This is a genomic window from Bradyrhizobium sp. SZCCHNRI1029, from assembly GCF_032487555.1.
Taxonomy (GTDB): Bacteria; Pseudomonadota; Alphaproteobacteria; order Rhizobiales; family Xanthobacteraceae; genus Bradyrhizobium.
Genome location: NZ_JAUEUK010000001.1, coordinates 1,087,511 through 1,144,083 on the forward strand (window position 1 = coordinate 1,087,511; position 56,573 = coordinate 1,144,083).

The 56,573-nt window shown below is 66.3% G+C and carries 54 protein-coding genes (2 of these 54 running past the window's edge); 30 read left to right on the top strand and 24 right to left on the bottom strand.

Annotated elements, in window-relative coordinates; genetic code table 11:
* The 3 genes from QW861_RS05045 to QW861_RS05055 all read right to left on the bottom strand — a co-directional run.
* On the bottom strand, nt 1-568 hold the 5' portion of the coding sequence (locus QW861_RS05045; protein WP_316192760.1) for a xanthine dehydrogenase family protein subunit M. It extends 290 nt beyond the left edge of the window; only the first 568 of its 858 coding nucleotides appear in the window; the start codon lies at nt 566-568; its stop codon lies off the left edge, out of view.
* Between the two features lie 48 nt (nt 569-616).
* Nucleotides 617-1,102 (bottom strand): (2Fe-2S)-binding protein, encoded by a 486-nt coding sequence (locus QW861_RS05050; protein WP_172180444.1) that lies wholly within the window; start codon nt 1,100-1,102, stop codon nt 617-619.
* Nucleotides 1,103-1,233: 131 nt separating this feature from the next.
* Nucleotides 1,234-1,680 carry a carbon monoxide dehydrogenase subunit G gene (locus tag QW861_RS05055; protein ID WP_315714765.1) on the bottom strand — a complete coding sequence of 149 codons (447 nt, stop codon included), beginning with the start codon at nt 1,678-1,680 and terminating at the stop codon, nt 1,234-1,236.
* 231 nt (nt 1,681-1,911) lie between these two features.
* Here QW861_RS05055 and pcaD point away from each other — a divergent pair, with 231 nt between their 5' ends.
* Complete coding sequence (pcaD, locus tag QW861_RS05060) at nt 1,912-2,694, top strand: 3-oxoadipate enol-lactonase (RefSeq protein ID WP_315749364.1); 783 nt, start codon at nt 1,912-1,914, stop codon at nt 2,692-2,694.
* A 22-nt stretch (nt 2,695-2,716) separates the two neighbouring features.
* On the opposite strand, the gene QW861_RS05065 is transcribed toward pcaD, so the two are convergent.
* The gene (locus QW861_RS05065; protein ID WP_316192761.1) at nt 2,717-3,262 is read right to left on the bottom strand and encodes a hypothetical protein; all 546 of its coding nucleotides are present in this window, start codon (nt 3,260-3,262) and stop codon (nt 2,717-2,719) included.
* Between the two features lie 437 nt (nt 3,263-3,699).
* Here QW861_RS05065 and QW861_RS05070 point away from each other — a divergent pair, with 437 nt between their 5' ends.
* From QW861_RS05070 to QW861_RS05105, 8 genes are all read left to right on the top strand, one after another.
* Nucleotides 3,700-4,905 (top strand): HlyD family secretion protein, encoded by a 1,206-nt coding sequence (locus tag QW861_RS05070; RefSeq protein ID WP_315714768.1) that lies wholly within the window; start codon nt 3,700-3,702, stop codon nt 4,903-4,905.
* Nucleotides 4,905-6,875, top strand: a complete 1,971-nt coding sequence (locus tag QW861_RS05075; RefSeq protein ID WP_316192762.1) for a glycosyltransferase — start codon at nt 4,905-4,907, stop codon at nt 6,873-6,875. Before QW861_RS05070 ends, QW861_RS05075 begins: the two co-directional genes overlap by 1 nt.
* A gap of 43 nt (nt 6,876-6,918) precedes the next feature.
* Nucleotides 6,919-7,998: a hypothetical protein gene (locus QW861_RS05080; RefSeq protein WP_316192763.1), complete on the top strand. Its 1,080-nt coding sequence runs from the start codon at nt 6,919-6,921 to the stop codon at nt 7,996-7,998.
* A 297-nt stretch (nt 7,999-8,295) separates the two neighbouring features.
* Nucleotides 8,296-9,213 (top strand): ABC transporter permease subunit, encoded by a 918-nt coding sequence (locus QW861_RS05085; protein WP_315714772.1) that lies wholly within the window; start codon nt 8,296-8,298, stop codon nt 9,211-9,213.
* A 13-nt stretch (nt 9,214-9,226) separates the two neighbouring features.
* Nucleotides 9,227-10,555 (top strand): high-affinity branched-chain amino acid ABC transporter permease LivM, encoded by a 1,329-nt coding sequence (gene livM / locus QW861_RS05090; RefSeq protein WP_315749360.1) that lies wholly within the window; start codon nt 9,227-9,229, stop codon nt 10,553-10,555.
* Nucleotides 10,552-11,385: an ABC transporter ATP-binding protein gene (locus tag QW861_RS05095; protein WP_315714774.1), complete on the top strand. Its 834-nt coding sequence runs from the start codon at nt 10,552-10,554 to the stop codon at nt 11,383-11,385. Before livM ends, QW861_RS05095 begins: the two co-directional genes overlap by 4 nt.
* Nucleotides 11,382-12,113: an ABC transporter ATP-binding protein gene (locus QW861_RS05100; RefSeq protein ID WP_315749359.1), complete on the top strand. Its 732-nt coding sequence runs from the start codon at nt 11,382-11,384 to the stop codon at nt 12,111-12,113. Before QW861_RS05095 ends, QW861_RS05100 begins: the two co-directional genes overlap by 4 nt.
* A 156-nt stretch (nt 12,114-12,269) precedes the next feature.
* The gene (locus QW861_RS05105; protein ID WP_315714776.1) at nt 12,270-13,388 is read left to right on the top strand and encodes a branched-chain amino acid ABC transporter substrate-binding protein; all 1,119 of its coding nucleotides are present in this window, start codon (nt 12,270-12,272) and stop codon (nt 13,386-13,388) included.
* A gap of 140 nt (nt 13,389-13,528) precedes the next feature.
* Here the strand turns inward: QW861_RS05105 and QW861_RS05110 are convergent, their stop codons facing one another.
* On the bottom strand, nt 13,529-13,930 hold the full coding sequence (locus QW861_RS05110; protein WP_315750016.1) for a response regulator: 402 nt from the start codon (nt 13,928-13,930) through the stop codon (nt 13,529-13,531).
* Nucleotides 13,931-14,167: 237 nt separating this feature from the next.
* Between QW861_RS05110 and QW861_RS05115 the strand changes: the two genes are divergently transcribed.
* Nucleotides 14,168-16,942, top strand: coding sequence for a PAS domain S-box protein (locus tag QW861_RS05115; protein ID WP_315749358.1), 2,775 nt, complete (start codon nt 14,168-14,170; stop codon nt 16,940-16,942).
* Nucleotides 16,943-17,141: 199 nt separating this feature from the next.
* Nucleotides 17,142-18,140 carry a P1 family peptidase gene (locus tag QW861_RS05120; protein WP_315749357.1) on the top strand — a complete coding sequence of 333 codons (999 nt, stop codon included), beginning with the start codon at nt 17,142-17,144 and terminating at the stop codon, nt 18,138-18,140.
* A gap of 2 nt (nt 18,141-18,142) precedes the next feature.
* On the opposite strand, the gene QW861_RS05125 is transcribed toward QW861_RS05120, so the two are convergent.
* A complete protein-coding gene (locus QW861_RS05125; protein WP_315749355.1) occupies nt 18,143-18,907 on the bottom strand; it encodes an EF-hand domain-containing protein in 765 nt (254 codons plus the stop codon).
* Nucleotides 18,908-19,133: 226 nt separating this feature from the next.
* Between QW861_RS05125 and rpe the strand changes: the two genes are divergently transcribed.
* The 4 genes from rpe to QW861_RS05145 are packed head-to-tail and all read left to right on the top strand — an operon-like array spanning nt 19,134 to nt 21,771.
* Complete coding sequence (rpe, locus tag QW861_RS05130; protein WP_315719397.1) at nt 19,134-19,835, top strand: ribulose-phosphate 3-epimerase; 702 nt, start codon at nt 19,134-19,136, stop codon at nt 19,833-19,835.
* A gap of 16 nt (nt 19,836-19,851) precedes the next feature.
* Nucleotides 19,852-20,337 (top strand): ureidoglycolate lyase, encoded by a 486-nt coding sequence (locus tag QW861_RS05135; protein ID WP_315749353.1) that lies wholly within the window; start codon nt 19,852-19,854, stop codon nt 20,335-20,337.
* A gap of 45 nt (nt 20,338-20,382) precedes the next feature.
* Entirely contained in the window at nt 20,383-21,213 is an 831-nt protein-coding gene (locus QW861_RS05140) for a bifunctional allantoicase/(S)-ureidoglycine aminohydrolase (RefSeq protein ID WP_315750015.1), read from the top strand.
* 42 nt (nt 21,214-21,255) lie between these two features.
* The gene (locus QW861_RS05145) at nt 21,256-21,771 is read left to right on the top strand and encodes a hypothetical protein (protein WP_315714782.1); all 516 of its coding nucleotides are present in this window, start codon (nt 21,256-21,258) and stop codon (nt 21,769-21,771) included.
* A 133-nt stretch (nt 21,772-21,904) separates the two neighbouring features.
* Here QW861_RS05145 and QW861_RS05150 read toward each other — a convergent pair whose 3' ends face one another.
* The 7 genes from QW861_RS05150 to QW861_RS05180 form a co-directional block, all read right to left on the bottom strand.
* Nucleotides 21,905-23,236: a dicarboxylate/amino acid:cation symporter gene (locus QW861_RS05150; protein WP_315714783.1), complete on the bottom strand. Its 1,332-nt coding sequence runs from the start codon at nt 23,234-23,236 to the stop codon at nt 21,905-21,907.
* A 164-nt stretch (nt 23,237-23,400) separates the two neighbouring features.
* Nucleotides 23,401-24,858: a bifunctional serine/threonine-protein kinase/universal stress protein gene (locus QW861_RS05155; protein ID WP_315714784.1), complete on the bottom strand. Its 1,458-nt coding sequence runs from the start codon at nt 24,856-24,858 to the stop codon at nt 23,401-23,403.
* 3 nt (nt 24,859-24,861) lie between these two features.
* On the bottom strand, nt 24,862-25,602 hold the full coding sequence (locus tag QW861_RS05160; RefSeq protein WP_315714785.1) for a metallophosphoesterase family protein: 741 nt from the start codon (nt 25,600-25,602) through the stop codon (nt 24,862-24,864).
* An 88-nt stretch (nt 25,603-25,690) separates the two neighbouring features.
* On the bottom strand, nt 25,691-25,849 hold the full coding sequence (locus tag QW861_RS05165; protein WP_315714786.1) for a hypothetical protein: 159 nt from the start codon (nt 25,847-25,849) through the stop codon (nt 25,691-25,693).
* Nucleotides 25,850-25,893: 44 nt separating this feature from the next.
* Nucleotides 25,894-26,502 (bottom strand): hypothetical protein, encoded by a 609-nt coding sequence (locus QW861_RS05170; RefSeq protein ID WP_315749351.1) that lies wholly within the window; start codon nt 26,500-26,502, stop codon nt 25,894-25,896.
* The gene (locus tag QW861_RS05175) at nt 26,499-27,170 is read right to left on the bottom strand and encodes a hypothetical protein (protein WP_315749350.1); all 672 of its coding nucleotides are present in this window, start codon (nt 27,168-27,170) and stop codon (nt 26,499-26,501) included. Before QW861_RS05175 ends, QW861_RS05170 begins: the two co-directional genes overlap by 4 nt.
* Complete coding sequence (locus tag QW861_RS05180; RefSeq protein ID WP_315749348.1) at nt 27,167-27,946, bottom strand: MotA/TolQ/ExbB proton channel family protein; 780 nt, start codon at nt 27,944-27,946, stop codon at nt 27,167-27,169. Before QW861_RS05180 ends, QW861_RS05175 begins: the two co-directional genes overlap by 4 nt.
* 194 nt (nt 27,947-28,140) lie before the next feature.
* On the opposite strand from QW861_RS05180, the gene QW861_RS05185 reads away from it, so the two are divergent.
* Nucleotides 28,141-29,499: a histidine kinase gene (locus QW861_RS05185; RefSeq protein WP_315749346.1), complete on the top strand. Its 1,359-nt coding sequence runs from the start codon at nt 28,141-28,143 to the stop codon at nt 29,497-29,499.
* Nucleotides 29,500-29,509: 10 nt separating this feature from the next.
* Nucleotides 29,510-30,157, top strand: a complete 648-nt coding sequence (locus QW861_RS05190; protein ID WP_315714791.1) for a response regulator transcription factor — start codon at nt 29,510-29,512, stop codon at nt 30,155-30,157.
* A 17-nt stretch (nt 30,158-30,174) separates the two neighbouring features.
* Here QW861_RS05190 and QW861_RS05195 read toward each other — a convergent pair whose 3' ends face one another.
* Nucleotides 30,175-30,762, bottom strand: a complete 588-nt coding sequence (locus QW861_RS05195; protein ID WP_316164442.1) for a TetR family transcriptional regulator — start codon at nt 30,760-30,762, stop codon at nt 30,175-30,177.
* Nucleotides 30,759-30,932, bottom strand: a complete 174-nt coding sequence (locus QW861_RS05200; RefSeq protein ID WP_315714793.1) for a hypothetical protein — start codon at nt 30,930-30,932, stop codon at nt 30,759-30,761. The genes QW861_RS05195 and QW861_RS05200 overlap by 4 nt, the downstream gene beginning before the upstream one ends.
* A 281-nt stretch (nt 30,933-31,213) precedes the next feature.
* Between QW861_RS05200 and purB the strand changes: the two genes are divergently transcribed.
* Nucleotides 31,214-32,521: an adenylosuccinate lyase gene (purB, locus tag QW861_RS05205; protein WP_315749344.1), complete on the top strand. Its 1,308-nt coding sequence runs from the start codon at nt 31,214-31,216 to the stop codon at nt 32,519-32,521.
* A 24-nt stretch (nt 32,522-32,545) separates the two neighbouring features.
* On the opposite strand, the gene QW861_RS05210 is transcribed toward purB, so the two are convergent.
* On the bottom strand, nt 32,546-33,310 hold the full coding sequence (locus QW861_RS05210; RefSeq protein ID WP_315749342.1) for a hypothetical protein: 765 nt from the start codon (nt 33,308-33,310) through the stop codon (nt 32,546-32,548).
* Between the two features lie 129 nt (nt 33,311-33,439).
* Nucleotides 33,440-35,878, bottom strand: a complete 2,439-nt coding sequence (locus tag QW861_RS05215; RefSeq protein WP_315714796.1) for a DUF2235 domain-containing protein — start codon at nt 35,876-35,878, stop codon at nt 33,440-33,442.
* 337 nt (nt 35,879-36,215) lie between these two features.
* Between QW861_RS05215 and QW861_RS05220 the strand changes: the two genes are divergently transcribed.
* Entirely contained in the window at nt 36,216-36,758 is a 543-nt protein-coding gene (locus QW861_RS05220) for a cytochrome b (protein WP_315749341.1), read from the top strand.
* A gap of 154 nt (nt 36,759-36,912) precedes the next feature.
* On the opposite strand, the gene ftsH is transcribed toward QW861_RS05220, so the two are convergent.
* On the bottom strand, nt 36,913-38,760 hold the full coding sequence (gene ftsH, locus QW861_RS05225) for an ATP-dependent zinc metalloprotease FtsH (protein WP_316192764.1): 1,848 nt from the start codon (nt 38,758-38,760) through the stop codon (nt 36,913-36,915).
* A 66-nt stretch (nt 38,761-38,826) separates the two neighbouring features.
* The gene (locus QW861_RS05230) at nt 38,827-39,780 is read right to left on the bottom strand and encodes a lipid kinase (protein WP_315749338.1); all 954 of its coding nucleotides are present in this window, start codon (nt 39,778-39,780) and stop codon (nt 38,827-38,829) included.
* A 576-nt stretch (nt 39,781-40,356) separates the two neighbouring features.
* Between QW861_RS05230 and QW861_RS05235 the strand changes: the two genes are divergently transcribed.
* From QW861_RS05235 to QW861_RS05265, 7 genes are all read left to right on the top strand, one after another.
* Nucleotides 40,357-41,334: a TerC family protein gene (locus tag QW861_RS05235; RefSeq protein ID WP_315749337.1), complete on the top strand. Its 978-nt coding sequence runs from the start codon at nt 40,357-40,359 to the stop codon at nt 41,332-41,334.
* Between the two features lie 28 nt (nt 41,335-41,362).
* Nucleotides 41,363-42,316: an exopolysaccharide biosynthesis protein gene (locus QW861_RS05240; RefSeq protein ID WP_315749335.1), complete on the top strand. Its 954-nt coding sequence runs from the start codon at nt 41,363-41,365 to the stop codon at nt 42,314-42,316.
* Between the two features lie 241 nt (nt 42,317-42,557).
* The gene (locus QW861_RS05245; RefSeq protein ID WP_315749333.1) at nt 42,558-44,303 is read left to right on the top strand and encodes a CHAD domain-containing protein; all 1,746 of its coding nucleotides are present in this window, start codon (nt 42,558-42,560) and stop codon (nt 44,301-44,303) included.
* Nucleotides 44,304-44,386: 83 nt separating this feature from the next.
* Nucleotides 44,387-44,599 (top strand): MJ0042-type zinc finger domain-containing protein, encoded by a 213-nt coding sequence (locus QW861_RS05250; protein ID WP_315749332.1) that lies wholly within the window; start codon nt 44,387-44,389, stop codon nt 44,597-44,599.
* A 194-nt stretch (nt 44,600-44,793) separates the two neighbouring features.
* Nucleotides 44,794-45,966, top strand: a complete 1,173-nt coding sequence (locus QW861_RS05255) for a M20 aminoacylase family protein (protein ID WP_315749331.1) — start codon at nt 44,794-44,796, stop codon at nt 45,964-45,966.
* Nucleotides 45,967-46,265: 299 nt separating this feature from the next.
* Nucleotides 46,266-47,180 carry a DMT family transporter gene (locus QW861_RS05260; RefSeq protein WP_315714804.1) on the top strand — a complete coding sequence of 305 codons (915 nt, stop codon included), beginning with the start codon at nt 46,266-46,268 and terminating at the stop codon, nt 47,178-47,180.
* Nucleotides 47,181-47,233: 53 nt separating this feature from the next.
* Nucleotides 47,234-47,965: a hypothetical protein gene (locus QW861_RS05265; RefSeq protein WP_315749328.1), complete on the top strand. Its 732-nt coding sequence runs from the start codon at nt 47,234-47,236 to the stop codon at nt 47,963-47,965.
* Nucleotides 47,966-48,206: 241 nt separating this feature from the next.
* On the opposite strand, the gene QW861_RS05270 is transcribed toward QW861_RS05265, so the two are convergent.
* From QW861_RS05270 to QW861_RS05280, 3 genes are all read right to left on the bottom strand, one after another.
* Complete coding sequence (locus tag QW861_RS05270; protein ID WP_315749326.1) at nt 48,207-49,223, bottom strand: NAD(P)-dependent alcohol dehydrogenase; 1,017 nt, start codon at nt 49,221-49,223, stop codon at nt 48,207-48,209.
* A 153-nt stretch (nt 49,224-49,376) separates the two neighbouring features.
* Complete coding sequence (locus QW861_RS05275; RefSeq protein WP_315749324.1) at nt 49,377-49,559, bottom strand: hypothetical protein; 183 nt, start codon at nt 49,557-49,559, stop codon at nt 49,377-49,379.
* 25 nt (nt 49,560-49,584) lie between these two features.
* Entirely contained in the window at nt 49,585-50,439 is an 855-nt protein-coding gene (locus tag QW861_RS05280) for an HWE histidine kinase domain-containing protein (RefSeq protein WP_315714808.1), read from the bottom strand.
* Between the two features lie 500 nt (nt 50,440-50,939).
* Here QW861_RS05280 and QW861_RS05285 point away from each other — a divergent pair, with 500 nt between their 5' ends.
* The 4 genes from QW861_RS05285 (at nt 50,940) to QW861_RS05300 (ending at nt 53,613) form a co-directional block, all read left to right on the top strand.
* Nucleotides 50,940-51,353, top strand: coding sequence for a hypothetical protein (locus tag QW861_RS05285; RefSeq protein ID WP_315714984.1), 414 nt, complete (start codon nt 50,940-50,942; stop codon nt 51,351-51,353).
* A 166-nt stretch (nt 51,354-51,519) separates the two neighbouring features.
* Nucleotides 51,520-51,705 (top strand): hypothetical protein, encoded by a 186-nt coding sequence (locus QW861_RS05290; protein WP_315714985.1) that lies wholly within the window; start codon nt 51,520-51,522, stop codon nt 51,703-51,705.
* Between the two features lie 157 nt (nt 51,706-51,862).
* Entirely contained in the window at nt 51,863-52,399 is a 537-nt protein-coding gene (locus tag QW861_RS05295; protein ID WP_316185395.1) for a thermonuclease family protein, read from the top strand.
* Nucleotides 52,400-52,515: 116 nt separating this feature from the next.
* The gene (locus tag QW861_RS05300) at nt 52,516-53,613 is read left to right on the top strand and encodes a D-alanine--D-alanine ligase family protein (RefSeq protein WP_316192765.1); all 1,098 of its coding nucleotides are present in this window, start codon (nt 52,516-52,518) and stop codon (nt 53,611-53,613) included.
* A gap of 25 nt (nt 53,614-53,638) precedes the next feature.
* On the opposite strand, the gene QW861_RS05305 is transcribed toward QW861_RS05300, so the two are convergent.
* Together QW861_RS05305 and QW861_RS05310 are read right to left on the bottom strand one after the other, a co-directional pair.
* Nucleotides 53,639-54,838, bottom strand: coding sequence for an efflux RND transporter periplasmic adaptor subunit (locus QW861_RS05305; protein WP_315714811.1), 1,200 nt, complete (start codon nt 54,836-54,838; stop codon nt 53,639-53,641).
* 2 nt (nt 54,839-54,840) lie between these two features.
* Nucleotides 54,841-56,573, bottom strand: the 3' portion of a protein-coding gene (locus QW861_RS05310) for an ABC transporter permease (protein ID WP_316192792.1). The gene runs 634 nt beyond the window's last position; the window shows 1,733 of its 2,367 coding nt (coding positions 635-2,367); its start codon lies beyond the right edge, outside the window — the gene reads right to left on this strand; it ends in the stop codon at nt 54,841-54,843.

Here is a 56,573-nt window from a genome sequence, read left to right on the forward strand (position 1 = left end):
CGAACACACCGACCAGCGCGTAGCGGGAGGCCTGGTTGCGGAACTTGACGTAGGCCGCCTTCTTGGCCAGCGGGAAGCTCACCTTGGTGATGATCTCGTCCGGCTCCAGCGCGGTCGTGAACAGCCCGAGGAAGAACTCCTCGGCCTTCAGCTTGCGCTTGTTGGTGACGATGGTGGCGCCGAGCGCGAGGCATGCGGCCGGATAGTCCGCGGTCGGATCGTTGTTGGCGATCGAGCCGCCGATGGTGCCGCGATGGCGCACCGCGGGATCGCCGATCAGGCTCGCCAGATGGGCGAGCGCCGGAATGGCCTCGCCGACGGTTGCGGAGTTGGCGACGTCGGCGTGACGCGCCATCGCGCCGATGACGAGGTTTCGGCCCTTCACCTCGATCGTATCGAGCCCCTCGACATGGGAGAGATCGACCAGATGCGGCGGGCTCGCGAGTCGCTGCTTCATGACCGGCACCAGCGTGTGGCCGCCGGCGACCAGCTTGGCGTCTTCGTTCTTGGTGAGGAGATTGGCGGCCTGGCGCACGGTCGCCGGCCGATGATATTTGAATTCGTACATAGGGGAATGTCCTGTGCGCAGCGGGCCGACTAAGGCAAGGTCAGACGTTTAGGCGAGGTCCGATTTGGCCATCGCCTTGGCGCCGGCGGCGATCGATTGCACGATGTTCTGATAGCCGGTGCAGCGGCAGAGATTGCCCTCGAGCTCCTCGCGAATGGTCTCGTCGCTGAGCTCATGTCCCTTACGGTGGACGAGGTCGACCGCGGTCATGATCATGCCCGGCGTGCAGAAACCGCATTGCAGGCCATGATGCTCGCGAAACGCCTCCTGCATCGGATGCAGCGGCGCGCCGTCGGCAGCGAGTCCCTCGATCGTCCTGACCTCATGACCATCGGCCATCACGGCCAAGGTCGTGCAGGACTTCACTGCCTTGCCGTCGAGATGGACGACGCAGGCTCCGCATTGCGACGTGTCGCAGCCGACATGGGTGCCGGTGAGGCGCAGATTCTCGCGCAGGAACTGCACCAGCAGCGTCCGCGGGTCGACGTTCGCCGTGACGGGATTACCGTTCACAATCATGGAAATCTTGGCCATTCAGGACTCTCTATTATCCGCGCGACAGCGTTGCACTGCAGCGCAGCCCAGCAAAATCAGTCGAAAACCATCATATGGGCGCTCCCGGCGGCGGGCAACCTCGCCCCCGGCCGCGCATGGGTCGGTTGCGGTCAGCCTTGAACGGCTTTGGCGAAGTTGGCGAAGAATTCGTCGGCGAGCTTCTTTGCGGTGCCGTTGATCAGCCGCTGGCCGAGCTGCGCCAGCTTGCCGCCGATCTGCGCTTCGACATTGTAGGTCAGCAGCGTGCCGCCGTCCTTGTCCGCCAGCGCGACGACCGCGCCACCCTTGGCGAATCCGGCGACACCGCCCTCGCCTTCGCCGGAGATCTTGTAGCCGTTCGGCGGATCGAGATCGCTCAAGGTCACCTTGCCTTTGAAGCGCGCAGAGACCGGTCCGACCTTCATCTTGGCAACGGCGCGGAGGCCGCCATCCTCGGTCCTCTCCAGCTCCTCGCAGCCGGGAATGCAGGCCTTGAGCACCTCCGGATCATTCAGCTTGTCCCAGACCTGCTCTCGCGGAGCGGCCAGCTGGACTTCGCCCGTCATCGTCATAGCCATGTGCATCTCCCCCCGATTGGCGCGGTTAGAGGCATTCAAGTAAAGCACCGAACGCCCAAAAGGAAGGGCGAGCAGCGCCCGGAAGCGTTGCAGAAAAGCCGGGCACCGCAGCATTCCGGACCTCGCCGCCGTCGGGTTTTGATTGGCAGACGGCGGCGGCGGTGGTTAGTTCGCCATCAAATCTGCACGATTCCTCCGGCGGCGCGGCCGCCTGCGACAAGGATTCCGCCCATGCCGATGATCGATGCCGACGGCTGTCTGTTGAATGTCACCGTCGAGGGCCGCGACGGCGGGCCGACCCTGATGCTCTCGAACTCGCTCGGCTCGACCCTGCAGATGTGGGAGCCGCAGATGCGCGCCTTCACGCAGGTGTTCCGCGTGATCCGCTATGACCGGCGCGGTCATGGCAAATCGCAAGTGCCGCCCGGGCCCTACTCGATCGAGCGATTTGGCCGCGATGCGCTGGCGATTCTCGATGACCTCAACATCGAGAAGGTGCACTGGTGCGGCGTGTCGATGGGCGGCATGGTCGGACAGTGGCTCGCCGCCCATGCTCCTGAACGCATCGGCAAGCTCGTGCTCGCCAACACCACCTGCTACTACCCCGATCCGGCAATCTGGGACGCCCGCATCAAGGCGGTCGAGGACAGCGGACTCGCTGGAATCGCCGACACGGTCATCGCTGGCTGGCTGACGCAGGAGTTTCGTGATCACAATCCTGATGTCGCCGACCGGATGAAGGCAATGCTCGTGGCCACCCCTGTCGGCGGCTATCTTGCCTGCTGCGCGGCGCTGCGTGCCCTGGACCTGCGTGAGGATCTGCCGGCCATCAAGAGCCCGACCCTCGTCGTGGCCGGCCGCTACGACAAATCGACGCCGATCGCGATGGCGGAAGCAATCCGCAGCCGCATCCCCGGCGCCAGCATGACCATCGTCGATGCCGCGCACATCTCGAATGTCGAAGCGGCGGGCCAGTTCAACGATGCGGTGCTGGGCTTTCTGACCCAGCACTGATGCACCGCGATGGATCGGGGCGTCATGCCTGCTGCGGCGACGGCGTCGCCGCGGGCTCCATCTTCGGCGAAGCGGATGCGGAAGACGGCGAGGCTTGCGTCGTCGGCTTCTCCACCAGCATGACGATGGCCGTGCCGAGCAGCATCAGGAGTTCCGTGGCATGCAGACGCAACGCCTGGGGCTCCCCGACTTTGGCAGCCATGATCATGCTGAAGAAGGCGAGCATGCTGCCGAAGCCGAGCCCGATCGACAGTGCCTCGACATAGCCGGCCACCTTTCGCACCCGCGGAACCAGGATCAGCACCAGGAACATCGCGAAGAAGCCTGCGACCGTCAGTCGCGCCAGCGCAAGCAGCCAGGCGGCGCGAACCGTCTCGATGCCCGACAGCTGCAGGTGGTCGCTGATGAACAAGGCCACCGCGATATTCGGCCGCGCGAACAACCCCTGGATCGGCGACACCATGATCTGAAACGCGATGATGGTCCAGGCGGGCACGAAATAGAGCGCCAGCAGCACACCGTTGACGCAGCTGAGCCGCCAATTCCTGATCACGCAATCCTTGATCATGTCACGCCCACCTTTGCATCCCACAAACCGCCCGTCCGGCCGATTTCCAGACGAGCTAACGCCCGGCAAACGCGCCCGGCAATTTAAACCATTCGTTTACCTTAACAGGGGGGCGACGGGCGCGAGAGCCCACCGTCCAATCGCCGCAGAGACCGTGCTGATGACCTCGCCGATCAGGCCCCGAATTCCCGCGTGATAGCGGCCTTTCCGGGCCTCATCGACGCCTCCTCGAACATCTGCATCGCATCCGACATTGCGTCCGTCGGCGGCCGCTGATTCACGTCCATGCGCCTCGCAACTCTGTGCGCCACGCCATCGGTGTTCTTGACTAGCGTCAAAGTAGTCTGAAACAGATATACTACCTTAGAGGCGAACGCCGCTGCGTTTCGCACAGCGGGATCGTGATGCGGCAGGCAGCTGCCGAGCGGGAGTACCGCATGAGAGTAGCTCGGATCTTCATCGGCATCCTCCTGCTGGCCGGCGGCCTCTACATCCTGGTCGGCGAACATTTCGCCGGAACTTCGGGAGACGCGACCGTCAATGCCCGGCTTTACGTCGTGCGCGCGCCGATCGAAGGCCGCGTGACGCTGGGGGTGAGCAATATCGGCGCCAGGGTCAATGCCGGGGAACTCATGGCCGAGATCGTCGACGACCGGTTCGACACCACGCGCCTGCTCAATCTCGAGCGCGACCGTGACGAGCAGAAGATCGCGCTCAAGCGGGTTCCGGCGCAGCGTTCGGCGCTCGAGCAGGCGCGGGCCGCCTTCGCGGCCCAGTCGGCCAACTACAAGACCGGCCGCGTCCGCCAGATCGCGGCGCGCATCGCCGAGGCCAAGGCGGCGGAGGATGCCGCGGCCGCCCGGCTGAAGCTCGCGGATCTCACCTTCACGCGGGCCAACGAGCTGAAGGAACGCGGGGTCCAGACGGTCGCCGGCCTCGACCAGGCCAGCGCCTCGCTCGATATCGCCAAGCAGGATTTGGAAAGCGCGAAACAGCGCACCAACTATGTTGAGACCGAGCTCGGCTCCGCGCAATCAGGGGTCTTCATCGGCGACTCCTACAACGACGTGCCGTTCTCGATGCAGCGCATTCACGAGCTCGACCTGCGCCTCGCCGAACTTGCCGTGGACGAGCAGCAGATCCAATCCCGCCTGGTCCAATACGAGCAGCAGATCAACGCCGAACGCGTCCGGATCAACCGGCTGACCTCGGCGACGCTGAGGGCCCGCGTCCTGGGCATGGCCTGGGATTTCCTCGTCGACGATGGCGAATATGCCCGTCGCGGTCAGGATCTCGTCAAGCTGGTGGACTGCAACAGTCTCGTGGTGACCGCGAGCGTTCCCGAAAGTCTCTACGCCCGCCTGTCGATCGGCGCCCCGGTGCAGTTCCGTCTGTTCGGAGACGACCGGATATTCGATGGGACGGTGACACGTCTCGGCGGCTCGGGCGCCTCGCAACTCTACGCCAATCTCGCTGTCGGCCCGACGCCGCAGCACTTGCAGCGCTTCGACGTCACCGTTGCGGTGCCAGATCTCGCCAAGCAGCCGGATCTGTCCTGCGCCATCGGGCGCACCGGCCGGGTGATCTTCACCAGCGGACCGATCGCGGCATTGCGCGGCTTCGTCGCCCGGTACGGCTACTGATGCCGACGCTGTCACCATTCCTGTCCGCATTCGCAGTCGTTGCGATCATCGTAGGGCTGCGCGTCCTGGCGTTGCCCCTCCTGGACCCGAAGATATGGTACTGGCGGACCCTGCTCCTCAGCGGCTCGATCCTGCTGGCCTGGCGCTATGTCGTCTGGCGCTTCACCGAGACCCTTGCTCCGCCCGGCCTCACGCCGGATGGGATCCTCAGCTGGGGCTTCGCCATTCTCGAAGCGCTCACCGTTGTTTCGTCGTCCTTCGCCTTCCTGATCCTGACCAGGACCAAGGAGCGGACGACGGAGGCTGATCGCCATGCCGGCTGGTGGCTTCCGAGGCCGCCGCCTCGGGTCGACATCTTCATCACGACCTACAACGAGCAGCTCGAGGTGCTGGAGCGAACCATCGTCGGCGCCAAGGCGATCACCTATGCGGCGTTGCGCGTCTTCGTCCTCGACGACGGCAGCCGGGCCTGGCTCCGGGATTACTGCACCGAGCACGGCATCGGCTATGTCGCCCGTACCGACAAGTCGCACGCCAAGGCCGGCAACATCAACAATGCCTTGCGGCTGCGCGCGGCGGATGCGGACCGGCCGGATTTCGTCGCCGTTCTCGACGCCGATTTCGTGCCTCATCTCGACTTCGTCGAGCGGACGCTGGCGTTGTTCCACGATCCGGCTGTCGGCCTCGTACAGACGCCCCAGCACTTCTTCAACCCGGACCCGATCCAGCACAATCTCGGCATCGGCGCGGCCTATCCCGACGAGCAGCGCCACTTCTTCGACAACGTCGAGCCGGCGCGCGACGCCTGGGGCATCGCAATGTGCTGCGGCACCTCCTCGATATTCCGCGTCTCCGCCGTGGAGATGATCGGCGGCGTGCCCACCGAGAGCGTCACCGAGGATTTCCTGCTCACACTGCGCCTGTCCGCGCACGGCTACCAGACCGTGTACCTGAACGAGGCGTTGTCGGAGGGATTGGCGCCGGAAGGCCTTGCGGAATACGTCACGCAGCGCGGCCGCTGGTGCCTCGGCCTCATGCAGATCGTGCGCAACGTCTACAATCCATTCGGCTCCCATGGTCTCGATTTCTTCCACCGGCTCAGCGTGCTCGACTCGCTGCTCTATTGGACGTCGACCTATCCGTTCCGCCTCGCCGCGCTGATCTGTCCACTGCTCTACTGGTGGGGCGGGGTGACGGTGGTGAACGCCTCGATCGCCGATATCATCCGGTATTACGGCCCCTATTATCTCTCGATCATGTACACGCTGAACTGGCTGTCCAAGGGACTGTTCATTCCGATCGTCAACGATGTCTCGCAGATCGTCGCCGCCTGGCCCGTGCTCCGCGCCGCCGCTCTCGGCCTGCTCTCCCCCGGTCCGCACAAATTCTCGGTGACCGCCAAGGGCGGCGACCGCGCCAAGATCATCGTCCAATGGCCGCTGATGCGGCCCTTCCTGATCCTGATGGCGCTGACGATCGGTGGCATGATCGTGTCGCTGACGTCCGATTTCGTCTTCAATACCACGGGGACCGCGGGAGACGGCGTCATCGTCGTGATGTTCTGGACGATCTACAACATTCTGGTGCTGTCGGTGGCGATCGCCGTGTGCATCGACCGTCCACGCTACAACCGGCCGCAACGCCAGATCGTCGAGCCGATAACCCTGACGGTCGACGGCGAGCCGCAACGCGGCTGGATCGTCAATCTCGGCCCCGGCGGCGCACGCGTCAGCGGTCCGGTCGGCCTTGCGACCGGCGCCATCGGCACGCTCACCCTGCCCCTGATCGGCGATATCCAGACCAAGGTCGCGGCTCCGACGAACGACGGCTACCGGCTCATATTTGCGGTGACGCCGCAGCAGCGCGCCCAGATCATCGAGCGGCTGCACACCGCGAGCGGAGTGCCCGGCGCCGACAGCGGCGATCTCGGCCGCATGCTGAAAGAAATCGCGCGAGCCGTGGCCGATTGAGGAGAAGACAATGACGAGGCGACGGTGGAGCTTACAGACAGCGGTGTTCCTCGGCGGCACGACACTGATCGTCGTGACGGCGCTGGCCGTTGCCATCCTCTATTCGGCGTCGCTGCAGCGGCGCGGCGAGGAGCTCGCGATCGAGCAGCTGAGGACGCGCGGTGAGCTCAGCGCAAACCTGCTGGCGCGACAGTTGTACGGCACGTGGAGCGACGTGTCGCGGCTCGCCGCGATCATCGACCCCGCCGACGTCGCCGAGGCGCGCCGGCAGATCCAGTTCGTGAGCCAGTTCCAGCCGCGCTATGCCTGGCTCGGCATCGCCGACTCCGGCGGCAAGGTCATCGCGAGCAAGGACCGGATGCTGGAAGGACAAAACGCCGCCGACCTGCGCTGGTTCCGGCATGGACTCGGGGTGCCGACGGCGGTCGATGATCGCGAATCAGAGGCCCTGGGCCGGATGTTGCAGGCCGCTTCGGGACCGGACCGCTTGATCGCAATGTCGGCTCCGCTCGTGCACGACGGCGCCCCCGCCGGCGTCATCGGGGCCCAGATCGATTGGAAATGGGTGATCGAATCCGTCGCGGCGCTGGCGTCGCGCGACATCGATCTGGTGTTGCTGTCGCGCGAGAGCATCGTGCTGTTCGGCCCGCCGGATCTCGTCGGCAAGCAACTGACGATCGGCTCGGCGCAGGCCGCAAGCCGCGGGGCCTCGGTCGCGCTCATCGAGCGATGGCCCGACGGCAAGGATTATTTCACCCTCACGTTCCCCACCGTGAAGTACGCCGATCTGCCGAGCTTCGGCTGGTCCCTTCTGATCCGGCAGGACGCCGTTGCCGCGATGGTGCCGACCCGCCAGCTTGTGCGCTCGTTTTGGTTCAACGTTGCCGGTGGCGTGTTCTCGATCCTGGTGCTGCTCAATTTCGCCGCGAAATGGGTGGTGACGCCGATGCGCCGTCTTGCCCAGGCCGCCGAGACCATGGTGAAAGATCCGTTTTCTGGCATGGTGGCGCGGGAAACCCGGTACGATGAGGCGACGCGGCTGCGCGACGCCTTGGTCAGGCTCCAGTCGAAGCTGATGGCAAAAGTGCCTGGTTCGACGGAAGACAGCGGTAGCGGCATATAGCGGCGCCAGCAACCGGTGCGAGAACCCTCCTTTTCGGCGCTACGTGCTGGGTTCCCAAGCGGTCATTTGATGGCGACGGCCGGCCCCGAGGAAGGCAGGGGAACCGCGCCATCAAAGGAGGCGGGATAAGCCCGCAATTGTGGCACTGCACGCTGTTGCGGCACCCGGTTCCGAACTGTTAGTACTGCCGCACGCGTCGCCTTGGGCGCGGGTGCGTCTCCAGGCATACCGGCACCCGCTCTACAAGGCCCCCGCCGCGTTGCGAACCGGTATCGGCAGTCTCACTCACGGCAGTTCATGGATTATTTCGCGCAACAGCTCATCAACGGCCTCGTCCTTGGCTCGATCTACGGCCTGATCGCCATCGGCTACACCATGGTCTACGGCATCGTCGGCATGATCAATTTCGCCCATGGCGACATCTTCATGATCGGCGGCTTCATCGCGCTGATCTGCTTCCTGGTCCTGGTGTCGCTGGGCCTGACCGCGGTTCCGGTGATCCTGCTGATCGTGCTGCTGGTGTCGATGGCCATCACGGCGCTCTATGGGTGGACCATCGAACGCATCGCCTATCGCCCGCTGCGGCACTCGTTCCGCCTGGCGCCGATGCTGTCCGCCATCGGCATGTCGTTCGTCCTCACCAACTATTCGCAGGTGTCGCAGGGCGCGCGCGTCAAGCCGGTGCCGCCGATCATCACCGGCGGCTACACGCTGCACGAGGGCGCGGGCGGCTTCGTCGTCCAGCTCTCCAACATCCAGATCGTGGTGGTCATCACCACCATCGTTCTGCTCGCGCTGTTCACCTGGCTGGTATCCCGCACGCGGCTCGGCCGCGACATGCGCGCCTGCGAGCAGGATCAGACCATGGCGGCACTGCTGGGCGTCGACGTCGACCGCACCATCTCGATGACCTTCGTGATCGGCGCGGCGCTCGCGGCCGTCGCCGGCATGATGTACCTGCTGTATTACGGCCTGGTCGATTTCTTCATGGGCTTCGTCGCCGGCATCAAGGCGTTCACGGCGGCGGTGCTCGGCGGCATTGGCTCGCTGCCGGGCGCGATGCTCGGAGGCCTCGCGATCGGACTGATCGAGACGTTCTGGTCGGCCTATTTTTCGGTGGAGTACAAGGACGTCGCAGCATTCTCGATCCTGATCGTGGTGCTGATCTTCCTGCCAACCGGCCTGCTCGGCCGGCCCGAAGTCGAAAAAGTCTGAAGATGGAGTCCGCGTGAGCGCGTCCCTTCCCGCCTCGTCGAAAGGCTCCGAACCGGTCGGAGCCGCCTTCATCCTCAAGAAGGCCTTTCTCAGCGCACTGGTCGCTCTCGGTCTGTTCTCCCTGATGGTCGGCGTCCGCACCGAAGCGGGTCAGAGCGGCCAGCTCGTATACTGGACCCGCTTCGGCGACCTCGCCAGCCTGGTTGTGGCGGTGTTCGTCGGCTCGATCGCGGTCGAGCTGCTGCGGCTGTGGCTCGGACCGCGCGGCGGCCTCGGCAGCTTCGTGCCGCCGTCCGTGCGGAGCGGCATGTCGGTAGCCGGCCGCTATCTCGCGCCGGCGCTGCTGATCTTCACCTTGCTGGTGCCGGTGATCTTCTACAATCAGCGTTACATTCTCGACCTCGGCATTTTGGTCCTGACCTACGTCATGCTGGGTTGGGGCCTCAACGTCGTGGTCGGTCTCGCCGGCCTGCTCGACCTCGGCTACGTCGCGTTCTACGCCGTCGGCGCCTATTCCTACGGCCTGCTCTCGACCACCTTCGGCCTGTCGTTCTGGGTCTGCCTGCCGCTCGCCGGCATTCTCGCCGCATTCTGGGGCGTGCTGCTCGGCTTTCCGGTGCTGCGGCTGCGCGGTGACTACCTCGCCATCGTCACCCTGGCCTTTGGCGAGATCATCCGCCTCGTCCTCATCAACTGGCAGGACGTGACCGGCGGTCCCAACGGCGTCTCCGGGATTCCGCGACCGACGTTGTTCGGCATTCCGCTCGCACCGGGCGAAGGCGGCCTTGCATCGATGCTCGGCATCCCGTTCTCGCCGACGCATCGCATCGTTTTTCTGTTCTATCTGATCTTGGCGCTGGCACTCCTGACCAACTGGGTCACCATCCGGCTGCGCCGGCTGCCGATCGGCCGGGCCTGGGAAGCGCTGCGCGAGGACGAGGTCGCCTGCCGCGCGCTCGGCATCAACATCACCACCACCAAGCTGACCGCATTTGCGACCGGCGCGATGTTCGGCGGTTTCGCCGGCGCCTTCTTCGCCACGCGCCAGGGCTTCATCAGCCCGGAATCCTTCACCTTCCAGGAATCGGCGCTGGTGCTCGCCATCGTCGTGCTCGGCGGCATGGGGTCGCAGCTCGGCGTCGCGCTGGCGGCGCTCGCCATGATCGGCGGCTTCGAGCTGTTCAGAAGCCTCGAGGGCTACCGCATGCTGGTGTTCGGTCTCGCCATGGTGCTGGTGATGATCTGGCGGCCGCGCGGCATTGTCGGCCATCGCGCGCCGACCGTATTCCTGGAAAAATCCAAGAGCATCTCTTCGGACCTCGTCAAGGAAGGCCACGGATGAGCTCCGCTCCCATTCTCGCACTCGAAAACCTCACCATGCGCTTCGGCGGCATCGTCGCCGTCAATGCGCTGTCGTTCACCGCGCAACGCACGCAGATCACGGCCCTGATCGGCCCCAACGGCGCCGGCAAGACCACCGTGTTCAACTGCATCACCGGCTTCTACAAGCCGACCTCCGGCGTCATCCGCCTGACCCATGATGACGGCGCGCAGTTCGAGATGCAGAAGCTGAAGGACTTCAACATCTCCAAGCAGGCCAAGGTGGCGCGGACGTTCCAGAACATCCGGCTGTTTCCGGGCATGACGGCGCTCGAGAACCTGATGGTCGCGCAGCACAACGCGCTGATGCGCGCGTCCGGCATGACGGTGCTCGGGCTGCTCGGCGTGCCCTCGTGGCGCGCGGCCGAGCGGAACGCGATCGATGCGGCCGTGTTCTGGCTGAAGCGCGTCGGGCTGATCGACCGCGCCGACGACGCGGCCGGCAATCTCGCCTATGGCGACCAGCGTCGGCTGGAGATCGCGCGCGCGATGTGCACCTCGCCGGCCCTGCTCTGCCTCGACGAACCGGCCGCCGGCCTCAACGCGCGCGAGAGTGCGGCCCTCAGCGAGTTGCTGCTGTCGATCCGGGCCGATCACGCCACGTCGATCCTGCTGATCGAGCACGACATGAGCGTCGTGATGGAAATCTCCGACCGCGTCGTCGTGATGGACTACGGCGTCAAGATCGCCGAGGGCACGCCGCGCGAGATCCGCGACGATCCGAAGGTCATCGCCGCCTATCTCGGCACCGACGAGGAAGAGGCCGCAGCCGTGATGGAGGCCGAGGCGTGAGTGCGTCCCTGCTCGCGATCCGCAATCTGCGCGCGTCCTACGGCAAGATCGAAGCGCTGAAGGGCGTCGATCTCGACATCAAGCCGGGCGAGATCGTCGCGCTGATCGGCGCCAACGGCGCCGGCAAGTCGACGCTGATGATGTCGATCTTCGGCCGCCCGCGCGCAAGCTCCGGCAACATCGTCTACGACGGCAACGACATCACACAGGTGCCGACGCATCAGATCGCGCGGCTGCGCATCGCGCAGTCGCCGGAGGGACGCCGCATCTTTCCGCGCATGAGCGTGGCGGAAAACCTGCAGATGGGCGCCGACGCCGGCGAGACGACCGACGCGGAGCGGGCAAGCACGCTGGAGCGCGTCTTCGCCCTGTTTCCGCGCCTGAAGGAGCGCGTCGACCAGCGCGGCGGCACGCTATCCGGTGGCGAGCAGCAGATGCTGGCGATCGGACGCGCGCTGATGAGCCGGCCGCGCCTGCTGCTTCTGGATGAGCCCTCGCTCGGCTTGGCGCCGCTGATCGCCCGCCAGATTTTCGACGCCATTCGGACACTCAACCGCCAGGACGGTCTGACCGTGCTGATCGTCGAGCAGAACGCCAATCACGCGCTGAAGCTCGCCCATCGCGGCTATGTGCTGGTCAACGGCCTGATTACGCTGTCGGGCACCGGCACCGAGCTGCTGCAGCGACCGGAGATCCGCGCTGCCTATCTGGAGGGCGGCCGCCACTGAGGCGGGCCCTCAAAACGCGGCCAGAATGGCCTTAGTCCTTCGTAGGTGTGGTCAAAAATTGCCGGTGACTTCGCCGGAAAATCAGCCACAATGCGCGCGGTCTGCGGCCCGCCGTTCGGGCCGTTCCGTGTCGACCTACCCCCGCGAGGATTTCTCATGAAACCACTCAAACTCATCGGCTTGGCTCTGGGCGCATCGCTGGCGCTCTCGACTGCTGCCTTCGCCGAAGACATCAACATCGCCGTGGCCGGCCCGATGACCGGCAGTGAATCGGCCTTCGGCCGCCAGATGCAGAACGGCGCCGAGATGGCGGTCGCCGACCTCAATGCCGCCGGTGGCGTGCTCGGCAAGAAGCTCGCACTGCAGGTCGGTGACGATGCCTGCGATCCGAAGCAGGCGCGTTCGGTTGCCGAAAAGCTCGCCGGCTCCGGCATTCCGTTCGTCGCCGGCCATTTCTGCTCGTCGTCGTCGATCCCGGCCTCCGAGGCCTATGCCGACAGCAACGTGCTGCAGATCACGCCGGCCTCGACCAACCCGCTGTTCACCGAGCGCAAGCTGTGGAACGTGGCGCGCGTCTGCGGCCGTGACGACCAGCAGGGTCTCGTCGCCGCCAACTACATCGCGAAGAACTTCAAGGGCAAGAACATCGCGATCCTCAACGACAAGACCACCTACGGCAAGGGTCTCGCCGACGAGACCAAGAAGGCGCTGAACAAGGCCGGCGTCACCGAGAAGATGTTCGAGTCCTACAACAAGGGCGACAAGGACTTCAACGCCATCGTCTCCCGCTTGAAGCGTGACAACATCGATCTCGTCTATGTCGGCGGCTATCATCAGGAAGCCGGCCTCATCCTGCGCCAGATGCGCGACCAGGGCCTCAAGACCATCCTGATGGCGGGCGACGCGATGAACGACAAGGAGTTCGCTTCGATCACCGGTCCGGCCGCGGAAGGCACGCTGTTCACCTTCGGCCCCGAGCCGCGCAACAAGCCGAGCGCGAAGGCGATCGTGGACAAGTTCAAGGCCAAGAACATCGATCCCGAGGGCTATACGCTCTACACCTACGCCGCGATCCAGGTCTGGTCGCAGGCCGTCAAGAAGGCCAACACCACCGACGCCAAGAAGGTGATGGACACCATCAAGGCCGGCGAGTGGGACACGGTGCTGGGCAAGCTCGGCTTCGACGCCAAGGGCGACATCAAGCAGATCGACTACGTCGTCTACAAGTGGGACGCCAAGGGCGGCTACGCCGAGCTCGGCGGCAAGGGCTCCTGATAGAACTCCTGACCGTCTCGATCATCATCAGCAAAATACAAACGCCCCGGTCCTGGACCGGGGCGTTCTGCTGAGCGCTTGGTTCGTCGTTGAGGCCCGCCCACCGTGGGGAACCACGTCGTACAGAGGAACAGACCGGCTCAGCCGGCACAGGCCGAAAGCGATGGGGCCCCCTTCGCCGCCACTGCTGCACGGGCCGTTTCAACGGCACGCATCAGCTCGGCCGGGCGGAACGGTTTCTGCAGGTAAACGACACGGGTCAGCTCGTCCGACATCGACGCGCCATCGAAGGCAGTCATGCCGGAGACGGCGACCACCGGAACGTCGGGAACCAGCGCGCGCATACTGCTGACCAGATCGAGCCCGTTGGAATCATCGAGATAGATGTCGACGATGACGGCATCGAATGCCTGGTCGCGGAACAACTGCAGTCCGGACGCAGCGGTTCCCGCTTCGACCACGTCGAACTGATTGACGCGCAGCACCATACAGATCATGGCGCGCACATCCTTCTGATCGTCGACCACCAGAATCCGTGGCATCAACTTCTCCAGAATTTTTCCGTTGGACAGCCTACAACGTAGAAAGAAATCGGACACAACTATGAGTATATTTATCCCATTTGCGGTAAAGGTGCGGTTACTCCAACTATCGACTCATTCTACAGAACGATCCGATCTGGTACCATACAACCTTCATTAGAACAGTTATTTTCTTCGCGCACCAGCTGTAAAACCTCCCCTCTTGCACGTCGGCTCTGTTGCGCAGGACCCTTGGAGATGCAGAGCATCAAGGATCATCGCGAAGTCCTCCTGTCGACGTCCACCGCGACGCGCCGAGACCAAATCGCAGCACTCGCCGCGGTTGCGATCTCGACCTTGCTGTTTGCCGCCGCCGCTCCCTTTGCCAAGGTGCAGTTGCCGCCGGTGCCTGCGTTCGTCGCGAGCTACCAGTCGGCGCTGGCGCTGAACGATCTCATCACCGCGTTCCTGCTGTTCTCCCAGTTCGTGCTGCTTCGCTCGCGACCGTTGCTGTGGTTGGCCTGCGGTTACCTGTTTACCGCGCCGGCCTCGCTGCTGCACACGCTGGTGTTCCCAGGCCTGTATTCTCAGACCGGCCTGCTCGATGCAGGGCCGCAGACCGCAGCCTGGATCTACATGATCTGGCACGGCGCGTTCCCCCTGTTCGTTCTGGTCTATGCGCTGCACGACCGTCTCCGTCCGGCGCCCGTTGGGTCGGTTGCGCTGTCTCTCTCGGTCGCCGTGCTCGGCGTGGCGATTGCACTTGCGGCACTCACCTGGGCGGTGATCGCCCATGATACGGCGCTGCCTGCGCTCGTCCGCGATGACGCTGCCACTCCGGCTTTGAAGATCGTGGTCGGCGCCATCTGGTGCGTAACATCGGCTGCCCTGCTCGTCCTGGCGTTGCGCAGGCCGCACAGCATTCTCGACCTCTGGGTCATGGTGGTGCTGTGCGCTTGGCTGTTCGATCTCTCGCTCTCCTCGCTGCTCAACGCCGCCCGGTTCGACCTCGGCTACTATGCGGGCCGCATCTATGGCTTGCTGGCAGCGAGCTTCGTCCTCGGCGTCCTGCTCGCCGACAATGTCAGGCTGCAGACGAGGCTCACGCGGCTGCTGCAGCAGCAGCGCCGGCAGAGCGAAAGCGAGCGGGCACGCTTCATCGCGCGGGAGCGGCTGTTCAGCGCTGTGGTGGAATCCTCCAACGACGCCATCATCACGCTGACGCTGCAGGGCAAGATCACGTCCTGGAATCGCGCCGCCGAACACCTGTTCGGATACGGCGCAGACGAGGCGCTTGGCAACGACATCGGCCTGATCGTGCCCGCCGAACGGCGCAGCGAAGTCGATCGCATCCTGAGCCGGATCGGCGGCGGTGAGAAGATCGAGCATCACGAGACGATCCGCCGCCACAAGGACGGCCGCGAGATCGAAGTATCGCTCGGCGTGTCGCCGATCCTCGACGCGCATGGTGTGATCATCGGCGCCTCGAAGGTGGCGCACGACATCACCGAGAGCAAGCGCACCCGAACCGCCCTGACCCGTGAGACCGAGGAGCGCCGCCGCATCTTCGAGACCTCGCAGGACCTGATCCTGGTTGCCAACTCCTACGGACAATTGATGCAGGTCAGCCCGAGCGCGCTGGACGTGCTCGGCTACCGACCGGAGGAGATGGTCGGCCGCAATGCCAGCGACTTCGTCTATCCGCCCGAGCTCGAGGCGGTCCGTAGCCAGATGCGCGCCTGCCGCCGCGGCCGCGACGTCCGTAATTTCGAGGCGCAGCTCATGCACAAGGAAGGCCGCGGCGTCGTACTGAACTGGATGGCGAGCTGGTCGGAGCCGGTGCAGCGCCACTTCTTCGTCGGCCGCGACCTCACCGAGAAGCGCGCGGCCGAGGCGCAGTTCCGCCAGGCGCAGAAGATGGAGGCGGTCGGTCAGCTCACCGGCGGCGTCGCCCACGACTTCAACAACATCCTCACCGTCATCACCGGCAGCATCGGCATTCTTGCCGACGCCGTGTCCGACCGGCCGGAGCTCGCCTCCGTCGCCAAGCTGATCGACGACTCCGCCGACCGCGGCGCGCAGCTCACGCGGCAGTTGCTGGCCTTCGCCCGCAAGCAGCCGCTGCAGCCGACGGATCTCGACGTCAACGCGCTGTTGAACGAGACCGCAGCCTTGCTGCAGCCGACGCTCGGCGCGCAGATCGAGATCGAGCGTATCCTTGACGCCGATCCCTGCACTGCGCTCGCCGATCCGAACCAGCTCGCCACCGCGGTCATCAATCTCGCGCTCAATGCGCGTGATGCGATGCCGCAGGGCGGCAAGCTCACGCTGGAGACAGCGAACGTCACGCTCGACCGGGACTATGCCGACGTCCATAGCGAGGTCATCGTCGGTGACTACGTGATGATCGCCGTGAGCGACACCGGCTGTGGCATTCCGCCGGCCTATCTCGAGAAGGTGTTCGATCCGTTCTTCTCGACCAAGGGCTCCGGCAAGGGCACGGGGCTCGGCCTCAGCATGGTGTTCGGTTTCGTCAAGCAGTCCGGCGGCCACATCAAGATCTACAGCGAGGTCGGCCACGGCACCTCGATCAAGCTGTATCTGCCGCGCTCGGCGTCCGCTCCGGCGGCCAGCGCGGGCTTGCAGGCGCCAGACGCGCGCGGCGGCAATGAGACGATCCTGATCGTGGAGGACGATCCGCTGGTACGCCAGCACGTGATCGCCCAGGTCGGCAGCCTCGGCTACACCACCCTGGCTGCAGCCAATGCCGCCGAGGCGCTCGACGTGCTCGATCGCCATCCGGAGATCGACCTGCTGTTCACCGACGTCATCATGCCCGGCGCCATGAACGGCCGCCAGCTCGCCGACGCCGCGCGGGTGCGGCGGCCGGCGCTGCGGACGCTGTTCACCTCGGGCTACACCGAGAACGCGATCGTGCACCACGGCCGCCTCGACGCCGGCGTGCTGCTGCTGCCCAAGCCTTACCGGAAGCCAGAGCTGGCCCGCATGATCCGTATCGCGCTGGAGCGCTGAAGCACGCGCCCGGATCGGCGTAAGCGACATCCGGGCCCACCGGCGCGGCACGTGAGACCCGGATGTCGCCTGCCCCTTCGCGCCCGCTGGACGCAAGCGGGGCGCTCATACCAGCGCCGAGGCGCGTGCCCTCCTGCATTGAGGCCTCGCGCCGGCCGCGCTATCTATCCGGCATCATCATCTGCAGCGAGGGACGATCGTGCAGAACCTCCTCACCGACATCCCCGGCATACGCGTAGGCCATGCCCATGACGCCGCGCTCGCTTCCGGCGTGACCGCGATCCTGTTCGATCAGCCGGCGGTCGCCGCGATCGACATCCGTGGCGGCGGACCCGGGGTGCGCGAGGATGCGCTGCTCGATCCTGCGAATACGGTGGAACGGGTCGACGGCATTGCCCTGTCGGGAGGCTCGGCGTTCGGGCTCGAGGCCGCGAGCGGCATTCAGGCCTGGCTGGCGGAACAGGGGCGCGGCTTTGCCGTGCGCGACGCGCTGATCCCGATCGTCCCCGGCGCGATCGTGTTCGACCTCTTGAACGGCGGCAACAAGGCCTGGGGCCGCTACGCGCCGTATCGCGAGCTCGGCTACGCGGCGGCGGCGGCGGCCAGCACGACCTTCGCGCTCGGCAGCGTCGGTGCCGGGCTCGGCGCCACCACGGCCAACCTGCAGGGCGGGCTCGGCTCGGCGTCGGCGACGACGACAGGCGGCATCAAGGTTGCGGCCATTGTTGTGGTGAATGCGGTCGGCAGCGTCACTGTCGGCGACGGTCCCTGGTTCTGGGCGGCACCGTACGAGATCGACGGCGAGTTCGGCGGCCGCGGCCTGCCGGCCGCCTTCACGCCGGACATGCTGGCGATGCGCATCAAGGGCGGCCCGGCAGCATCGGCCTCCGAGAACACGACGATCAGCCTCGTCGTGACCGATGCCATCCTGACTAAGGCGCAGGCCAAGCGGCTCGCGATGATGGCGCAGACCGGCATGGCGCGCGCGATCTATCCAGTGCATCTGCCGCTCGACGGCGACATCGTGTTCGCGGCCGCGGCCTGCACCAGGCCGATCGAGCCGCTGGTCGAGCTGAGTGAGCTCGGCATGGTCGCGGCCAACGTCCTGGCGCGCGCGATCGCCCGCGGCGTCTATCACGCGAGCCCGCTGCCGTTCGCCGGCGCGCTGCCGTCCTGGCAAGGCCGCTTCGGCAGTTGAGCTTACGCGCTGACCGCGGTCGTTGAAGACGTCGAGGCCGACAGCATGTTGGACTGCCGCTGGATCAGCTTCTCGATCATGTTGTAGGACGAGGTCGCAGCGTTGGACGCGGTTGTGGCTGCCGGCGTCGTCAGCGTCACCTTGGAGCCGTCGGCATAGGTGATGGTGGTCGTGGTCGAGCCGTCGCTGTTGGTGGACGAGGAACTCGAGGCGCCCGACAGCGCCTGCATCAGCGCATCTGCGCCCGCGCTGGATGAGGTGCCCGAGCCGCCGCTCCCGCCCGCCTCCTGGTGATGATGGTGCCCACGTCGCCCCTTGGCGCCCTGCAGCGCCGAGGACAGCTCGTCGAGGCTGACGTTGCCGTCGCCGTTCGTATCCAGCTTGCCGAACACCTTGTCGGCATTGGCGACGTTGGTGCCGCCGGCGCCGAGCGCGCTCTCGAACTCCGATTTGCTGATCTGACCATCGCCATCGCCGTCGATCTGCGAGAACAGGTCCTGCAGCGGATTGGTCGATGAGCTTGCGCTCGACGACGCGCCCGACTGGCTCTGCGCTGCGAGCAGCGCGCTCATGGTCTCCGGCGCGATCTGCCCCGAGCTGCTGCTGCCGCCCGCGCTCGACCACGGGCTGAAATTGCCGGAGCCGCTCGCCCCCTTGGTGTCGAGGCTGAACGGACCGCCGCCCGACTTGCCGGAGCCCGACTTGGTCGAGCCGAGCGACTGCAGGCTGTCCAGGACCGACGAGGCGGCCCCCAGTGCAAACCACATGGCGAAACTCCCGCAAGGCCGCCCACGCGGCGGCAGAACATCTTCCCACCGCCGTCGCAATCCCCATGCCAGCGCCAAACCGCTGATATGTCCGGATATTTCGCGATGTTACGGTGGCCTGAACCCGGCAGATCGTGCCGTGCCCGGCAGATTTTTCCCGCTCGCGTTGCCGCAGCCGGCCCTGCATGATACGGCGACATCCCCGATCGTCCTGGAACAGCCGCCCATGACCCAGTCCTTCACGCCGCGTCCGCTCGTCATCGCGCCATCGATCCTGGCGTCGGATTTCTCCAAGCTCGGCGAGGAGGTGCGCGCCGTCGATGCCGCCGGGGCCGACTGGATCCATCTCGACGTCATGGACGGGCATTTCGTCCCGAACATTTCCTATGGCCCGGATGTCATCAAGGCGCTGCGCCCACACACCACCAAGATCTTCGACGCGCATTTGATGATCACGCCGTGCGATCCCTATCTCGAGGCCTTCGCCAAGGCCGGCTGCGACCACATCACGGTGCACGCCGAGGCCGGACCGCATCTGCATCGCTCGCTGCAGGCGATCCGCGCGCTCGGCAAGAAGGCCGGCGTTTCGCTCAACCCGTCGACGCCGCTCAACGTGATCGAATACGTGCTCGACCTCGTCGACCTCGTGCTGATCATGTCGGTCAACCCCGGCTTCGGGGGCCAGGCGTTCATCGCCTCGGCGATCGGCAAGGTGCAGGATCTCCGCGCGATGACCGCGGGCCGGCCGATCGACATCGAGGTCGACGGCGGCGTGGGCCGCGACAATGCCGGCGCGCTGGCCGCGGCCGGCGCCAACGCCTTCGTCGCGGGCTCGGCCGTGTTCAAGGGTGGCACGACAGAGGCCTATCGCAGCAACATCGCCGCGATCCGCGATGCCGCCGCGTCGGCACGCGGCGAAGCGATCTGAGCCGCACGGACCCGGAATGCATAAGCTCACGCCGCAGCCGCTGACGAAGGCAGCGTTCGCTGCCTTCGGCGACGTTGTCGAGACCGACGGCGCCGAGACGATCGAGATCAACCAGGGCTTCGCCCACCGCTGCAACGGGCTGGCCGCCATCGACGTGACCTCCGGTGGCGCGGCCGTGAACATCAGCCTGTTCGAGGCCAGGCCGCGGCCGCTGCCGATAGAGATCAAGCTGATGGAGCGGCATCCGCTCGGCACCCAGCTGTTCATGCCGCTGCAGGACCGCCCCTGGCTGGTGCTGGTCTGCGCCGACCCGCGCAATCCCGCGAGCTACCGGGCCTTCACGGCGAGCGGCCGCCAGGGCGTGAACTACGCCCGCAACGTCTGGCACCATCCGCTGCTGGTGTTCGACGAGGCCTCGCGCTTCATGGTGGTCGATCGCATGAGCCCGGACAATCTCGAGGAGCTGTGGCTCGATGAGCCGCTGTATTTGAGCATCCCTTGAATGTGGGCGCGCGAGATCGACGATCCGCGCGCAGGAGAGACGATGATGGACAAGCCGAACTATTTCGTCCCGCAGGGCGGCCACCCGCCGCAGACCGACCTGCTGACCGGCCGCGCCGTGTTCACCGAGGCGTATGCCGTCATCCCGAAGGGCGTGATGCGCGACATCGTCACCTCGGCGCTGCCGTTCTGGGACAAGACGCGAACCTGGGTGATCGCGCGTCCCCTCTCCGGCTTCTCGGAAACGTTCTCGCAATACATCGTCGAGGTCTCGCCCGGCGGCGGCAGCGCCCAGCCCGAGCCGGATCCGGAGGCCGAGGGCGTGCTGTTCGTGGTGTCAGGCGAGATCATGCTCACCATCGCCGGCAAAGAGCATCGCCTGGGCCATGGCGGCTACGCCTTCCTGCCGCCGTCCTGCAAGTGGACGATGCGCAACGACAGCCAGGCGCCCGCGACCTTCCACTGGATCCGCAAGGCCTATGAGGCCGTTCCCGGCATCGCCGTGCCCGAGGCCTTCGTCACCAACGAGGCGACGATCGCCCCTGCCGCGATGCCGGAGACGCAGGGCCGCTGGGCCACCACGCGCTTCGTCGATCCGCTCGACGTTCGCCACGACATGCACGTCAACATCGTCACCTTCGAGCCCGGCGCCGTGATCCCGTTCCTGGAGACGCATGTGATGGAGCACGGGCTCTATGTGCTCGAGGGAAAGGCGGTCTACAAGCTCAACCGCGACTGGGTCGAGGTCGAGGCCGGCGACTTCATGTGGCTGCGCGCCTTCTGCCCGCAGGCCTGCTACGCCGGTGGCCCCGGCCGCTTCCGCTACCTGCTCTACAAGGACGCCAACCGGCACATGAAGCTGCGGCCGTTCAGGTGAAGGCCAGCAGCATCCGCTGAATGAGTCCTGGATACACGGCTGATGTCGACCGTTCCCGAACGCCTGGAGAGCTTGATCGAAGGGGAATTGGCTGAGCTGTCCGACAAGCGTGTGCTCTCGCATATCCGCGGCATGCTCGTCGCACCTCACATGGTGCTGCGCGATTGGGACTATGGCCAACCGGGGGAGCAATATCCCTGCTGGTTCGTGCTTCGCGATGCACAATCCGGTGCCGAGATCGCCTATTGTGAGCACGGCTTCGGACCGGGCTGCCCCTGGGGCCTGGTGAGTTCTGCGCACGAACCGGAGTTCCGCCATATGGGCATGGACTCCGGCTGGTTCACCTCGTTTCTGGATGCATTTTTCGATTCTTTCGCCTGCGTGGCGCTTCTAATCTGGAAGGTGATCAACATCGATGCTGACGGAACCCGGACCTGTCTGACCGCCGAAGGCGCGTGGGAGAGCACATGGCAGCGGGTCTACGAATTGCGCAATCATGATCCGAGCGGCCGCTATGAATGCGGCCACGACATCGGCTATCGCAAGACTGCCACCTGATGCGCTCGTCGAATCTTCGGCCGCAACCGCCGACGAAGAGCTTCTCCTCATCGGCCTCGAACACCGGCTCGATCGCGCGATCGACCAATCCACGCCGTACTCGCTCCCTCATTCTCCCCCTAGTGATCCTCCCTCACGCCCCCTGATACTCCACCTCTTCCGCCGTGCCGCGGTCGAGCACGGCCTTCGCCTTGGCATGGTCGAGGTCGTCCTCCCAGGCGGCGACGACGACGGTGGCGACGCAGTTGCCGATCAGGTTGCCGACGGCGCGCGCGATGCCGACGAACCAGTCGACCGACAACACGAGCACAAGTCCGATCGCGGGGATCGCCGGCACGGCGCCGAGCGTTGCGGCCAGGATGACGATGGCCGAGCCGGGCACGCCATGGGCGCCCTTGGACGTGACCAGCGACACGCCGAGCACCAGCAGCAGGTCGCTGACCGACAGCGGCGTGTTGGTGGCCTGGGCGATGAAGACGACGGCGAGCGTCAGGTAGATCGAGAACGCATCGAGGTTGAAGGAATAGCCGGTCGGGATGACCAGGCCGACGACCTCCTGCTTGACGCCCATCGCCTCGAGCTTGCGCATGATCTGCGGCAGCACCGAGTCGGACGACGCCGTCGCCAGCACGATCAGGAGCTCCTCCTTCAAATAGCGCAGGAACTTGAACAGGCTGAGGCCGGCCATGCGCATCACGAGGCCAAGCGCGGTCACGACGAACAGCGCCACCGAGACGTAGAACAGCACGACCAGCGCCAAGAGCTGCTTGAGCGAGCCGACGCCATATTTGCCGACGGTGAAGCCGATGGCGCCGAGCACGCCGAGCGGCGCGACGCGCACGATCAGCCCCATCGCCTTGAACAGCACCTTGGCGACGGACTCGATCAGGTCGACCACGGGCTTGCCGGGCTCGCCGACCAGCGCCAGGCTGACGCCGAAGATCACCGCGAAGAACAGCACCTGCAGCACGTCGTTGCGGGCAAAGGCGTCGAACGCCGTCGGCGGAATGATGTTGAGGATGAAGCCGCCGAAGCCGCCGCCCTGCAGCTTGTGGGCGTTGTCGGCGAAGCTCGCGAGCTGCTTGGCGTCGAGCTTGGAGACGTCGATGTTCATGCCGTGGCCGGGGCTGAAGACCAGCGCCAGCACGAGGCCGAAGGCCAGCGCGATCGTGGTCATGCCCTCGAAATAGACCAGCGACTTGACGCCGACGCGGCCGACCTTCCTGAGATCGCCGGCGCTCGCAATGCCGTGCACGACGACGCAGAACACGATCGGCGCGACCACCATGGCGATCAGACGCAGGAAAGCGTCGCTGAAGAATTTGAGCCCCTGGGCGGTCTCGGGCGCGAAGACGCCGATCAGGATGCCGAGCACGAGCGCAGCCACGACCTGAAAGAAGAGCGAGCCGAACAGGCCTCGCTTCGGCGCGGCTGTCCCCGCCATGCTCACATCCGTTGCCGCCATTGATCGTCCCCCCTCAGAAAAAAACCGACACGTTCCGCACGCGCCGGATCACTTTGGAGGGGGAACTTTCGAAACGCAACCGCAGCCGCGCCTCACTTTTCAGCCTGTGCATGCCGTTCTGACTGTCGTGCTTGGAGGCGCCGTGGATCTTCATCGCATGTCCATCATTCCCCCGACACGACCCTTGCCGGCGCATCATCATCGTCGCCCTCGGCTTCCCGTGCCGCGAGCCGTGTCCGCACCACGGTCACCGTACACCCCGCCTCCGCGGCGACCTTCGCCGAGACGCTGCCGAGCAGCGAGCGCAGCACGGAATCGCGGCGGGCGCCGATGATGATGTGGTCGACCTGGTTGGCCTCGGCGAATTCGATGATGGAGGCCGCCGGATCGACCGCCTCCAGCACGTGCACCGTCAGCCGGCTCGTGTCGAGCTTGAGCGGCGTCGCCCAGTGCTTCAGCGCGACCATGCGGTCGATGTGCTTGTTGTTGCCCTCCTCGTCCAGGGTGCGGTCGATGGTGAGACGCCCGAGCTTCAGCACGTTGACGCAGGCGAGCCGAGCCGCGGGCAAAGTGGCGAGGATGCGCTGCGCGGTCAGCCGCAGCGCGCCGTTGAGCTCCTCGCCGCCTTCCACGGTGTCGATCGCGACCGCCACGATCGGGCTGGAGGCGATCTGCACCGCGACGTCGGATGTTTTCTGTTCCGGCTGCACCAGGCCGCGGTTGAAGCGGCGGCGCCACACGGCCGTGATCGGGTCGCGCTTGACCTTCTCCGCACGCGCCGTCAGCTTGACCTGGTCGGGATGGCCGAGATCGAAGGCGAGCTGCGCCGCGGTCGGGTAGCGCCACACCGGCTCGATCTCCAGGCAGCGCAGCACGATCTCCTGCAGCCACGGCGGATAGTCCGGCTTCAGCTGTCGCGGTGGATAGGGATCGCGCCACAGCCGCCGGCGCATGCCGCGCAGGGTCTCGGTCTCGCCGAACGGCCGCACGCCGGTGGTGAAGAAGTAGAGCAGCACGCCGAGCGAAAAGATGTCGCTGCGCGGATCGCTACGCGTGCCCATCATGCGCTCCGGCGCCATGTAGGGCGCGGTGCCGTAAGGCAGGCGGAACTCCTCCTGCAAGAGATCCGGCAAGTGCTTGTGGCAGGACAGGCCGTAGTCGATCAGCACCGCCTCCCCCGTCGGCCGGAACATGATGCTGGAGGGCTTGATGTCGTGATGGATGACGTGCTGCCGGTGAATATCGGCGAGCGCGGTCGCGATCTTCGCGACCAGCACCCGCGCCTCCTCGTAAGCCAGCGGCAGCTCGGGCAGCCGCTTGTACAGCGTATCGCCTGGAATCTGCTCGATCACCACATAGGCCTGGGTGGCGAAATCGCCGGTGCCGAAACAGGCCGGCACGTGCGGTCCCGACAGTTTTGGCAGAATCATCTGCTCCATCTCGAAGCTGACGATCGCCGCAGGATCCTCGCCCTCGGAGACGCGCGGCACCTTCATCAGGATGGGCCGGTCGATGTCCGGATGGGTGACGCTCCACAACGTCGCCATGCCGCCGGAATGCACGCATTCACCCACCGTGAAGCCGTCGATCACGACGCCCGGCTTGAGCCTTGATTTCGTCATGCTCTAGCGCCCCATCGAGAGCCGTTGCGCCAGCCAGGGCGGCAGGCCGTTGTCGCGAATGCGCTGCGCCGCCGCCTCGACGTCATAGGGCACGCGGCAATAGGTCAGCTCGCGGGTCCTGGTGTCGAAGGTCACGAACGACGCGGCGGGATCACCGTCGCGCGGCTGGCCGACCGAGCCGACCACGGCCAGCCATTGCCGGCCGCGCAACAGCTGAATGGGCATGTTGGCGGTCGGGGTGAAGCTCGTCATCTTGGCGGTGGCGGACATCGAGTACAGCGCCGGACGGTGGATGTGGCCGCAGAACGTCACCTGCGCCTCGGTCGCGATCATGCTGCGCGCGGCATCGGCGGACGACTGCACATAGCGCCAGCGCGGCGGGCTGGACGCCTCCGCATGCACGAACAACCGGTCGTCGTCACCGATACTCATCGGCAGCTCGGCGAGAAAGCGGCGCTGCTCGGCGCTGAGCCGCCCGCGCGTCCACTCCATCGCCGCCTGCGCCTCGGCATTCATGCTCTCGCTCGCCGTCGAAACGGCATTGTCGTGATTGCCGCGCACCGCCAGCCCGCCCTCGGCGACGATCTCCATGACGGTGTCGACCGACCATTCCGGATCGGCGCCATAGCCGACGATGTCGCCGAGACAGATGAGACGATCCGCGCCACGCGCACGCGCCGCCTCCAGGCAGGCCGCGAAGGCCTGCCGATTGGCATGGATATCGGTGAAAATCGCCAGCAGCAACCCGTGTCCTCCGGTTCTCAAGGCTAGCGGCCGTGGCCACACGAGACTTGAGGAACATCAAACAAGATAGGCGGAGAGATGCGGAATGTCAGCGTTGCAGGTCCCCTGCGATGCGCCGGTGCGGCTTTCTTCCCTGGGTAAAGCCGAAGCCCAGGAACTTGCGGTGGTTCGGTCTGGCGACCGCGCTCTTGACCTTGTTGACCTTGAGCTCGAGGCGCCGTGCCAGGAACGTCCCGATGCTCGCCATTACCCGCGCGCGAGCTTCGCGCGGGAGGATACGGCCGCAGCCGCCTACTGCTCGTCCTTCGGCGGCATGCGCGGCGGCAGCAGTGGCGTGAACGAGACGCCGTCGCCGGCGTTCTTGGCGGCCTTGAACTCGCCGGTGGAGGGATCACCGCCGGCGGTCTCGATGATCGTCTTCGGCAGAATGTATTCGCGCGCGGCGTCGATGACCCCGCCGTCGCCGGTGCCGAAATCGGCGGCGCGGCCGCCCTGCGGATGGCCCGCCGCGATCTGGTCGGCGGCGTGCTGAGCCTTGTCGGCAAGTGTGTCGCTGTAGGGAATACGATAGGCGCGCGGCACGCCGCTCGGACGGTTGTCGTCGTCCAGCGCCTCGACCCACAGATAGACCGCGCCGGGATCGCCCTCGACGGAGTGCGGATCGACGATCCGCACCTGCAGCACCTTGAAGCTCCTCGGCAGCCGGTCGACGCTGGCCCAGCCGAGCAGGCCGCGGGCGCCGGCGAAGCTGCCGACATAGAACGCACTGGTGATGACCACGGCGACCGCCTTGGCCTGCCAAGGCAGCCTTGCATAGACCAGCACCAGCAAGAGCAGCGCGCCGATCAGCGCGTAGCACACGGACAGCGTGACGATGACGGTCTGCAGACTGCTCATCATCGCCTGATCACCCCGACGCCGGTCTTGGGATCGAGATCGGCGCCATTGCGCCAATTGCTGCGGAACGTCTCCAAAAGCGATTTCGGTCGGCGCTGCACGTCGATCACCTTGCCCTCGGCATTGAGCTTGAAGCGCAGCGCCGTCTTCTCGTCGCCGGAATGGTCGAGCACGACCTTGTCGTCGAAGATCACCTGCGCGGTCGGGTTGAGCTTCTGCACCTTCACGGTGGCCTCGACCGGCGCGCCGCTGACGTTCTGGAAATGCGAGATGTTGACGGTGTATTCGCCGGCGACGATTCCTCTGATGGTCACGATCTCCTCGCGGATCGGCGACGGGATCTTCAGACCGTTGACCAGGATGAAATCGTTGGCGCCGCCGCGGTCGTCGCGATCGAGGGTGAGGAAGCCGGCCTCGCGATGCCGGTACCAGGCGATGTTGCCGACGGGGTCCTGCACGAACAGGTCGAGATCGTCGGGATGATTATCCGGCCAGTCCATCGTGATCAGGAACTCGGCCTTCGAGTCGACCTTGCCGTCCTTGGCGTCCGGCGAGATCGCGAGCACCGCGATGAAGAAGAAGAACGCGACGATCTGCAGCGCCTTGAACAGCATGACGCTGAACGGGTCGAACTGCTCCTCGCGCGGATAGAGCCCGAAATCGTCCATCATGCGCCCTGCTCCGGCGCGCGATCCATCGCGCGCTCGAGCCGCGGCGTCACCCGCGTCTCGGTGAGCATGACCGCGTCCGAAAACACGCGCCCGGTCGCCGCGTCCAGCATGTAGTACTGGATGCGCACCAGGATCGAGCCGACGAGGCCGGCGAGCGTCGTGTACATCGCCACCGCCATGCCGTCGCTCATCAGCCCCATCGAGGATTTCATCGCCAGCTTGTCGTTGACGTCGAGGCCGGCAATCGGCGCCAGCATGATGATGAAGCCGATGATGGTGCCGAGCAGGCCGAGCTTCATCAGCGTGTCCGATGCGAAGCCGCCGAAGCCGTTGGAGCCGCGCAGGCGGTCGGCGAGCGTCCGCAGCAGCAGCGTCTGGTCGAGCCGCCCTGCCCCTTGCGTCCGCGCCTTGGTGACGAGGCTGCGGATGTGGTTGGTGACCAGCCCTTTGGGAAGCAACTGCGCATCAGGTTCGAGCGCGCGCGCCGCATCGGGCCCGATCAGCACGGCGCGGCAGCGCCGCGCCGCATCCGCCTCGCGCGCGATCGCTCTGGTGCGCCAGAAGCAATGGCAGCACGTGGCGACGTAGAGCACGGCGATGACGCTGGAGATGTAGGTGCGGTCGGAGGCGACCATCAGGTGGAAATAGCCGTAGCGGGCGAGCACCACGCCGGCGAATATCGTGAGGCCGGTGAAGATCATCCAGAGCAGCAGCGGCCCGCGCTCGGCTGCGTCGCGCGCAGGTTCCACTCGTTCGGCACTGCTGACCACGCTCATGCATGAACTCCCGATGCGCGCCGTTTCGTTCGGCGCTTCGCAGACGAGTTAAGCAGAGCAGCGGAACAGCGTCCAAAGACATCTGCCTCGAGGCTCTCGGGAAAATTTCCCAACCTGCCGCTTGCTGCAGTGCATTTGCTTGGCGGAGCACCAGCCCATTGTTACGCTGCGGCAAAAGCCGTGGAGAGGATCGCATGCGTCTCGTGCTCCAGCTCATTGCGCGCCTTGCGCTGATCGTGCTGCTGTGTCTGGCCGCCGCGGCCGTATGGGTCACCGTTGACGCCTATCGCAGCGTCGACCGCGCCACCGCGGCATCGGCCGACCGGGTCTCGCAGGCGCTGGAGGCGCTGTACTGGCGCGAGCTGCTGCTGCGCGGCAACCGATCGCGCGAGCGGCTGCTGCCGCTGCCCGACTGGCGCACGACCGAGACCATGAAGCTGATCGCGCCCGGCATCTGCGTACAGTTCAAGCCCGAGGCCGCATTCGAGAAGCCGCTGTGCGGCCAGAGCAAGGGCCTCGGCGCCGCGCCGCCGCGCTGGTTCTCAAGCGCCGTGGAAGCCATCCTCGGCGATCACGCGGCGGTCGCGCAGCCGATCAGCGCGCGCGCCACCACGGCGGGAACCGTCTCGGCGATCGCCGATCCCGATGCGGCGATCCAGCTCGCCTGGCTGCGCATCCAGGACAGCTTTGGCGTGGCGCTGGCGATGGCGGTCGCGATCGGCGTACTGGCCTCGCTGGCGATCGCCCATGCGCTGGCGCCGGCGCGCAGCATCGTCTCGGCGCTGCAGCGGATGGCCGAGGGCGACCACCGCCCCTCGCTGCCGCGCTTCCGCTCGATGGAGCTCGCGATGATCGGCCGCGCCGTCGGCGAGCTCGGCGACCGGCTGGCGCAGGCCAATGAGCAGCGCGCCGCGCTGACCGAGCGCCTGCTCGACATCCGCGACGAGGAGCGGCGGGCGCTCGCCCGCGAGCTGCACGACGAGTTCGGGCAGAACCTCACGGCGATCCTCGCTTTTGCCTCGACGATCGAGAGCGCCGGCAACGGCCGCAACGATCAGATCGCCCAGGACGCACGCATGATCACGCGATCCGTCAGCCATCTGATGGCGTGCCTGCGCGGCACCTTGAGCCGACTGCGCCGTCCGCTCACCGAGGAGCTCGGCCTCGCCGCAGGCCTGATCGCGCTGACCGAGAACTATCAGCACGCCGCGCGACCGGCGATCCGGCTCGACCTCCACGGTGATCTCGCCGACATCCAGGGCCCGGTCGCGGTCACCGCCTACCGGATGGCGCAGGAGTGCCTGACCAACGCCCTGCGCCACACCAGTGCGAGCGAGGTGTCGTTGCGGGTCGAGCGGCGCTCCGGGCCCGACGGTGCGCTGCTGATTTCAGTCGAGGACGACGGCGGCGGCGATGCGACCCTGCTGGCGCAATCGAGCGGCTTCGGCCTGACCGGAATCCGCGAGCGCATCGCCGCCGTCGGCGGCTCGCTGTCGATCGGACCGGCCGCGCGCGGGCTCAGCGTCTCCGCGACAATTCCACTGGCCGCCTGAGATTACGGGGATGCCCGAGCGCACAGGCATTTCGATCCTGCTGGTCGACGACCACCCGGTGGTCCGGCAAGGCTATCGCCGCGTGCTGGAGAGCCAGGACGGGTTTCGAGTCATCGCCGAGGCCGACAGCGCCGCGGCGGCCTATGCCGCGTTCAAGGCGCATGCGCCCGACGTGGTCGTGCTCGACATCTCGATGAAGGGCGCCAGCGGGCTGGAGGCGATCCGCAATATCCGCGCTCGCGACAATCGCGCCTGCATCCTCGTGTTCTCGATGCATGGCGAGGCGCCGTTGGTGAAGGCGGCGTTCGCCGCCGGCGCGAGCGGCTTCGTCACCAAGAGCAGCGAGCCGTCGGCGCTGGTCCGTGCCATCCGCATGGTGATCAGCGGGGAGCGCGCGCTCAGCGACGACGTCGCCCATGTGCTGGCCGCCGACAGTCTCGATCCGCAGCAGACCGTGCTCGACCGGCTCGGCGAGCGTGAGATCGAAATCCTGCGCCAGTTCGCGTCGGGCCTGACCACCGAGCAGATCGCCACGAACCTGCACCTCAGCGTCAAGACGGTGCAGAACTATCATTATCTGGTGAAGGCCAAGACGGGACTGCAGACGGATGCGCAGCTGGTGCGGCTGGCGGTGACCAGCGGGCTGACGGATTTGTAGCCCGGATGAGCGCGCGCCTAGCGCGCCTGAAGTCCACGGAGCAGCAGGGTCAGCACGGCATCGACGCGGGCCGAGCAGGTGCATTCGCCCCATTCCTCAGCGTGGGCGGGATGATGGAAGCTTCGGGTCGCGTCGAAGATCGCCGCGGCCGCGGTCTTGGGATCAGCGACATCGAACGTCCCCTGCGCGACCCCCTCAGCGATCATGCCCTCGACCTGGGCGATCAGGTTCTGCTTGTGCGCCTTGACCACCGAGCACGCCTCGCGCGCCAGGGTGAGATAGGTCGCGAACATCTCCGGATCTTCACAGACCCGTTTCTGCTTGGCGCCGAACAGCTCGCGCAGCCAGCGCTCCAGCTTCGCCGGCGCCGGTCCCGGCTCGGCCGCGATCTGCGCCAGCGGCGCGCTGACCCGCTCGAGCCAGCGCTTGGCAACCGCCTCGCGCAGCGACGCCTTGCTCGGAAAGTGACGGTAGACGGAGCCGTGGCTGACATCGAGCGCTCTCGCGACGTCGACGACCGTCGCTTTGGCGAGCCCATAACGGCGCAACACGTCCTCGGTGACTTCGAGGATGCGCTCGGATGTCAGAACCACGGCCTCATTCATGCGTGCACCATATCGGCGTCGGACGTATTCGCCTTGATCTGGATCGTCTCAGCCTGGTCGGCGGACGATGGCGCGCGAAACCTGGTGGCCTGGGCCTCCAGGTGACGCGCGACCTGGAGATTCAGCCAGTCCTGAAATTGTGAGTGCAACAATCGCTTTTCAATCTTCATCGAAGCGGTCCTTCGCAGTTGAAACCGCTGAACCCAAGGTCAGACAGTGGAAGTTGGTCTTAAGCAAGATGGCAGGGTCGACATACACCATCGCGCTGACAGATTTCAATATCTGTCAGCGCGATTTTTTGAAAATGGTATTATGATCCGGTAACGGCATGCCGAGCGGCCGGAAAGACCGCCGTTTGTGTCGATCCGGCCGCTCTGGTAAAGCGCGGCGTAAAATGCCGGCGCGGACGCCTGGTCCCGCCCACCTTCCCTCCCGCCTCGGAGCGCCGTCGATGATCCCCCGCTATTCCCGTCCCGAAATGGCCTCGATCTGGGAGCCGCAGACCCGGTTCAAGATCTGGTTCGAGATCGAGGCGCATGCGGCGGACGCGCTGGCGGAGCTCGGCGTGATCCCGAAGGAGGCCGCCAAGACGATCTGGGCCAAGGCCAAGGACGCCACCTTCGACGTCGCCCGCATCGATGAGATCGAGCGCGAGACCAAGCACGACGTCATCGCCTTCCTGACCCATCTCGCCGAGATCGTCGGTCCCGAGGCGCGCTTCGTGCACCAGGGCATGACGTCATCGGACGTGCTCGACACCTGCCTCAACGTCCAGCTCACCCGCGCCGCCGACCTGCTGCTCGCCGATCTCGACCGCGTGCTTGCGGCGCTGAAGACACGCGCCTTCGAGCACAAGATGACGCCGACCATCGGCCGCTCGCACGGCATCCACGCCGAGCCGGTGACGTTCGGCCTCAAGCTCGCTTATGCCTATGCCGAATTCTCCCGCGCGCGCGCGCGCCTGGTCGCCGCGCGGAAGGAAGTCGCGACCTGCGCGATTTCCGGCGCCGTCGGCACCTTCGCCCAGATCGATCCGCGCGTGGAAGAGCACGTCGCTAAGGCGATGGGCCTGTCGCCCGAGCCGATCTCGACCCAGGTGATTCCACGCGACCGCCACGCGATGTTCTTTGCGACCCTCGGCGTGATCGCCTCCTCGGTCGAACGCTTTGCGACCGAAGTCCGCCACCTGCAGCGCACCGAGGTGCTGGAAGCCGAGGAGTTCTTCTCCGAGGGGCAGAAGGGCTCGTCGGCGATGCCGCACAAGCGCAACCCGGTGCTGTCGGAGAATCTCACCGGCCTCGCCCGCATGGTGCGTGCCTATGTGACGCCCGCGATGGAGAACGTCGTGCTCTGGCATGAGCGCGACATCTCGCACTCATCGGTCGAGCGCATGATCGGCCCCGACGCCACCGTCACGCTCGACTTCGCGCTGATGCGCCTCGCCGGCCTGGTCGAGAAGCTCCTGGTCTACCCGGCCAACATGGAGAAGAACCTCGACAAGCTCGGCGGCCTCGTCCACTCGCAGCGCGTGCTCATCGCGCTGACCCAGAAGGGCGCGAGCCGCGAGGACTCCTACAGACTGGTCCAGCGCAACGCGATGCCGGTCTGGCGCGGCGAAGGCGACTTCCGCACCCTGCTCAAGGCCGATGCTGACGTGAAGAAGTACCTGACCGACGCCGAGATCGACGAGCAGTTCGACCTCGGCTACCACCTCAAGCACGTCGACACGATCTTCAAGCGCGTGTTCGGGGAGAGCTGAGCGCGCGTCGAGCGGGCGGACGCCTCAGTCCGCCTCCTCGCACTTGTCCTGCTTGACCTTGAACATCTTCCGGAACTGGGTCTCGAGCGCGCTCCGCATCGCCTCCATCTTCTTCTCGCCGGTGTTGCGGAGGTTGTAGTTGATAGCGCAATTGCTCCAGCCGAAATTGACCAGATAGATCCGCATGCGCTCCTGGCCGTCCGGCTTCTGCGCCTCGGCGACGTAGCGGGCGACGCAGGCCTTCGGGCTGGCGTTGTCGGCGCAGCCCTTGTCGACGGTCTGGCGAAACATCTGCTGCAGGTCGGTCTTGCCCTCGATCGCGTCGACGAAGCGCGCGCAGGCGGCGGCAGGCTGGTAGTCGCGCAGCGTAGAGGGCGTCTTGAATCCGCGGGTCTGCACCAGGTCGAAATCGCAACTGTCCTTCAGCTCCGCCACCCTGGCGCGCCGATAGTCATCGATGCCGGGCAGCGCGATGAACTCCAGCCGCGCGGCAGCGTCGAGCGTGGCCTTGCAGGCGCGGTCGATCTTGTCGGCGTCGAGCGCCGCGACCGCCTTCGGGTCGAATGCCGGCAACGTGCCCGGCGAGTCGAAATCGGACGGGCCAAACAGCAGACGGACGGTGTTGCGCAGCCGCGTCTCGTCGTGCTTGGCGGGATCGTACCGGACCGTGAAACGGCAGCCGCTGTCCCAGGACATCGTCCGCTCGGCGGCATGGGCGCTGGCACCGGCGAGCGTGACGGCGGCGAGCGCCAAGCGTGCGGTCCATCCTGTCCAGCTTCGTCGGGTCATGGTACTCTTCGCAGTCGATCAATGCCTGTATCCTACCCAGCCCCGACGCCAACACCAGCCCGTGCCGCGCAGCATCTGAAGCGTGACGACGTCACGCTCGACAAGTGCCAGACCTGGCAGCGCTTGCAGCTACAGCTTCTTCAACGAGACGACCGCGTTGCCCTTGTTGTTGAAGTAGAATCGATACAACAGCAGCCAAGGAAGCATGATGGACGTGTCGTTGACGTAGACGAACACCTCCCCATCGCTGCGGGCCGTGAACCTGGCTGTCCAGCGGCTGCTGCCGGGCGTTTCCTGCTGGAAAGCCGGGAGATGCTCCTCCAGCCCGGTGCTGCCCACCCGCACGATCGGTGCGAACCAGTTCGACCAGATCAGCCGCTTGAAGGGTATCCCAGGCAATTGGGTCCAGGTGCCGTAACCGAAGCCGGCCGGAGTCGCAGGGATGCCGCCGTCGCTCCATGCCTCCCCGACGTCGAGCACGATCTGATAGGTCTCGCCCTGCGCCACGGTCAGCGCTGTCGGATAGCAATGGTGACGCGTCTCGAATACTGGCCGGATGCTTCCACCAGGGTATGCGCCGATCTCTGTCTCCTCGACCTCGATCGGCCTCAGCGTCTCCTTGCAGAACAGCCCGGCCGTATTGGCCGCGCCGAACCCCAGCCACCAGAACAGCCAGAACATGATGGCGAACGGGAAGATCCACGTTTTCAGCAGATAGAAACCGGCAACATACCAGCCCTGGCGTCGCAGCGAATAAACCGTCGCGCGCCAGCCGGTCACCGGCTTGTGCCGGGATGGATCGTTCCAGGCGATGCGTGCGGCGTCGCGGATCGTTCGCTGCAGTGAGGTGCCCCACGCCGTCAAGCCGAGCGCAGCGGCCACACCGACCACCAGCAACCCCGGCGAATCCCGAAACGCGACGAACCATGGGTCGAGAAATTTGGGCAAGAAGGCTGCCGCTCCGTTGACCAGCGGATTTACCAGCCCATGCAAGGGCTCATAAAGCACGCGCGGCCAATAGATGACGAAATATGGGATCGCCGCGACGAACAGCAGCGCGAACATGGTGGCGAAATAGACCACGCGGCGCAGCCAGACCCAATTCCAGACATCGTCCTGCACCCGCGTCCGCGCGTGCCCGTGATCGAGCGGATGCAGCGCATCGACCGGCGTATCGGTCTCATCCGTGACGCGGTAAGCGGCGGGTACGACCACCGGTGCATAGTGATCGGGACCCGACCCAATGCGTTCGAACACGGTGCGGTGGATCGTCGGCTTCACCGGCGGCAGAGGTGGCTGCGGCAGGCTCGGATGCAGATCGTCAGCAAGAAGCCCGGTCTGGGCCTTGAACGGCGAATGAAGCAGCCACTTGATGCGACTGACATCGTACCGGAGCGATAGCTTGTAGGGCGGCGCGTCATAGATCTCGCGCAGATTGCGCGGCTTGTAGCGGTAGTAGGCCGCAAGCCCCTTGCGCGAGTCGTTCAGCGTGTCGAGCGGATCGATCTCGGGATCGTAGAGCAGCCTGCGCCGCCCGTCGAGATAGACGAGACCATAGGCCTGGGCGCGGTCGAGCATCCAATCGAGCGTCACATAGGAAAGGCCATCCTGCGGATAGCCGCCGCCGATGTCGGAATGCACGCCGGTAAACCACACCTGGCTGATGCGCTCGCGGTCACGTGGCGGCAGATCGGTGCGCAGATGCGGCGGCGGCTCGGCCAGTTTCGCAGCCGCGCTGCGCGGATCGTGGTCGATGCCGAACAGCCAGTCCTTCTTGTCACTGCGGCCTGAAACAGCCTCGTCCCGTCCCCACACATAGCGCTCATCCCAGATCACCGGGCGGAAGGCGTCACGCTCCTCCTCGATCGCGAGGGCGTGGCAAGCGCGATGGATCTTGGAATTCATGAACTGGTCCGGCATCGACAGCGGCCAGATCCAATAGTCAATGGCGCGCGTCATCTCCTCGATCGGCCCGCCGTAGGCGTCAACGGTGTCCCAAATGCCGACGAAATGCACGCTCTCGACCTCGACTGCTGGCGGAGCCTGCAGCGCCACGCCCTGCACTCTGCGCAGCGTTCTAATTCCCCAGTCGCGCACTCCGCGCAGGTCCAGGCCGATCTTGCCGAGATATCTGAGAATTCCGCTATTGTAGCGACGCCGATAGCGGCGATAGGCGTCTGCGGCGAACCGGGCGAGATCGGCTTCATTGTCGTCGTAGGCGACGAGCCCCTGCCCCGCGATCATTGCCGCCACGATACGGATGGTGAAGGCACCGCGGCTGAACCCGAAGCAGTAGATGCGGTCGCCCGGCTTGTAGTTGCGACAGCAGAAGCTGTAGATCGCAATCACATTCCGCTTCAGGCCGAAGCCGAAGATGCCGCCGAGGGCTGCGAACAGCTTGAAGGAGGACGTTCCGACGCCATCGTCATAAAAGGCGACTTGCCGGCGCGGATCGCGCAGGTCCAGCAGCTGGAACAGGCGCCAGACATTGGTCTTGAACACGGCCTTGGCGCTGTTGCCGGTCCCGTCCGACAACAGCACGATGTTCTTTGCAACAGGATTGGACACGAGGCCCCCCGACCAGAATGCCGGCAGGGAGATTGGTCCGCAATTGCAGGAAAATCAAGGCACAATCCCTGCGCGAGCCCGCAGGACCACCCGCTCAGTTCTCAGCACCGCCCGTCATCCGCAAGGCAACATCGTCGCTTGATCCAATGCAGTCATCGAACGGGGGACGGCTTATCGAGGCGCGACTGACAGAGCGGCACGCATGGAATCACTCAAAAATGATCAGCAGATGCCTTTGTGCGGTTGTCCGACATCTCGTCGTCGACCTCTGATCCTTCGACAGAGGTCAGATCCGCGACTAAGCAGGTCGCCGGAATTCACCACTGACGAGCCCGACATGCCCGAGACGATCGCGAGCTACGATCCCCTGCTGCGGTGGATTCATTGGGCGACCGCCCTGCTGTTCATCGCAGCGATGCTGATCGGGCTCTATTGCGGCCTTCAGCCGGCCGGCACGTCGCCGCGGCGCGAGTTGCTGGAGGTTCACAAATCGCTCGGCGTCACGCTGTTTATGCTGGCCATTCTCCGCGTGATCGTGCGGGCTCGCACCACGGCGCCGGCCGCTCCGGCCACGTTCGGACCGATGGTCCGCGCGCTGTCGCAGCTCAATCATTGGGCGCTCTATGCGCTGCTGCTGATCATGCCCGTCACCGGCTACATGTTCTCGTCGGCCGGCGGCTGTTCGCTGCGTTATTTCGGGACCTTCAGCTGGCCGCGCCTGTTCGCCGGCGACAGGACGATCGCCCATGCCGGCGAGATCACGCATGATACGCTGGCCTATCTGGTCTATCTCGTGGTCGGCCTGCACATTGCGGCCACGCTCTGGCACGCGTTTGTCAAGAAGGACGAGGCGCTGGCCCGGATGTGGCCGCGGCGGTGAGCGTGGCCGCCGTAGGGTGGGCAAAGCAGCCGCCGTCAACCGGCAACGTGCCCATCGTCGTGCGGCGAGCTCATTGCCAAGACGATGGGCACGGCGCCACACAATCTCGATCGTGGAGACCGCACGGCCGCGCCTTTGCTCCCCGACTCGACAACTATATCGGCTTCGCTGCCACAACGAGATCGCCGGCGCGCTGGTCCTGCTTCAGCAGGGCGGCGAGTTCGGTCTCGTCGAGCGTCTCCTTGACCAGCAGGCGGCGGGCGGCGCGCTCCAGCACGTCGCGCTTGTCCTGCAGCAGCTTGCGGGTGCGCTCCAGCGCGTTCGTCACGATCGTACGCACCTCGGCGTCGATCGCATCCCCCGCGGCCTCGCCATACTCGGCGCTGCGTGAGACGCCCGGCGCAAGAAACGACTGGTTGTCGCGCTCATAGGCGACCGAACCCAACTGCTCCGACATGCCGTAGCGCGTCACCATCGAGCGCGCGATGCCGGTGACGCGGCGCAGATCGTCGGCGGCGCCCGTCGACAGATGGCCGTAGACCACGAGCTCCGCGGCGCGGCCGCCGAGCAGCACCGCCATCTTGTTCTCGAGCTCCTCGCGCGTCATCAGGAAGCGATCTTCCGTCGGGCGCTGGATGGTGTAGCCGAGCGCGCCGACGCCGCGCGGGATGATCGACACCTTGTGCACGGGATCGGTGCCCGGCAGGCTCATCGCGACGATCGCGTGCCCCATCTCGTGATAGGCGACGATCTCGCGCTCCTTCGGATTGAGCAGCCGGTTGCGCTTCTCCAGACCGGCGACGATGCGCTCGATCGCATTGTTGAAATCGTCGAGCGTGACCTCGTCGGCGCCGCGCCGCGTCGCCAGCAAGGTCGCCTCGTTGACGAGGTTGGCGAGATCGGCGCCGGTGAAGCCGGGCGTCAGCGCCGCGACCTTCTCCGGATCGACGTCGGCGGCGAGCTTGGCCTTCTTCAGATGCACCTGCAGGATCTGGATGCGACCCGGCTTGTCGGGCCGGTCGACCAGCACCTGGCGGTCGAAGCGGCCGGCCCGCAGCAGCGCCGGATCGAGAATCTCCGGCCGGTTGGTCGCTGCCAGCAGCACGAGGCCGGTCGAGGAATCGAAGCCATCGAGCTCGACCAGCAACTGGTTCAGAGTCTGCTCCTTCTCGTCATGGCCGCCGGCGAACGGGCCCATGCCGCGGGCGCGGCCGAGCGCATCGAGCTCGTCGATGAAGATGATCGCGGGCGCCTTGGCGCGGGCCTGCTCGAACAGGTCGCGCACGCGCGCGGCACCGACGCCGACGAACATCTCGACGAATTCCGAGCCCGAGATCGAGAAGAATGGCACGCCGGCCTCGCCCGCGACCGCCTTGGCGAGCAGCGTCTTGCCGGTGCCGGGCGGGCCGACCAGCAGCACGCCCTTGGGCATGCGGCCGCCGAGACGGCCATAGGATTTCGGATCCTTCAGGAACGAGACGATCTCGCGCAGTTCGTCCTTGGCCTCGTCGACGCCGGCAACGTCGTCGAATCGGACGCCCGTGTTGGATTCGACGTAGACCTTGGCCTTGCTCTTGCCGATCTGCATCAGGCCGCCGCCGAGCCCGCCGGCGCCACCCATCATCCGGCGCGACAGCCAGTACCAGACGCCGAAGAACAGCGCGATCGGCATCACCAGCGAGAGGATGTCGCCGAGGATATTGCTCTCGACGCGACCGGTGAAGGTGACGTTGGCCTTGCTGAGCTCCTTGGCGAACTCCTGGTCGACGCGCGTCGTCGCGAAGCGCGACTGGCCGCTGGGCAGCGGCTCCTTCAGCGTGCCTTCCAGGTAGTTCTCGGAGACGCCGACCTCCTTCACCTTGCCGGCTGCGAGCAGGTCCTGGAATTGACTGTAGGGAATGACGGCGACCTGGCGATAGCTCGTCCACGCATTGTGGATCATCATCGCGACGAAGATCGCGACGATCGCGTACCAGAGATTGAAGCGGGTCTGCTTGGTCATGGGTCTCTCAATCGGGTGATCAGTCGAAATCGAGTGTCCGCGAACGGCGGATCAAGCGGCCACGCGTCAGGTGCGGTCCTGCGCTGCGACCTCGGGCACGAACACCGTGACCGCACGCGGCAGCACGGAGAAGCGCGCCGGCGTGAAGGTGACGAGCTCGCCATCGGCATTGATCCGGCGCGGACGGCGCGTGCGGATCTCGAACGATGTATCACGCGAGGCCCGCACCTCCTGCCACAGGCCGTGGCGGCCTTTGCGGAAGTCATAGGCCATCGCCAGCAGCTTCCAGATGCGGCCGATCTCCAGCGAATACAGATCGAGATGGGAATCGTCGATCTCGGCGCGGTGATCGACCGCCATGCCGCCGCCGTAGTAGCGGCCATTGCCGACCGCGATCTGCAGTGTCTTCACCCGCACCGCGCCGTCGGACGATACGATCATCGCGCGGAACGGCCGTGCATTGGTCAGCACCTTCAGCGCCGTGAGCGCATAGCCGAGCCGGCCGAACCTCCGCTTGGTTTCCTTGGTCAGCTGCCGCGCGAGCTCGGCGCTCAAGCCGAGGCTGGCGACGTTGAAGAACGGGTGCCCGTTGACCTCGCCGAGATCGATCCGGCGGCGATGGCCGGCCGCAATCACATCGACCGCGGCCTCCATATCCGCCGGCAGGCCAAGCGTGCGGGCAAGGTCATTGGCGGTGCCAGCCGGAATGATGCCCAGCGGCAGGCCGGTCTTGAGCAGTGCAGGCGCAGCCGCGTTCAGGCTGCCGTCCCCCCCGGCGACGACGACCGCTTCCGCATCGTCGGCATGGGCTTCGATCCACGGCGCCACCTCGCGCGGACTATGCGGCGCCGAGATCACGAGATCATAGCCGGCTGCGCTCAGCCGCGACACGGCAACGCCGGCCGCCTCGCCGCCGGAGCGGCTGCCGCGATTGATGATCATCAAGAGGCGGCGCGTTGCCACGGCCGGGCGCGACGGCGGCGCCTTCGCGATCGATACCTGGTCACCCCCCGTGGTCACGATTGTCTCCCGTACACAAAATGCCAGCGCGCTCCAGCGCACAGGTTCCATACAAAGTGGCGAGCAGGCGCTCCGGTTCCATCACGATCACCGCCGCCCATCCAGGCGATGCCGGGAGGTTTCAGCGGGGTAACGATTGTTGGGATGGTGATGTGGGGGCGAGAGCCGCAAGGCCCGATAGCAACAAGCGACGCGTGGGGCCGCATCTCGTCAAACTCCTCAATAGCGCCCGAAGTGCGCAATACCGCCAGCGGCAGCGGTCATGAAAGAGAGTCCGACATCATAGTCTCACGGACTATCAGAGGGGCCCGGATCTCCGGCCCTCTGGAATTAGTTCACCGCCGCACGGCCGCAAGACGGCCGCCGGGCAGCAGACACTCTGTCGCACCTCGCCGTTCATCTGCTGAACGCAGATGCGAACGGCGGGCTCTTGAAAACCGCAGGCTCTTGAAAACCAATCGGCAGACACATACGTCCGTCGCCTACCCCTGGTCCGGGCCCCTCTGGTGAAGCTGCCGGTGCGCTCACGATGTCGGACCTGACATCAATCTCACCGGCTTGAAAGAGGGACCCGTCGTGGAATTCCTGCTCATCGCGTTTGCCGGCAAGCCCGTCTGGATGTGGCTCGCCTTCCTCGCAATCGTGCTCGCCCTCCTCGTCTTCGATCTCGGCATCCTCCATCGCAAGACGCGCGAGATCTCGGTACGCGAGAGCCTCGTCATGAGCGGCATCTACATCATGCTCGCCCTCGCCTTCGGCGCCTGGGTATGGTGGCAAATCGGCGCCGAGGCCGGCACCGCCTATCTCACCGCGTTCACGATCGAGAAGGCGCTGGCGATGGACAACGTCTTCGTCATCGCCATGATCTTCAGCTACTTCTCGATCCCGCGCGCCTATCAGCACCGCGTGCTGTTCTGGGGCATCGTCGGCGTCATCGTGCTGCGCGCGATCATGATCGGGCTCGGCGCCGCGATCGTCGCCCAGGCGAGCTGGGTGCTCTACCTGTTCGCGCTGTTCCTGGTCGCGACCGGCATCAAGATGCTGGTGTTCAGGGACACGCCGCACGACATCGGCGCCAACCCGGCGCTGGCCTGGGTGCGCCGCCGCTTCGACGTCACCGACCGCCTGCACGAAGAGCACTTCTTCGTGCGCCAGCCTGATGCGCGCGGCAAGCCGACCTGGTTCATGACGCCGCTGTTCCTGGCGCTGATCCTGATCGAATTTGCCGACGTCATCTTCGCGGTCGACTCGGTGCCCGCGATCTTCGCGATCTCGACCGACCCCTTCGTGGTCTACACGTCGAACATCTTCGCGATCCTCGGCCTGCGCGCGCTCTATTTCGCGCTTGCCGCGATGGTGGATCGCTTCCAGTATCTCAAGCTGGCGCTGGCGGCGGTGCTGATCTTCATCGGCTCGAAGATCTTCCTGGCCGACCTGCTCGGGCTCGAGAAGTTTCCGCCCGCGATTTCGCTCGGCATCACCTTCGGTCTGCTCGGCGCCGGCATCGCCTATTCGCTGTGGAAGACGCGGCCTGCGGTCGAGCCGATGAAGTGAGGCAGGTCGAAGGACAAGAGGTTGCTGCGTGGCAATGAATGATGTCGCATCCGACGACGAGGACTCCTCGGCGCCGCGCCGTCACAACGGGCCGATCAGCCGCCGGCTGCTCGCGATCGCCCGTACGGTGCGGTCCGAGGAACCGTCGATCGGCGAGTTGTTCGACCGGCTGGAATCGGAAGGTCTTGGCCTGACCCTGCTGCTGCTGACCCTGCCGGCGCTGATCCCGTTGCCGGGCCCATTCGGCGTGGTGTTCGGCACCTTTGTCGCGCTGGTCGCGCTGCAGATCCTGTTCGGCGCCGAGCGGCTATGGCTGCCCGAACAGTTGCGCCGCCGGCCGGTGCCGCAGCGGCTGCTGCGCAAGATAATCCGCGCCGGTCTCGACTGGGCGGGCTATGCCGAACGCGGCCTGCGCGAGGAGCGGCTGGTCTGGCTGACCGGCCGGCCGGCGCGGATGCTGCTCGCGCTGCCGCTGCTTCTGATGGCGGTCACCATCATCCTGCCGATCCCGATGGGCAACGTGATGCCGGCGCTGGCGCTGATCGCCGCCTCGATCGGCTTCATGGCAGGCGACGGCCTCGCCGTGCTCGTGTCGATCCTGATTGCGATGGCTGCGGTGGTCTGGACTGCCGTTCTGCTCTACACCGGCGCCGCAGCAGCCGACTATGCCGCAACTCTCCTGGCCCGCTTAGCTGTGCATCTGCGGGCGATGCTGGAAAGCGTCGGTGTCGATCTCGGCTTTGCCGCAGGCGTGACAACCGTATTTGCAGTGGTAACCGGCATCGCGGCGCTTGCCTTCTGGGTGCAGGCGGTACGCCACCGGCGCAGCCGGCGCGCATCCTTCGATCCGGCGCAGGATCCGCGCGAGCGCTCCCGCGCGCTGGCGCGTCGCGGCCGCGGCCTCGTGGCCGCCGCGAGCATTGCGACCACCGCAGCCGCCGTCTTCATCGCCACGCGTTTCATGCTCACCGGCTCGATCTGAAGTTCCGCCTGTGGCGGCGCGGCCGCACGACGGTGCATTGCGGCTGCGACGGACATATCTTCGTGAGCACCTGCCGGCCGGAAGCGCGAGCACTTGTCATTGAAGCAGCAACAAAAAATGCGACCGGTAAGCTCTGGCGCGTCGCGCATCGTCGACGGCCTGCGAGAAATGCCACTGTCCCTTTGTGCCGGCTGCAGCTATACGAGAGATGACTGTCATTAAACGGTTACAGAATCGACACATGCCCGATTCGAACGCACCGGCGTCGATCCACGGCAGTGGCCATGCGGTCGGCGTGCGGGAGAGTGGTGAGTCGGCGAGCAGCGATCCCGGTGGCGCCGCCGATCGCTTGACTGCGCAGCACCTAGCCGATCACGCGGCCACGCAGGAGGATGCCGCAGCGCTTGGCGTGGAGGTCGCGGCGCCGTCCTTGCCGGATCCGGCGGCCGGCAGCGGCCACGAGATCGAGCTGAAACTCCTCGTCGCGCCCGATCAACTCGCCGGCTTCAACAACGCACCGGTCGTCACCGCGCATGCGCGCAACAAGGGCTCGCGCAAGCATCTGACATCGGTCTACTACGACACGCCGAAGCGCACGCTGTGGAAGAACGGCTTCACCTTGCGGGTGCGCCAGAGCGGCTCGCGCTTCGTGCAGACCGTGAAAGAGCAGCACAGCGACGACCCACTCAAGCGCGGAGAGTGGGAGGCCAGCGTCAGCTCGCTGGCGCCAGATCCGGTGCTGGCGGCCGCGCTGCTGCCGGAGGAGCTTCGCTCCGCGCTGGCCGAGGCAACGCTCGAGGCGGTGTTCACGACCGACGTGCATCGTCACGCGCGCATGCTCGACTTGCCCGGCGCGACCATCGAGATCGCGTTCGACAGCGGTGTCATCAAGGCCGGCGAGCACCGTGAGATCGTGAGCGAGATCGAGCTGGAGCTCAAGAGCGGCAACCCCGCCGCCATCTACGAGATCGCACAGCGCATCGCCGATCACGGACCGATCAGACCTTCGATCCGCAGCAAATCCGCGCGCGGTTTCGACCTCGCAGCCGGAGCAGCGCCGGGGGCCGAAAAGCCGCCCAAGCTGCGCCTCGATCCGGCGGTGTCTCTCGACGAGAGCTTCGCTCTCGTCCTGCGCGGCAGCCTGCATCATCTGCTGCAGGCCATGCCTGCGGCAGAGGACGGACGCGATACGGAAGGCGTGCATCAGTTGCGGGTGGCGCTGCGCCGCCTGCGCGCCGCGTTGCATCTGATGCGGCCGCTCGGGACCTCGGCGACGCTCGACGGTCTCGAGGCGGATGCGCGCTGGCTGGCACAGAGCCTCTCGGCGGCGCGCGACCTCGACGTGTTCCTGACCGATACGCTGCCCGAGATCGCCGAGGCCTGCCCCACTGTTGCAGGCTTCGACTCGCTCCGGGCGCTCGCCGAGCGGCGGCGCGATCTCGCCTATCGCACGCTGCGCATCGCGCTTGCCGAGCGCCGCTGCGCCGCTTTCGTGCTCGGCCTCGGCGAATGGATCGAGACCCGCGGCTGGCGCAACGACGTCTCCCCCGACGATCTCCGACGCCTCGCGGCGCCCGCGATCGATTTCGCCGGGCCTGTCCTGTCGGAGCGCCACCAGAAGGTGCTCAAGCGCGGCCGCCGCTTCAAGAAGCTGTCGGCCGAGCGGCGCCACCGGCTGCGTCTCGCGCTGAAGAAGCTGCGCTACAGCATCGACTTCCTGCTGCCGCTCTACGGCGCGAGCAAATCGGCGAAGAAATATGCCAGGACGCTCGCCGGCTTCCAGGAACAGCTTGGCCACTACAACGACATGGCGGTCACCGCCGGCGTGATCGAGACCCTCGGCACCACCTCCACCGAGGCGGCGATCGCGGCCGCCGCGATCACCGGCTGGCAGTCGCATGCCATGGCCGGCGTGGAGGAGCCGTTGCGCGAGGCGTGGCGCGCCTTCACGAAGGCGCCGACGCCATGGCAGGCCGAGGAGGCGTGACGACCGGACGCGGTGACGTCGGTTCATGGACCGCATTGATCTGGTTCAAGGCGTCTGGTCGAGCTGTTTGGGAGCGTGATCTCATGAAGATATCCAGCGTGACGTGTCCCCATTGCCGTGCCGCCTACGAGATCGCGGAATCGACCTCCGCCATTGGCGCTGCCGGGCGGTTCGACTGCGGCGTCTGCGGCACGCCATTGGCGGCGTGGGACGAGCCGAAGCTGCGGGCCTTCCGCCTGGAGGTACCACCCGAGCGCAAATATCCCCGCGTGCCGGCCCCCGCCCCGCTCACCTGACTCCCGTTCCGCAATCCGGAACGCCCGGCGTGGTCCGTCGAGGTGACCGCGCATCCGCGCATGGCGCCATGGCCGGCGGCAACTTGCCTGGCTTTTTTGACCGGGTCATAGTCGGTCACCGCGCGGTGCTGCCGGCTGGCTTGGCCGCATCCACTGCAGCGTCCCGATCCACTTCAGCGAGTCATCCGGTCCTCATGCCCATCCTCAACAGCATCGCCGCGCTCTCCGACGAAATGGCCGCTTGGCGCCACGACTTCCACGAACATCCCGAGCTGCTGTACGAGGTGCATCGCACCGCCGGCATCGTCGCCGACAAGCTGCGCGCATTCGGCTGCGACGAGGTGGTGACGGGCATCGGCCGCACCGGCGTGGTCGGCGTGATCCGCGGCCGCAAGTCCGCCTCCGGCAGGACCATCGGCCTGCGCGCCGACATGGATGCGCTCCCGATCGAGGAAACCTCTGGCGTTCCCTACGCCTCGAAGACGCCGGGCCTGATGCATGCCTGCGGCCACGACGGCCACACCGCGATGCTGCTGGGCGCTGCGAAATATCTCGCCGAGACCCGCAATTTCGACGGCACCGCCATCGTCATCTTCCAGCCGGCCGAGGAAGGCGGCGCCGGCGGCAAGGCGATGGTCGATGACGGGCTGATGACGCGCTGGGGCATCCAGGAGGTCTACGGCATGCACAACATGCCGGGCGTGCCCGAAGGCCATTTCGAAATCTCGCCCGCCGCGATGCTGGCCTCGGCTGATGCGATCCACATCAAGGTCACCGGCAAGGGCGGCCATGGCGGTGCCGGCCCGCACCGGGCGGTCGACAGCATCCTGATCGCCTCGCAGATCGTCAACGCGCTGCAGTCGATCGTCGCCCGCAACGTCGATCCCTTGAAGTCGGCGGTGATCTCGGTGTGCTCGATCCATGGCGGCACCACCTTCAACGTGATCCCCGAGACGGTCGAGATGCTGGGCACCGTGCGCACGCTCGATCCGGAGATCCGCGATCTCGTCGAGAGGCGCATCGTCGAGGTCGCCGAGGCCACCGCGCGCGCCTATGGCGGCTCGGCCGAGGCGATCTACGAGCGCAAATATCCGGTGACGATGAATCACCCTGCGCAGGCGGCTTTCGCCGCCGACGTCGCCCGCGACGTCGCCGGCGCTGAGCGCGTCAACGACCGCGCCATTCCGCTGATGGGCGGCGAGGATTTCGCGTTCATGCTGGAGGCGCGCCCGGGCGCCTTCGTGTTCCTCGGCATGGGCCCCGGCAACGAATGCCACCACCCGGCCTACCGCTTCAACGACAACATCCTCAGCGCCGGCGCATCGTACTGGGTGAAGCTGGTCGAGAAGAGCATGCCGGCGAACTGATCGGAGCGACCGCGCAAGCTCGCAACGAGCGTCATTGCGAGGAGCCGTAGGCGACGAAGCAATCCAGGATATTCATCGGATCGCCAGTCTGGATTGCTTCGCTCCGCTCGCAATGACGGGTGTGGCTGACATCGCCGACCCCACAGGCTCCGTCATCGCGAGCGCCAGCGAAGCGTCCAGGGACGCAATGCACCGATCGGAATGGCTTCGGTTTCCTTCCACGAACAGTTCGCCCCGTATCGAAACATCGCGCGCCGCCGCCCGGCTAGGAGAAGCCATTCTCCCGCCCGCGAGGCACCATGCAGAGCCGCTCCGATCTCACGACAGAATTCGCCCTCCTGCTCGTTCTGTCCACCTTGTGGGGCGCCTCATACACCTTCATCAAGATCGGCGTCGAAACCATTCCGCCGCTGACCCTGATCGCCGCGCGCACGCTGATTGCGGGGCTGCTGCTGGCCGCGATCATCCGCAGCCGCGGCCTCGCTTGGCCGCGTGACCGGACGATTTGGCGTCGCTTCGTGATCCAGGCCGGTCTCAACAGCGTCGTGCCATTCACGCTGATCGCCTGGGCCGAGCGCACCGTCGAGGCGGGTCTTGCGACGATCCTCAACGCGACCTCGCCGATCTTCACCTTCCTGCTGACCGCGCTGGTGACGCACCACGAGCCTGTCACCCTGCGCAAGCTGGTCGGCGTCGCCGCCGGACTCGCCGGCACCTGCCTCATCGTCGGCACCGAGGCGCTGGGCGGGCTTGGCCGCGAGCTGTGGGCGCAGATTGCGATCGTCGCCGCCACCATCTGCTATGCCGGTGCGGCGATCATGGGAAAGAGCTTCAAGGGACTCGATCCGATGTTGCCGGCCGCGGGATCGCTGCTGTCGGGCGCCGCGGTGCTGATCCCGCTTGCGCTGGTCGTCGACCATCCGTGGACGCTGGCACCGTCACTGCGCTCGGTGCTGGCGCTGGTCGCGCTCGCGACCGTCTCGACTGCGGCCGCGATGGTGATCTATTTCCGCCTGGTGCAGACGCTCGGCTCGATCGGCGCCACCGCGCAATCCTATCTGCGGGTGCCGATCGGCGTTGCGATCGCCGTGGCCGGGCTCGGCGAGCACCTCGCGCCGACCGCCTGGATCGGCCTCACCTGTGTCCTCATTGGTGTGATCGCGATGACGCTGCCCGCGCGCAAGAAGCCGACAGGCGATCCGATCCAAGGTTGACCGCACGCACCAGCGCTGCTTTGAACCCAAAGCGGCAACGCTGGATCAATAAAATGCAATGCATCTTCGTTTTGCTTCTTGTCGCGCTGGCAACCACGATTGGTCCGGCCGCGGCCTCGGCCGACATCCCCTACGCGATGTCGGAGCATCCTTCACAAGACGGCCGCTGCAAAGGAGACACCGGCAAGGCCGACCTCGACCGCGACGAGCAGGCCTGCCTCGCTCAGTTGAACGATGTCGTCAGGCGCAACGGCAAGTCGCTGGAAATCACATTCAAGGATGGTTCCACCAGAAGCTACGTGACCCGACTTCCGGATGACCTACCCGGACATGAGGACGACTCGGTCGAGTACAAGCTCGTCGGCTACTTTCCGGAGCACGAACTCCTGCTGATCGAGATCGGCTATTGGGAAGGCGTGCAATGGATGCTGCTGTGGCTCAATCGCGTCATCGAGACCAAGATCCATTCGCCGCCGCACGCCTCGCCAAGCCGCCGCTGGCTGTTTTCGGTCTGCTCCAGCGAAGGTCCCTCCGGCTGCGGCAACGGGATGGAGATCGTTGCCGCGCCGTTCGACCTCAAGCTGGGGGGCTGGTCCTATCTCACCCCTGACGACGACTACACCTTCTACGAGTTCGACGGCTGGGACGGCGACGACCGCGTCAAGCTCATCGCCACCTTCAAGGTCGGCACCGAGATGAAGCCATTCCCGGCCTCTGTCGAACGCAGCAACGGCCGCTGGCAATTGAAGCTGCCAAAACAGCACCGCAAACCGCCACGTCATTAGCAGCCCGTTTCTCTCGCCGTCATTCCGGGGCGGCGCGCAGCGACGAGCCCGGAATCCATAACCACGACTGTGCAGGTGGCGAAGACGAGCATACCGGCCAGCTCGCGTCGCACAGCATCCTGTGGCTATGGATTCCGGGCTCGCGCCGCTGCGCGACGCGCCCCGGAATGACGGCGGAGAGAGTGAGGCTAAGAGTGCTGCCCTGCTTCGATGACGCAGTCGCCGACAGCAGCGTGGTCACTCATCCCCCGATCGCGATCGTCACCTTGCCGAGATGCGCGCCGCTCGCCATGTAGTGGAACGCCTCGCGCGCCTCGCTGAACGGAAACACGCGGTCGACCACCGGCTTCACCTGATGCAGCGTCAGCGCGTTCGCCAGCGCCTGGAGATCGTCGACCGAGCCGACCGTGACGCCCTGCAGCCGCTGCTGCTGCATCACCATCAGCGGCAGCCGCAGCTCCGAGGCCGGCGCACCGGCGAGCACGCCGATGAAGGCGATGGTGCCGCCGATCCGGGTGGCGCGGATCGACTCGTTCAAGGTGCCGACGCCGCCGACCTCGACCACGAGATCGACGCCCTGCCCGGTGATCTCGCGCGCCTTCTTGCCCCAATCCGGCACCTGCTTGTAGTTCAGCGTGACATCGGCGCCGAGCGCCGTCAGCCGCGCGATCTTGGCTTCACTCGACGACGTCGCGATCACCCGCGCGCCGGCCATCTTCGCGATCAGCAGCGCAAAGATCGAGACGCCGCCGCTGCCTTGCGTCAGCACGGTGTGGCCGGGCCTGATGCCGCCGAGCTTGATCACCGCGCTCCAGGCGGTGACGCCGGCGCACGGCAATGTCGCGGCCTCGACGTCGGTGAGATGCGCCGGCGTCCGCACCAGCGCGTGCATGGGAAACACCCGATACTCCGTCAACGTGCCGTCGACGGCGCCGCCCAGCGCCGCACGCATCTTCGCTTCGCTCGGCTCGCCGCCGGTCCAGCTCTCGAAGAAGCTGCCGATGACTCGGTCGCCGGTCGCGAATGCTGTGACGCCCTCACCGACCGCCTCGACCACGCCTGCGCCGTCGGACAGCGGCACCAGCGGAAATTTCTGCCGCGAGCCGTAGCCGCCCCTCACCGTGATCAGGTCACGATAGTTGATGCTCGCCGCCGTCAGCCGCACCAGCACCTCGCCCCTCCCCGGCTGCGGCACGGGCTTGTCGACCAGCGCCAGCGCATCGATTCCGCCGGGCCCCTGCAGCTCGTAACATTGCATCCGATGTCTCCCGCCCAAGCGGCGTCGCCGCTTCGTTGTTCTGCCGGGAATGGTGAAGCGTTTCGTGCCGGCGATCAAGCCGAGCCTCGTTCCGCGCGGCGGACAGACAACGCGAACGCAACGCAAATCCGATGGTCGCGGCGCCGCCGGCTCTCAGTCATCGATCAGCGGGATCACGACATGGTTCAGCACATATTCCGTGCCAACCCAGGTAATGGTGAGTGCCAGCAGCAGCAATCCAGCCAGCAGCAGCATGTCGCGCCGTTCCATCGAACACATACGCAGCAACGCCGCTGCGCGTTTCGCATCGCAGCCATGCCACGCGCCGCGAGACATGCGACGCCTGCGAGGAACCGGGCCTTCACATCGCCGCGTCGAACCTGATCCGGCAGACCAGACCTTCGTCGCGATAATCCTGCTCGATGCTGCCGCCGATCGCCGCAAGGCTCGCACGGATCATGCGCGTGCCGAAGCCCTCTTTCCCGGGCGGCTCGATCGGGTGCGGACCGAGCTCGCGCCAGGCCACGCTGCCGCGGCCGCCCTCCTGCGCGATCTGGACCTCGAGTCGTCCACCCTGGCCGCGCAGCGCGCCGTATTTGACGGCGTTGGTCGCAAGTTCGTGGAACACCAGCGCGAGATTACGCACCGCTTCCGGCCCCAACGGCATGTCCGGGCCGTCCACCGTCACGGCGCCGGAGGCGCGATACGGCTGCAGCTCGACGTCGAGCAGCATGCGCAAGGTCATCAGGCGGTGGTCCGACCAGGCGAGACTGTTGGCGCGCGCGACGGCGTCGAGCCGCAGCGCGATCGCTTCCCCTTTGGCGCGATCCTCGCCCGACAGGCTCGATCTGACGATCGCCTGAAACAACGCGAGCTGATTGTTCACGCGATGTCTCAGCTCGCCGAGCAGCAACTCGCGCGCATGCTCGCTGCGCTTCAGCTCCATCAGCGCGCCGCGACAGAGATGCCCGAGCCAGATGATCAGCGCCGCGGTGCTGAGGAATCCGACGAGGTTGATCGCCTCGGCATGATCGGGACGATCGGTGAAGCCGACGAGCACCACGGTGGCAGACAGCCAGGCGGCAAAAATGGCCGCGGGAATGCCGCCGAGCAGCGCGGCGAACACCACCGCAGGGTAGAACGTCGCGTAGGGCAGCGTCGCGCCGGCATAGTCCAGCCCGATCCGGCCCGCGGTCGAAATCGCGACGGCGAGCATGGTGAGCAGAAACGTGGTCGCCGACCACTGTCTGCCCCGAACGATCCAATCTGAGAAACTCCGACCCGCGCGCACGATTGACCCCGAGCGCAAGGTCTATCGCCGGACGCCTGCAGGAACAAGCTGAAGCAACTGCCGCATGGGCGCAAAAATTTTAGGAACTTTTGCCGCGCCGTTGCGTTTGACGGCCCTGTTGCGCCAGACGGAACGCATCATGCCGCGTGGTGGGAGAAGCGACCGCCGCGCCGCCACCGGCAAGCGTGACTACATGGCCCCTGCGCCCCCAGCGCCTCTGCTCGACACCATCAGTGCTACTCCGCGTCGCGTCGGCGCAGCACGAATGCTGGACGTTGCATGATGAGCTCGTCGCCGGCTGCGCCGATGAACTGAAAGACAACGGTATCGGAACGCTGCACGCGAGAGAGCTTGTATCCGGCGCCTCTTGCTGCGCTAACCCTAGCGGCTTGCCGCTGAGCGCCGCAGCGTCGATCATGGCGGTCATGACGACGAAATCGCGCGAGAGACTCTACGGTGCCGGCATCCGCATCGCGCAGGAGCAGGCCGCGCGCGCGCGCAAGGAAGCGGATCGTCTGGCCTGCGACGCCTGGAATAAGCGGATGCTCGGCTACAAGGGACCGGCGCAGCCGTCGCCGCTGCTCGGCGACGCGCTCAACGCGGGCTATTACTATCTCGAAGTGCGCTGCCTCGGCTGCGACACCAATCAGACCGTTGCGCTCGACATCATCAGGCGCGCCAAGACGACGCCAATCCATGAACTCGAGCGCTACATGCGCTGCCAGGACTGCTCGCGGCTGCGCGGTCGTCCCTACAAGCGCAGCGCGCTGGTGGCATTGCGCGAGACCAAGATCTCGGCCGCGCATCCGGCCTCGACATGGTGGCCCGGTGAACGATAGACAGTCGAATGCCGAGCGTCGCGTCATCTCGCATCCCCATAGAGGTACTCCGATCAGGCGCTGACGGCGCCGCTCGAAAAAATGCATGGACACCCGGAACAATCATGACGATCCGTTGTTTCGAAAACTTGCCGGCGCGGCAGGGAAGCGGAACATGTCAGAGTTGATGACCCAGCCGGACAAGCTGCGGGCCGACGCAGCGGAATGCGCCCTCATTCGTGATCTCGCCACCGACCGCGACAAGCGCGAGCTGTTCGCGCGCCTGGCCGAGCATCTGAGCATGCTCGCCGCCGAGGTCGAGCACGCGGCGCGCGCACGGGATGGGCACGCAGAGAATGCGAGCCTGCGCTGAACCGCGACGCTCGCCGGACGAACTGCGCCGATTGCGCTCCGCTGCTGTTGCGGTGCTCGCCACACAATCGCGCACCTCCCATTCGCTATAGATCGGGATGATCCGCGATCGATTCGCGCAGCGAGCGATCACGCCCCTCTCAGCGCCACAGGTGCCGATCTTGCGACGTCTCCTCCCCCGTCTCGCCTGCCTCGTTCTGCCGCTTCTCCTCGCTTTCCCCGCCACAGCCGCTGAGCTCGTCGGCCGCGTCAGCATCGTCGATGGCGACACGCTGGACATTCACGGCGAACGGATTCGCCTGTGGGGCATCGACGCGCCCGAAAGCGCGCAGCTCTGCCGCGGCCGCGACCGCAAGCCATATCGCTGCGGCGCGCTGGCCGCCAACACGCTGGACGCGTTCACGCGCAGCAAGGTTCTGCGCTGCCTGCCGGTCGATGGCGATCGCTACGGCCGCATCGTCGCGCGTTGCGCCGCCGGCGCGACGGATCTCGGCCAGTTCATGGTGTCGCGCGGGCTTGCGGTCGAGGAGCCGCAATATTCGCGCGGCGTTTACACCGCCGATCAGCGCGCCGCCCGCCGCGCCGGCCGCGGCATCTGGTCGGGCCGCTTCATCGAGCCGCCGCTCTATCGGAGCTGCATGCATGCCGGCGGCACGACGTCGGTGTGCTCGGACGGCGGGATCGGCTGGCGGTGAGCGCCGCCGCATGACGACGTCGCCTTCCACCACACCCGACACAACACCTCAATTGCCACGCGTTGGCCTCTGGCTGTACGGTCGCGCATCGCAGAGATCAGGGCTGGATGAGGACGATGACGGAGACAAAGACGCGCGTGGCGATCCTGTTCGGCGGGCGCTCGGCGGAGCACGACGTCTCGCGGGCCTCGGCGGCCAACATCGTCCGCTCGCTCGATGCCGGCCGCTACGCCGTCACGCTGATCGGCATCACCACCGACGGACGCTGGGTGCTCGCCGACGCTGCGAATGACGGCACAGGCGCGGCGCTGACCGTACCCGCTGACGGCCCGCAGATCGTGCTGCTGCCGGCCGGCCAGGGCCGCGCGCTGGTCATCGGCGACGGCGCCCCGCGCGAGCTCGCCTTCGACGTCGTGTTTCCGGTGCTGCACGGTCCGAACGGCGAGGACGGCACCGTGCAGGGCGCGCTGGAGCTCGCCGATGTCGCCTATGTCGGCGGCCGCGTGATGGGATCGGCGGCGGCGATGGACAAGGACGTCGCCAAGCGCCTGCTGCGCGATGCCGGCCTGCCGATCGTGCCGTTCGTCACCATGACGGAAGCGTCGCCTGTGACCTATGCGGCGGCGGTCGACGCCGTCGGGTCATCCGAGCTGTTCGTCAAGCCGGCCAATCTCGGCTCCTCCGTCGGCATCTCCAAGGCGCGCAACGCCGAGGAGTTCGAAGCCGCCTGCCGCCTGGCGCTGCGCTTCGACCTGAAGATCCTGATCGAGCGCTGCATCAGCCCGGTGCGCGAGATCGAATGCGCGGTGCTGGAGCGTGCCGACGGCGAGGTCGCCGCCTCCGAGCTCGGCGAGATCGTGCCCGCCGACAGCCACGGCTTCTATTCCTATGAGGCCAAATACACCGATGCCAAGGGCGCCTCGCTGCACGTCCCGGCGCGGGTCGAACCCGCTCTCGCCGCGCGCATCCGCAAGATGGCCACCGAGGTGTTCGGCGTGCTCTGCTGCGAGAGTCTCGCGCGCGTCGACTTCTTCGTCCGCGGCGAGGAGGTCTACGTCAACGAGGTGAACACCCTGCCGGGCTTCACCAACATCAGCATGTACCCGAAGATGTGGGAGGCCACCGGCCTGCCCCAGCCGGCGCTGATGGACAGTCTGATCGCACACGCGCTGGCGCGCCATGCCCGGCTCAGGCAACTGGCGTCGCAGCGCTGAGGAACGCGTCTGCGGCCGCCGCAGGTCAGCGCGGCGCCACCTTGACGCCGGCGGCGACCCGGTCGCTGGGATAGATGATCACGACATCGCCGCTGGCGACGCCGTCGGCCACGGCGGCGAACCGGCCCGAGCGCCGGATGAGCCGGACGGTGCGCAACTCGGCGCGCCCATCCTTCAGCGCGAACACCGACCAGTCGTCACCGCGCTTGAACAGCGCGCCGGTCGGAACGATGGTCGCATCCTCCTGCGTGAAGACGACGATCTGCGCATCGAGCTGATAGGCATCGCCGAGCCGCTGCCATTGCTCGGCCGGCGAGACGATGTCGATCAGCACGTTGACCCGCTGCTCCTCGACGCCGAGCGTGGAGATCTTCGTGAAAGCCGCCGGCTCGACCCGGCGAACCCTGCCCGACAGGCGGCCTGCCCCGCCCCAGCGATCGATCGTGACCTCGGCGCCGGGACGGATCTCGACCGCGTCGGTGCTCAGCACGTCGATGACCACTTCGAGATCACGGGGATCGCCGAGCTCGAGCAGCGCCGCGCCTGGCTGCACCGTCGTCTCGCTTTCCTGGATCACTTTCAGCACCAGCCCGCCGACCGGCGCGGTCACGCTCCAGCTATCCGCCGGCGCATCGGCATCGGTCTTGCTCCCGTAGCGCGCCAGCATCGCCCTGAGCTGGCTGAGCTCGTGCTCGGCGGCATGGTCGGCATATTCGGCGGCGCGCAGGTCACGTTCGGCAATCCGCATCGCGAGCTCGGCGCGCTCCCGCGCCTGCGCCGTCGCGGCTCCGCTGGCGGCCAGGGCCGTGGTACGCGCCAGATCGGCGCTCGCCTGCGCACTCTGCGCCTGCGCTCGGGCCACTACCTCCTTGGCGCGCTCGACATTGGCCTCTGCCGCACCGAGCAGCTCCTCGACCTCGCGGCGGGCCCGCGGATCGAGCAGCGGCGCCGGCGCCGGCATGATTGTGGCGACCACGTCGTCGGCCTTGACCTGGTCGCCGGCCTTGAAGCGGATGCGGCCGAGACGGCCGGCGAGCGGCGCGGCCACGACGTAGCGCTGGCGCACCCGCGTCTTGCCGTCGTCCTCGACGGTGGCAACGAACCGCCCTTTCGTCACCGCGGCCGTCTCCACCGGGACGGGGCCCGGCATCATCATCCAGGCGATGACGGCGGCCGCCGCCAGAACGCTCGATACGATGACGACGCGGCGCAAAACGGGTGGCATGCTCATTCCCTGGTCTTGAGGGCCGCGACCAGATCGAGCTGATCCACCCTCCTGCGGACGATGATGGCGCTGATCGCGGCGCTGGCCAAGACCACCGCTGTCGCGATCAGGTAGGTCTGCGGCGCGATCACGCCCGGGATCTGGAAGCTCTCGCTGGAATGCAGGCGCGCGATCAGCCCGATGATGGCGTGCGACAGCCATAGGCCGAGCGGAATCCCGACCGCGATGTCCAGCGCGAACTCGCCGAACAGGATGCCGGCGACCTCGCCGCGGGTGAAGCCCAGCACCCGCAGGCTCGCGAGCTCCCAGGCGCGCTCCTGCAGGCTGATGCGGGCGCTGTTGTAGACCACGCCCACGGTGATGATCGCGGCGAAGCCGGTGAGGATGCCGGCGGTGACGAATACGAGGCCCGCGATCTTCTCGATGAAGGATGCGAGGGTGTAGGCCTTCATCGTCACGGATTCGATTTTCGGCATGCTCTTGAACCTCGCGCCGAGCGCAGCCAGCGCCGCCGGCTCGACCTGGAGGCTCGCCGCCGAGATCACCGCGCCTTCGCCGGTGAAGCGGTTGAGCGTGTCGATGTCCATGTAGGACGCCATGCCGATCGCCTCGTCGACGATGGCGCTCACCGGCAGGTCGCGCCGCCGACGGTGGCCTTCCATCGCCTCCACCGTCACGACCTGCCCTGCGCTCAGCGCCAGGCGCTCGGCAAGGCGTCGGGTCAGCGTGATGCCATCGGGCACAGCGACGATCGGACGGCGCGCGGAATCGTGCGGTCGGCGCAGCTCGTCGGCGGCCGCCAGTCCGATCACCGAGGTGAGGTAGCTTTGGTGCCCGGCGCGCAGGCGCACCGGAACGATGCGCTGGCCCTCGATCGCGAGCACACCAGGCTGGCGCGCCAGGTCACGCAGGATCGCGCGGTCCATCGGATGGATGAAAGTGATCGTGGCGTTGCCGCGCTCGACCAGATTGAACTGCAGCTCGATCATCTCGCCGATGGCATCGCGCCAGAAGATCCCGAGCACCATCATCGGCACCGCGAAGGCGATGCCGACGATGGTGAACAGCGAACGGAACGGCCGCCCCGCGACGTTGCGCAGCATCATCATCCGCCGCGCGCCGAACGCCGTGCCGGGCAGGATGCGCTCGATCCAGGAGCGGCGGAACCCCAGCGGCATCGCGGGCCGCATCGCCTCCGCCGGCGCAAGGCCGACGACCTCCTGAAGCGCCGTGACGACACCGAGGGCGCCCGCCGCGACGCTGATCGCGACACCGGCCACCGCCGCCCAGGGCGCCAGCCGAAACGGCAGCTCCGGAAGACGGAAGAACCCCTGATAGCTCGCGATCATGGCATGGCCGAAGCCGACGCCGCCGGCGATGCCGAGCACCGATCCGATCAGCACGATGACCAGCATCAGCTTGAGATAGTGGAAGGTGAGCCGCAGCGTCGGAAAGCCGAGCGCCTTCAGCGCCGCGATCTGCTCGCGCTGCGCGGCGACCAGCCGCCCGAGCGCGCCGTTGAGCAGGAACGTGGCGACACCGAAGAAGATGATGGGGATGGTGATCGACATCACCTTCTGCTGGTTCAGCTCGTCCTCGAGAAAGCGGTTCGACGGCTGGTCCCGCCGCGCGATCGCGCCGATCGAGCCATAGGGCTCGAGCAGCCGGTCGAGCTCCTCGATCACGGGCTTGGGATCGACACCCGGAGCGAGCGCGACCACGGCATCGTTGAACG

What these genes read in the sequence shown, in the direction of transcription:
- QW861_RS05050 (WP_172180444.1), bottom strand. Translation starts at nt 1,102, where the DNA reads ATGGCCAAGATTTCCATGATTGTGAACGGTAATCCCGTCACGGCGAAC.
- QW861_RS05055 (WP_315714765.1), bottom strand. Translation starts at nt 1,680, where the DNA reads ATGGCTATGACGATGACGGGCGAAGTCCAGCTGGCCGCTCCGCGAGAG.
- pcaD (WP_315749364.1), top strand. Translation starts at nt 1,912, where the DNA reads ATGCCGATGATCGATGCCGACGGCTGTCTGTTGAATGTCACCGTCGAG.
- QW861_RS05065 (WP_316192761.1), bottom strand. Translation starts at nt 3,262, where the DNA reads ATGATCAAGGATTGCGTGATCAGGAATTGGCGGCTCAGCTGCGTCAAC.
- QW861_RS05070 (WP_315714768.1), top strand. Translation starts at nt 3,700, where the DNA reads ATGAGAGTAGCTCGGATCTTCATCGGCATCCTCCTGCTGGCCGGCGGC.
- QW861_RS05075 (WP_316192762.1), top strand. Translation starts at nt 4,905, where the DNA reads ATGCCGACGCTGTCACCATTCCTGTCCGCATTCGCAGTCGTTGCGATC.
- QW861_RS05085 (WP_315714772.1), top strand. Translation starts at nt 8,296, where the DNA reads ATGGATTATTTCGCGCAACAGCTCATCAACGGCCTCGTCCTTGGCTCG.
- QW861_RS05095 (WP_315714774.1), top strand. Translation starts at nt 10,552, where the DNA reads ATGAGCTCCGCTCCCATTCTCGCACTCGAAAACCTCACCATGCGCTTC.
- QW861_RS05105 (WP_315714776.1), top strand. Translation starts at nt 12,270, where the DNA reads ATGAAACCACTCAAACTCATCGGCTTGGCTCTGGGCGCATCGCTGGCG.
- QW861_RS05110 (WP_315750016.1), bottom strand. Translation starts at nt 13,930, where the DNA reads ATGCCACGGATTCTGGTGGTCGACGATCAGAAGGATGTGCGCGCCATG.
- QW861_RS05115 (WP_315749358.1), top strand. Translation starts at nt 14,168, where the DNA reads ATGCAGAGCATCAAGGATCATCGCGAAGTCCTCCTGTCGACGTCCACC.
- QW861_RS05125 (WP_315749355.1), bottom strand. Translation starts at nt 18,907, where the DNA reads ATGTGGTTTGCACTGGGGGCCGCCTCGTCGGTCCTGGACAGCCTGCAG.
- rpe (WP_315719397.1), top strand. Translation starts at nt 19,134, where the DNA reads ATGACCCAGTCCTTCACGCCGCGTCCGCTCGTCATCGCGCCATCGATC.
- QW861_RS05135 (WP_315749353.1), top strand. Translation starts at nt 19,852, where the DNA reads ATGCATAAGCTCACGCCGCAGCCGCTGACGAAGGCAGCGTTCGCTGCC.
- QW861_RS05140 (WP_315750015.1), top strand. Translation starts at nt 20,383, where the DNA reads ATGGACAAGCCGAACTATTTCGTCCCGCAGGGCGGCCACCCGCCGCAG.
- QW861_RS05145 (WP_315714782.1), top strand. Translation starts at nt 21,256, where the DNA reads ATGTCGACCGTTCCCGAACGCCTGGAGAGCTTGATCGAAGGGGAATTG.
- QW861_RS05150 (WP_315714783.1), bottom strand. Translation starts at nt 23,236, where the DNA reads ATGGCGGCAACGGATGTGAGCATGGCGGGGACAGCCGCGCCGAAGCGA.
- QW861_RS05155 (WP_315714784.1), bottom strand. Translation starts at nt 24,858, where the DNA reads ATGACGAAATCAAGGCTCAAGCCGGGCGTCGTGATCGACGGCTTCACG.
- QW861_RS05165 (WP_315714786.1), bottom strand. Translation starts at nt 25,849, where the DNA reads ATGGCGAGCATCGGGACGTTCCTGGCACGGCGCCTCGAGCTCAAGGTC.
- QW861_RS05170 (WP_315749351.1), bottom strand. Translation starts at nt 26,502, where the DNA reads ATGATGAGCAGTCTGCAGACCGTCATCGTCACGCTGTCCGTGTGCTAC.
- QW861_RS05175 (WP_315749350.1), bottom strand. Translation starts at nt 27,170, where the DNA reads ATGATGGACGATTTCGGGCTCTATCCGCGCGAGGAGCAGTTCGACCCG.
- QW861_RS05180 (WP_315749348.1), bottom strand. Translation starts at nt 27,946, where the DNA reads ATGAGCGTGGTCAGCAGTGCCGAACGAGTGGAACCTGCGCGCGACGCA.
- QW861_RS05185 (WP_315749346.1), top strand. Translation starts at nt 28,141, where the DNA reads ATGCGTCTCGTGCTCCAGCTCATTGCGCGCCTTGCGCTGATCGTGCTG.
- QW861_RS05190 (WP_315714791.1), top strand. Translation starts at nt 29,510, where the DNA reads ATGCCCGAGCGCACAGGCATTTCGATCCTGCTGGTCGACGACCACCCG.
- QW861_RS05195 (WP_316164442.1), bottom strand. Translation starts at nt 30,762, where the DNA reads ATGAATGAGGCCGTGGTTCTGACATCCGAGCGCATCCTCGAAGTCACC.
- QW861_RS05200 (WP_315714793.1), bottom strand. Translation starts at nt 30,932, where the DNA reads ATGAAGATTGAAAAGCGATTGTTGCACTCACAATTTCAGGACTGGCTG.
- purB (WP_315749344.1), top strand. Translation starts at nt 31,214, where the DNA reads ATGATCCCCCGCTATTCCCGTCCCGAAATGGCCTCGATCTGGGAGCCG.
- QW861_RS05210 (WP_315749342.1), bottom strand. Translation starts at nt 33,310, where the DNA reads ATGACCCGACGAAGCTGGACAGGATGGACCGCACGCTTGGCGCTCGCC.
- QW861_RS05220 (WP_315749341.1), top strand. Translation starts at nt 36,216, where the DNA reads ATGCCCGAGACGATCGCGAGCTACGATCCCCTGCTGCGGTGGATTCAT.
- ftsH (WP_316192764.1), bottom strand. Translation starts at nt 38,760, where the DNA reads ATGACCAAGCAGACCCGCTTCAATCTCTGGTACGCGATCGTCGCGATC.
- QW861_RS05245 (WP_315749333.1), top strand. Translation starts at nt 42,558, where the DNA reads ATGCCCGATTCGAACGCACCGGCGTCGATCCACGGCAGTGGCCATGCG.
- QW861_RS05250 (WP_315749332.1), top strand. Translation starts at nt 44,387, where the DNA reads ATGAAGATATCCAGCGTGACGTGTCCCCATTGCCGTGCCGCCTACGAG.
- QW861_RS05255 (WP_315749331.1), top strand. Translation starts at nt 44,794, where the DNA reads ATGCCCATCCTCAACAGCATCGCCGCGCTCTCCGACGAAATGGCCGCT.
- QW861_RS05260 (WP_315714804.1), top strand. Translation starts at nt 46,266, where the DNA reads ATGCAGAGCCGCTCCGATCTCACGACAGAATTCGCCCTCCTGCTCGTT.
- QW861_RS05265 (WP_315749328.1), top strand. Translation starts at nt 47,234, where the DNA reads ATGCAATGCATCTTCGTTTTGCTTCTTGTCGCGCTGGCAACCACGATT.
- QW861_RS05270 (WP_315749326.1), bottom strand. Translation starts at nt 49,223, where the DNA reads ATGCAATGTTACGAGCTGCAGGGGCCCGGCGGAATCGATGCGCTGGCG.
- QW861_RS05275 (WP_315749324.1), bottom strand. Translation starts at nt 49,559, where the DNA reads ATGTCTCGCGGCGCGTGGCATGGCTGCGATGCGAAACGCGCAGCGGCG.
- QW861_RS05280 (WP_315714808.1), bottom strand. Translation starts at nt 50,439, where the DNA reads ATGCTCGCCGTCGCGATTTCGACCGCGGGCCGGATCGGGCTGGACTAT.
- QW861_RS05285 (WP_315714984.1), top strand. Translation starts at nt 50,940, where the DNA reads ATGACGACGAAATCGCGCGAGAGACTCTACGGTGCCGGCATCCGCATC.
- QW861_RS05290 (WP_315714985.1), top strand. Translation starts at nt 51,520, where the DNA reads ATGACCCAGCCGGACAAGCTGCGGGCCGACGCAGCGGAATGCGCCCTC.
- QW861_RS05300 (WP_316192765.1), top strand. Translation starts at nt 52,516, where the DNA reads ATGACGGAGACAAAGACGCGCGTGGCGATCCTGTTCGGCGGGCGCTCG.
- QW861_RS05305 (WP_315714811.1), bottom strand. Translation starts at nt 54,838, where the DNA reads ATGCCACCCGTTTTGCGCCGCGTCGTCATCGTATCGAGCGTTCTGGCG.